Genomic DNA, 57671 nt, shown 5'->3' on the forward strand with positions numbered 1-57671 from the left:
GGGCATGGCGCGGCGGGGGCGGGCGGCGCGCAGCCGGCCGAAGAGCCGGCCGAACAGCCCCGCGGCGCCGCGCGCCCCGGCCCCGCCGGCCCGCGCCGCGCCCAGCGCCCCGCGGCGGGCGGCGCGGCCGAGGCCGAGCCATTCGCCCGGGGAGAGGCCGAAGGCGATGACGGCGAGCAGCAAGGTGAGGGCGATGATGACCGTGTCGCCGATCAGCCGGCCGAGCGGGCCGAGCACCGCTTCCGCCACCTGCAGCACCGTCCCGCCCAGGAGGGCGCCGGCGACGCCGCCGGCCGCGGCCCCGCCGGGGCCCGGCATCGGGGTCAGGGTCAGGGCGGCGGCGAGGCAGGGCATGCCGGCCAGCAGGGCGGCGAGCCGGGCGGGGAACAGGCTGAGGCCGCGCTGGGTGGCCAGCCGCCAGGCCCAGGCGAGCAGCGCCAGCCCCGGCAGGGCGGCGGCCCAGCCGAAGCCCTGCAGCAGCAGGTCGGCCAGCATGGCCCCCGCCGGCCCGGCCAAGTTGCTGGGCCGGGCGGTGGTGGCGGTGGAAAGGGAGGGGTCGGCCGGGTTGTAGCTGGCCAGGGCGACCAGCAGCGCCAGCCCGGCCAGGGCGGCGACCAGCCCGAGCAATTCATACAGCCGGCGCCGGATGGCGGCGCGGACGGCGGGGGAGGCGAAGCGGCGGACGCCGGCGGTGGCGCGGTCGGCAGTGGCAGGGGCGGCGCGGGGCATTCCGTATCGGCTGGCTTGAGGTTCCGCCGCAGATATACACGCGAACCGCTTGCGCCAGTGGAGAAAATGGCGGGAAAAACCGCGCGGAACCGTTCCCGGCCAGAACGAAAAAGGCGCCGGCCCCGCGGCCGGCGCCCCTCTCCCGCCCCTGGCGGGCGCTGCCTTCAGAAGATGCGGCTGACGGTGAAGAGCACGCGGCCCTCGCAGACCCGCTGGCCCTGATCGGCCCGCTCGGCCACCGCGAAGCAGTCGGCCCGCTTGATGGTGGTGCCGTACCAGCCGAGCGAGGCGACGACGCCGCCGGTGATCTCCCGCGAGATGCCGATGGAGTACCAGAGATAGTCCGGCGCCCCGAAATAGCGGGAGCCGTCACTGGCCGTGTTGCGCTGGATCCACTGGTAGCCGACGCGGGCGGAGGCGGTGAATTCCAGCGGCAGGGTGACGTCCGCGCCGCCTTCCACGTAATAGCCCTCGCCCGAGCGGCCGAAGAAATTCGGCGAGTAGTTGAAGGCGGCGAGCAGCTTGACGGGGTCGATGGTGTAGGCGGCCTTCAGCGAGACCTCATGGTACTCGTTGAGCTGGGTGCCGCCGGGCTTGCTCTGGCCCGGGTAGAAATAGCCGATATAGCCGAGGTCGAAGGAAATGCCGGCGAGCTCGAAGCGGTAGCCGGCCAGCGCGTCCACTTCCTGGCGCGTATCGTTGTACGGGCCGGCAAGGAATTTGGCGTTGCTGATGAAGCCACCGATATAGACGCCGCTTTCGTGCTGCACGTCCAGCGCGCCCTGGAAGGCCCAGTTGTTCCGGGTCTGGCTGATGCCGCGGAACAGGTAGTCGCTGGCGATGGTGGGCGTGACCGTCACGGTCAGGCCAAGGCTGTCGATGGTGGTCTGGGCGGTGGCGGGCAGGGCCGGCAGGGCCAGGGCGGCCGCGGCGAAGAGCCAGCGGCGGAGGCGGCTGGCGAGGGTGGGACCGGATGCGGTGTGCGGCATGGACTTTCCTGTGGCGCGTGGCTGGCCATGGCATGGCCGCCATGAAGCTGGCTCGGGTGGGGGCGGCGCGTCCGATTCCTCAGGCAACGACTTCCCCTGCACCGCCTTAGCAAAGACCGGCGTTTCGCCAAAGTAAAATAAAAAGGCTATAAAATGGGCGAAATTGGCGGATTTCTGCAGCAATTTCAGGCATCTTCTCGGTAAGAAACAAATCCAACCTTTACTGGCACGCAAGCCGGTCATGGCAATGCCGGGCGGGCCGGGTTCCGCCGAGGTCGGGCGACCAAAAGTCCTCGCGGCGGGCTGGCGGCCATTCCGGCCGAAGGCTTGCTTGGCGAAGGGAGCCGCCCGGCGCGGCAGGGCGGCTGAACCCGCGGCCGTTGCTGCGCCTGCCGGGGATTTGCTCCACATAATTGTCACGTTTGGGGCGGGAGGGCGGGGCTGCAGGCGAGGCTGGCGGCGGTTTTCCGCCGCTTCCGCCCGGCCGCCGCAATTTTCGGCATTCTGCCGCATCTGCCGGCCCGGCGCCGGACACCGCCCGCGACCCCGCGCCGGCCCGCGGACAGAAAAACGCCGCGCGGCGAACCGCGCGGCATCGTCAGCGCCGGCGGGGCAGCGGCCCCGCCGGGGGCAGGCTCAGGCCAGGCGCTCGCCGTGCTGGGTGACGTCGAGACCCTCGCGCTCCTCCTCCTCTGCAACGCGGAGGCCGACGATCACATCGGTGATCTTCAGCAGGATGAAGGTGCCGATGGCGGTGAAGACGAAGACCGCCACCGTCGCATAGACCTGGATCAGGAACTGATCGAAGGACCCGCTGGTACCTTCCGGCGCCGCGGTGGTGGCGGAGAGGGCGCCATAGGCGAAGACGCCGGTCAGCAGGCTGCCGACGATGCCGCACACGCCATGCACGCCGAAGGCGTCCAGGCTGTCGTCATAGCCGCACATATGCTTCAGGGCGGTGGCGCCCCAGTAGCCGGCCAAGCCGGCGACCAGGCCGATGATCAGCGCCGGCACCGGCAGCACGAAGCCGGAGGCCGGGGTGATGGCGACCAGGCCCGCCACCGCGCCGGAGATGGCGCCGAGGACGCTGGGTTTGCCTTTCGTCGCCCATTCCGCGAACATCCAGGAGAGGGCGGCGGTGGCGGCGGCGATTTGCGTCACCAGCATGGCCATGCCGGCCCGCGCCCCGGCGCCGCCGGCCGAGCCGGCATTGAAGCCGAACCAGCCCACCCAGAGCATGCCGGCGCCGATGACCGCGAGCGCCAGGTTGAAGGGGGACATGTTGTCCGTCCCGTAGCCGACGCGCTTGCCGAGGACGATGGCCGCCACCAGCCCGGCGACGCCGGCATTGATATGCACCACCGTGCCGCCGGCGAAGTCCAGCGCGCCCAGGGCGAAGATCCAGCCATTCGGGTGCCACACCCAATGCGCCACCGGGGAGTAGACCAGCAGCGACCAGAGGATGGTGAACACCACCATGGCGCTGAACTTCATCCGGTCCGCGAAGGCGCCGGTGATGAGCGCCGGGGTGATGATGGCGAAGGTCATCTGGAAGGTGACGAACACCGATTCGGGGATGGTGAAGGCCACCGCCCCGTCGCCGCTGCCGAGGCTGAAGGGCTTGTCCCAGTTCTCGGCGATGCCGGCGAGGAACAGGCGGGAAAGATCGCCGAAATAGGCGCCGCCCTCGCCGAACGCGATGCTGTAGCCGGCGACCATCCACACCACCGAGACGATGGCGGCGATGGAGAAGCTCTGCATCATGGTGGCGAGCACGTTCTTCTTGCGCACCATGCCGGCATAGAAAAGGGCGAGGCCGGGCGCCGTCATCAGCAGCACGAGGGCGGTGCTGGTCAGCATCCAGGCGGTGTCGCCGGTATCGATCGTCGGGCCATCCTGCGCCAGCGCCGGCGCGGCGGCGAGCAGCATCATGGCCGCGGCGGCAAAGCCGCGTACGGGCATCCTCATCGTCTATGTCCCCTGTATCCGTCCGTATTGGGTCGGCTGCGTCTCTTCCATGGCCTGCTGGTCCGCTCCGTTCGCCGGGCGTCCGGCGAACTGCGCGGGCAGGACATCAGAGCGCGGCCGTATCGGTCTCGCCGGTGCGGATGCGGAGCGCCCGCTCCACGTCCAGCACGAAAATCTTGCCGTCCCCGATCTTGTCGGTGCGGGCGGCCTTGGCCATGGCCTCGATCACCCCGTCCACCAGCTCGTCCGGCACCACGACCTCGATCTTGATCTTGGGCAGGAAGCTCACCTGGTACTCGGCGCCCCGGTAGATCTCCGTCTGCCCTTTCTGGCGACCGAAGCCCTTCACTTCCGTCACCGTCAGCCCCTGCACGCCGAGCGGGGTGAGCGCTTCGCGCACCTCGTCCAGCTTGAAGGGCTTGATGAATGCCATCACCAGCTTCATCTGCCCGTTGTCCTCCTTAGGTCCGGCTTGTGACGTGCCTTCAATTCCCGTGCCACGACGGAACACGGCGGAGTTCCGCCATTTTGCGCGCCATCGGGCCGGGCTGCACGCTTTTTGGGCGCGATTGGCCATGGTTCGGGCAGGCCCGTCGCCTGCTATGCAGGGGCAGCACCGCCGCCGCGAGTTTCCGGTATGAATGACCCAGAAAACCTTGCCGTCTGCATCCTCGGCGCCGGGCCGGTGGGGGCCAGCCTGGCCGCCACCCTGGCCGGGGCCGGCCTGCCCACCGCCATCATCGACCAGGCGCCGCTGCCGCCGATGGAGCTGCCGGAATTCGACGGCAGGGCCTATGCCATCGCCCTGGCCTCCCAGCGCCTGCTGGCGGGGGCGGGGGTGTGGGACCGGTTGCCGGAGCCGCCCGGCCCGATCGAGGCCATTCGCGTCGCCGATGGGCGGCCGGGGGAGCCGGCCTCCCCGCTCTCCCTGCATTTCAGTGCGGCCGAGCTGGGGGAGGGGCCCTTCGGCTACATGGTGGAGGCGCGGAGCCTGCGCGTGGCGCTGAATGCCCGGCTGCCCAGCCTGCCCAATCTCCGCGTCTTCGCCCCGGCCCGGGCGGAGGTGGCGCGGACGCCGGAGGGGGTACGCATCCGGCTGGCCGGCGGGGGGGAGCTGCGGGCCCGGCTGGTGGTGGCGGCCGAGGGGCGGAACAGCCCATTGCGGCGCCAGGCCGGTATCCGCGCTGCCACGATCGACTACCACCAGCTCGGCATGGTCGGCGCCTTCGCGCATGAGAAGCCGCACGGCAATGTCGCGCTGGAGCAATTCCTGCCGAACGGGCCCTTCGCGCAATTGCCGCTGGCCGGGCCGGGCGGGTTCGGGACGGCGGCCTTCCCGCATGCCTCGGCCTTCGTCTGGGCGGATCGCACGGCGATCGCACGGCGCATGCTGGCGCTGGACGATGCGGATTTCGGGCGGGAGCTGCGGCGGCGGCTGGGCGACCATCTGGGCGCGGTGCGGATGATCGGGCGGCGCTGGTCCTATCCGCTGAGCGCGCTGCAGGTGGAGCGCTGGGTGGATACGCGGCTGGCGCTCGTGGGGGATGCGGCGCATGGGGTGCACCCGATTGCGGGGCAGGGGCTGAATCTCGGCTTCCGCGACGTGGCGGCGCTGGCGGAGGAGGTGATTGCGGCCTGGCAGGCGGGCGAGGACCCCGGCGCGCCGGCGGTGCTGGCGCGCTACCAGGCCAGGCGGCGGCCGGACACGCTGCTGATGCTCTCCGGCATGCATGCGCTGGAAAGGCTGTTCAGCAACGACATCGCGCCGGTGCGGTGGGCGCGCCGGCTGGGGATTGCGGCGGTGGACCGGATGCCGCGGCTGAAATTGGCGTTTGCGCGACAGGCGATGGGGCTGAGTTGAGAGGGCGTCGCGGCAGTGCCGCGGCCCCTCGCAAACTCTCCCCGTCAAGGCCGAAGGGCCCCTGGAACCCCTGAGGTTTGCGGTTGAACCGCCGGGTCTGAAACTCCTGCCTGCCAAAGGCACTTCTGCCTTTGGCAGGGGGTTGGGCGCATTGCGCCCAACAGGGGGACAGCGCCCCCCTCGGAGTCACCTGACGCGCTTTAGGGCATAACCTGCCCACCCCTTGTGCGAAGCCGTCGCCGCGGCCCCGCTTCTTCCGCCCGGCGCCCTTGCGGCGCCGCGCCGCCGGGGCAAGCCTTTCCGCATGACGGAAGTGCTGGCCCATCCCCCCGCCCTCCCGCTGCTCCGCTTCGCCCGCGGCGCCCTCGCCCGGCTGCGCCGCGCGGTGGATGGCGTGCTGATCCTGCTGCTCACCGCCATGATCGTCATCGTGCTGGCCCAGGTGGTGGCGCGCTACGGCTTCAACCGCTCCATCGCCGGCGCCGACGAGGCGGCGACCTTCGCGCAGATCTGGATGGTGCTGCTCGGCGCCGGCTATGCCATGCGCCAGCGCCTGCATGTCTCCATCGAGCTGGTGGTCGAGCGCCTGCCGGTCCTCGCCGCGCGGCTGCTGCTCATCCCCGTCGCCGGCCTCTGCCTTTGGTTCCTCTGGGTGGTGTTCCAGGGCGGGCTGCTGCTGATGCAGGTGGGCGCCTGGCAGACCAGCCCCGGCCTGCAGGTGCCGATGGACATCCCCTACGCCATGATCCCGGCCGGCGCCGCCTATTTCGCGCTGGAAGCCGCGCTCGCCTTCGGCGCCGCCATCCTGGGCCTGGAGAAGGTGACCACCGGCGGCGGCGTGCGGGTGGATTGAAGGCGATGGGCCTCACCTTCTCCTCCTTCGCGCTGCTGCTCGCCGCCGGCGCGCCCATGGTGTTCGTGCTGGGCGTCGCCGGCGCGCTGACGCTGGCGCTGGCGACCGAGACGCCGATGGTGGTGGTGGCGCAGCGCCTCTACAACGGCCTGGACAGCTTCCCGCTGATGGCCATTCCGTTCTTCATCCTCTCCGGGATGATCATGGAGCATGGCGGCATCGCCCGCGCCATTGTCGGTCTGGCCGCGGCGCTGGTGGGGTGGGTGCGCGGCAGCCTGTTCATGGTGGCGACGGTTACCTCCACCTTCCTCTCCGGCATTTCCGGGAGCGGCAGCGCGGACACCGCCGCGGTGTCCTCGATCCTGCTGCCGGAGATGCGCCGGCGGGGCTACGACATCGACTACTCCGTCGCGGTGGTCGCGGCGGCGGGCGCGCTCGGCCCCATCATCCCGCCCTCCATCATCATGGTGGTGCTGGCCATGGTCTGCGATCTTTCGGTCGGGGCCATGTTTCTCGGCGGCATCATCCCCGGGTTGATCGCCTCGGCCGGGCTGATGGTGACGCACTGGATCTATGCGGGGCGGGAGCCTGAGCGCTACCGCGACAGCGAGCCCTTCTCCCTGCCGCGGCTGCGCACCGCCTTCGTCCAGGCCATCCCGGCGCTGGTGCTGCCGATCATCATCGTCGGCGGCATCGTCGGCGGGGTGGTGACGCCGACCGAGGCGGGGGTGCTGGCGGTCGTCGCCGGCCTCGGCATCGACCTGGTGGTGTACAAGGAGCTGAAGGTTGCGAAGCTGCCGGAGCTGATGCTGCGCACGGTCGGCATCTCCGCGGCGGTGATGATCATCGTCGGCACCTCCTCCATCTTCGCCTGGCTGGTCGCCATCCAGGACGTGCCGGGGATGATCGCCGGCTGGTTCGACGCGGTGGGCGGCAGCCAGGTGCTGTTCCTGCTGATGGTGAACCTCCTCATGCTCTTCGTCGGCATGTGCTTCGAGGAAATCTCGGCCCTGCTGATCCTGATGCCGGTGCTGATGCCGGTGGCCGTCAAGCTGGGCATCGACCCGCTGCATTTCGGGCTGGTGATGTCGATCAACCTCTCCATCGGCCTGGTCGCGCCGCCCTATGGCATCTGCACCTTCGTCGCCTGCGCGGTGGCGCGGCGGCCGGTGGGGGCGGTGGCGCGCGTCATCTGGATTCCGCTTATCCCGCTCGTCGCGGTGCTGATGCTCTGCACCTATGTGCCCGCGGTGGTGCTGTGGCTGCCGCGGGCGTTGCTGTGAGGAGGAGAGGCTGATGGTTCGCGCTGTGCCCCCACCCCGACCCTCCCCCGTGAGCGGGGGAGGGCGCATCAGGCGCCGCGCCCTGGGCGCGGGCCTCGCCGCCGCCTGGGTCGCGCGGCCGGCGCTGGCGCAGGGGGCGGTGCTGCGCGCCGCTCACACCAACGCCATCGGCGAGGTGCAGGACGAAGGCCTGCGCTTCATGGACAAGCGCCTGCGGGAGATCACCGCCGGCCGGCTCGGCCTGCAGATCTTCCCCAATGGCCAGCTCGGCAATGAGCTGCCGATGATCGAGGGCGTGGCGCTCGGCACCATCGACCTCGCCGTGCCGTCCCACGCCGCCTTCGCCAATTTCGTCAAGGAGTACCAGCTCCTCGACATGCCCTTCCTGATCCGCGACTACGCGCATCTCGCCAAGGTCGCCGGCTCGCCGGCCATCGCCCAGCTTGCCCAGGCGGCGCAGGGGCGGGGCTTCCGGGTGCTCGGCCTCTACTCCTCCGGCGTCCGCCATTTGATGACGCGCGGGCCCGTCAACGGCATGGAGGATCTGAAGGGCCGCAAGATCCGTACCCAGCAGAACCCTGTGCATGTCGCCGCCTTCAACGCCTTCGGCGCCAATGCCACGCCGCTGGCCTATGGGGAGCTGTACAGCGCGCTGCAGGTCGGCGTGGTGGACGGCGCCGAAGCAGCCTACACCAACTACGTCGCGCAGAAATTCTACGAAGTCGCCAAGCACTGGACGACGGTGGGCTGGCTCTCCCTGACCGCGCCCGTCGTGCTCTCCGAACGTAAATACCAGTCCCTGGCGCCGGAGCTGCGCAATGCGCTGGTCCAGGCTGGCGAGGAAAGCGCGGTGTTCGAGCGGCAATTCGTGGTGGACAGCGAGGCGAAGCTGATCGAGCAGGTGAAGGCCCAGGGCGTCACCATCCTGGAGCCGGAGAAGGCGCCCTTCCTGCAGGCCGCCCGCCCGCTCTACGACCGTTTCCTCACCAGCGCGGCCGACAAGGCGCGGCTGCAGAGCATCCAGGAGGTGGCGTGATGGCCAGCGGGCTTGTGCAATGGCGCGCCGCCGCGGCGCGGCGCGGGATCGCGGTGCGGGAGCTGGCGCCGAATATCGGCGTCGAGCTCGGCGGGATCGACCTGGCGGCGCCGGAGGATCCGGAGATCACCGCCATCATCCGCGGCGCAGTGGTGGAGCGCACCCTGCTGCTGCTGCGCGGCCAGCAGCACCTGGCGCCCGCCGGCTACCTCGCCTTCGCCCGCCGCTTCGGCCGGGACATGGATCTGCACAGCCGGCGCGACCTCTGCCTGCGCGACCACCATGAGATCTTTGTCGTCGGCAATGCGACGGAGGATGGCAAGCCCATCGGCGCGCCCAAGGTCGGGCTGAACTGGCACACCGACCATTACCATCTGGAGCACGCCGCGCTCTTCACCTTCCTCCACGCCGTCCTCATCCCGCCCGTGGCGGGAGAGACGCGCTACGCCAATGGCATCGCCGCCTATGAGGCGCTGCCCGAGGCGATGCGCGCCCGCATCGCCGGCCTCCGCGTGCGGCACAGCCGCGCCCGCCTGTACCGGGAGCTGTTCCCGGACGCGACGGAGGAACAGTGCCAGGCGGAGGCGGCGCGCTTTCCCGACGTGGTCCACCCGCTGGTCCGCACCCATCCGGAAAGCGGCCGACGCGGCCTCTATCTCGGCGGGGAATGGGGCAGCCAGATCCTCGGCCTGCCGGAGGAGGAAGGCCGCGTCCTCTTCGCCGACCTGCTGGCCCATATGATCCGCCCGGAATTCGTGTATGAGCATGGCTGGCAGCCCGGCGACGTGCTGATGAGCGACAATCGCTGCAGCCTGCACCGCGCGACGGAATGGGATGAAACGCTGTACCAGCGGCGGCTGCACCGCATCATCCTGCTGGACGACCGCCGGCCCGAATGAGGGCCGCGCGCGGGGCGGCAATTTCGCTGCACGCTGATCGCGCAATGATTGACGTTCTGTGCCAAAGCGGATAGTTGTGCCGCGGGGGCATGGGGTGAGTACCAAATGCGATTGTCGCGTCTGGCACTGCTGATCGGCTGGACGCTACCGGGTGCTGCCCTGGCGCAACCAGCGCCACCGGCCGCCCCGCCCCCCCTGCGCAACCCGGTGGATCTCGTCGCCCCGCCGAGCTCGCCGCGCCTCGCCCCCTCCGTCGAGGGGCCGCCCCTCATCCGCCAGGAAGGGCCGGGCGCGGCGGCGGAGCTGCGGATCGGCACGGTGCACATCACCGGCAACGAGGCGATCCCGGCGGACCAGCTCGCCCCCGCCATCGCCGGGCTGGCGGAGGCCAGCGTGCCGCTGGCGCGCATCGAGGAATCCCGCCTCGGCATCCTCCGCGCCTATCGCGACCGCGGCTACCCCTTCGCTGCGGTGAATGCCGGCGTCACCCGCCGTGCCGGCACGAATGTCGTGGACCTGACCTTCGCCGTGACCGAAGGCTTCATCGCCGAGGTGAAGCTGGAAGGCGATGCGAAGAATATCGGGCCGGCCGGCACCCAGGTGCTGCGCTTCCTCAACCGCCTCATCGGCCTTCGCCCGGTCAGCACCGGGGCGGTGGAGCGCGCCCTGCTGCTGGCTTCCGACATTCCCGGCCTCACGGTGCGCGGCACGCTGCGGCCGCTGCAGACCGAGCCGGGCGCGCTGCAGCTCATCGCCCAGGTCGAGCGCAAGGCGATCTCCGGCTATGTCAACATCGACAATCGCGGCTACCGGCTGGTCGGGCCCTGGCAGGGCCTCTTCGTCGCCGGGCTGAATTCGTTCACCAGCCTCGGCGAACGGACGGAGCTGTCCTTCTTCGGCGCGCCGAACAGCACGCAGTGGTTCACCCAGGCCTCGGTGGACGCTTTCCTGGGCGGCTCCGGCCTGCGTATGCGGCTCTATGCCGGCGCCGGCGAAACGCGGCCCTCCGGCTCGCTCAGGGAGATCGGCTATTTCGGCCGCACCACCGTGGGCGGCGTCGGCCTCAGCTACCCCGTCGTGCGCAGCCGGCCCTTCAACCTCTACGCCGTCGGCAATTTCGATCTGTTCGACAGCGAAGTGGAGACCGGCACCAGCGGCCGCACCCGGGCCAGCCGCGACGCCATCCGCATCCTCCGCGCCGGCCTCGATGCGCAATTGCTGGAAAGCTGGCTGCCCTGGTTCCCCGCCGCCACCACCTTCGGCAGCCTCCGGCTGCACCAGGGCGTTGCCGGGCTCGGCGCCACCCGCAACGGCTACCCGCTCTCCGGCCGCAGCGGCGCGGAGGATTTCGGCTTCCGCAAGCTGACCGGCGAGGTCCAGCGCACCCAGCCGCTTTTCTCGCCCTTCGAGAATTCCATGCTCAGCCTGCAGGTGCTGTTCGCCGGCCAGTACAGCGACGACATCCTGCCCCAGGCGGAGAAATACTATCTCGGCGGCAGCCGGCTGGGCCGCGGCTACTATGCCGGGCAGATCACCGGCGACAAGGCCTGGGGCCTCGCCATCGAGCTGCAATTCGACATGGGGTTCGAGCTGCCGATCACGCCGGCCCTCGGCAGCAACCGCTTCGCCCCGCAATTCTACATCTTCCGCGACATCGGCCGCACGGTGGAGAACCGCCGCGACGACCCGAACCGCCGCCTCGCCTCCTGGGGCGGCGGCGTCCGGCTGCTGATCAGCGATGCGGTGCAATTCGACCTGGAAGGGCTGCACCGCGACGTGCGCCGGCCGGATGGCGCGGCGGCGGATGCGCTGCATGAGACGTCTTTGATCTTCCGCATGCTGGTCCGCTTCTAGGGCCCGCCAGCGGCGCAAGGGACTCCCGGCGGCAGACCGGGCAGAAGGGGTGGGCCGATGGCCGGTGCGAGCAGGACGGGCAAGCACGCGCTCAGGGCGTGGCTGCTGGGGACGACGGCGCTGCTGCCGGCGATGGGCGCTGCCCAGGGCCAGAGCGTGGCGCCGAATGCGCGGCCGACGGGCGGGCAGGTGGTGGCGGGCAGCGCCAGCATCAGCCAATCCGCCAACGCCACCACCATCCACCAGACCACCGACCGCGCCGCCATCAACTGGCAGAGCTTCAATGTCGGCAGCCAGCAGAGCGTCAATTTCCAGCAGCCCTCCGCCGCCTCCTGGACGCTGAACCGCGTCAACGCCCCGGATCCCTCGGTCATCGCCGGCCGCATCACGGCCAATGGCGGCGTCGCCATCGTCAACCAGTCCGGCGTCGTCTTCGCTCAGGGCGCGCAGGTGAATGTCGGCAGCCTCATCGCCTCGGCCGCCAACATCACCAACCAGAATTTCATGCAGGGCCGCATGGTGTTCGACGGCGCGCCCAACCCGGGCGCGCGCGTGGAGAATCATGGCGAGGTGACCGTTGCCGATCGCGGCCTCGCCGCGCTGGTCGGGCCGCGCGTGGCGAATACCGGTGTCATCCGCGCCCGGCTCGGCCGCGTGGCGCTGCAGGGGGCGGAGACCTACAACCTGGACCTGGCGGGGGATGGGCTGCTCTCCATCGACGTCACCCAGGCGGTGCGCAGCGCGCCGGACGGCAGCACGGCGCTGGTCACCAATTCCGGCGTCATCGACGCCTCGGGCGGCGCCGTGCTGCTCTCCGCCAATGCCGCCTCCGGCCTGGTGGAAGACCTGGTGCGCAATACCGGCCGCATCAGCGCGGCGACGGCGGGCGGGCGCACCGGCACGGTGGCGCTGCGGGCGGAAGGCGGCAATGTGCGGGTGGAAGGCACGGTCGCCGCCACCGGCGGGGAAGGGCAGCGCGGCGGCAGCGTCTCGGCGACGGCCAGCGGCCGGGTGACGGTGGCGCAGGGCGCGCGGGTCAGCGCCTCGGGCGGCGCCGGCGGCGGCAGCGTCGCGATCGGCAGCACCGGCACGCGCGCGGCGCGGGTGGAGGGCAAGGTCACGGCGCGCGGGACCGGCGCCGGGGCACGCGGCGGCAGCGTGACGGTGCAGGGGACGGCGAGCGCCAGCGTCGCGGCCACCGGCAAGGTGGATGTCTCCGGCCGGGGGGGCGGCGGCGATATCCGCCTCGGCACCACCGGCTTCGGCCGCGAGCAGGCCATGGCGGCCAACACCGCGCTGGAAGCGGGGGGCCGCCTCATCGCCGATGCGACGGGGCAGGGCGATGGCGGCACCATCGCGGTGAACAGCGCAGCGCTCACCACGGTGCTCGGCACGCTCTCCGCCCGCGGCGGGCCACAGGGCGGCGATGGCGGCTTCGCCGAGGTCTCGGCGCTCTCCGGCATCCACGCGCCCGGCCTGCTGACCGCGGTGGATGTCAGCGCCGCGGCGGGCCGCGCCGGTACCCTCTCGCTCGATCCGGACGTCATCAACATCGTCGCCAGCGGCACCGCCGTGCCCGGCAATGTGGCGGGCGGCGACCTGCCCGCCACGCTGGACCTGACCGTCGCCACCATCGACAGCTTCGTCGGCAACCTGGTGCTGGAAGCGGTCCAGACCATCAACGTCAACGCCGCCGTCAACAAGACGGCGGCCGGCAGCCTGACGCTGCGCACCACCGGCGCCGGCGGCACGCCAGGCATCTTCGTCAATGCCGGCATCACCATGGGCGCCGCCGCCGGCTCGCTCATCATCACCTCCGCCACCGGCATCACGGTGGGCAGCGCCATCGCGGTGAACACTGGCAGCGTTACGCTGACCGCGGCGACGGGGCTCACCATCAACGCCACGGTGACGGCTTCGGCCAGCAGCAGCTTCGCCGCCACTACCGGCATCACCTTGAACCAGGCGGTGAATGTCGGCACCACGAATACGCTCACCCTGCGCTCCGACGGTGCCATCACCGCCGATGCCGCCAGCGGCGTCATCACCGCCGGCGCGCTGAACGTGCAGGGCGCCACCGGCGCCGATACCGGGGCGGTGACGCTGGAGGCGGCGAATGCCATCGGCAGCCTCTTCGTCGCCTCCGCCGGCGCGGTCCGCGTGGTTTCGGCGCAGGCGATGGAGGTCACCGGCCTCACCGCCGGCGGCACCGTGGCGCTGCGCACGACGTCCGGGGCGCTGACCATCTCCGGCGGCATCTCCAGCGGCGGCGCGCCGATCGACCTGCAGGGCGCCGGCGGCATCGCGCTGGACGCGCATGTGAACGCCGGCGCCGGCCAGGTGGTGCTGCGCACCGGCGACAGTTTCGACACGCCGACCAGCAATGCCGACATCGCCGCCGGCGCCGATGGGCGGATCACCGCCGGCGCGCTGGCCGCCTCCACCGGCGGCAGCATCACCCTGGCCAATGCGGCGAACGCCTTCGCCAGCCTCGCGGCAGGGCGGGACCAGGACGGCACGGCGGCGACCAACGCCATCGTCTCCCAGCGCAGCGGCGCCGGCGCCTTCGGCGCGGTGCAGATCGCCGCGCCCGGCATCACCATCGACGCCCCGGTCCTGGCCGCCGGGTTCAGCCTGACCAGCAGCGGCAGCATCGGCGTCAATGCCAGCATCGGCGCCGGCGCCGCGACGACCGGCGAGTTCAGCCTGCGGGCCGAAGGCGGGGCGCTGACCGTCGCCGCCGCCATCACCGGCACCGCGGTCACGCTGGCCGGCACGGACCTCGACATCACCGCGGCGGTCACCGCCGGCGCCGGCACGCTGACCGTCGCCAGCACCGCCGCGGCGGGCGTCATCGGCCTTGGCGACGACCAGGGCAGCAACCCGGCCGGGCTCTACCTGAACGCCGCGGAGCTGGCGCTGCTGAGCGGCAACCGGCTGGCGGTGCAGACCGCCGGCGGCACGGTGAGGCTGATCGGCGATGTCGCGCTGCGCGGCCTGTTCGCCGTGCTGGAATTCTCCGGCACCACCACCAGCGTCACCCAGGATGCCGGCAGCCTGGACGTGGCGCGGCTGGTGATGGTGACCAGCGGCGCCTCCGCCATCGACGGCCCCGGCGCGGCCAATGTCATCGACGAGGTCTCCAGCCGCAACGGCCTGACCCTCAGCAGCACCGGCGCCGGGGCCGGCACGCTGACGGTGGTGAACGACGCCGCCACCGGCGCCGGCATTGGCAACGGCGCCGGCGCACCGGCGGACAGCCTGGTGCTGACGGCGCCCGGCATCGTGCTGGGCGCGGCGGTGGACGCCACCAGCGTGAGCCTCACCGCCACCACCGGCGCCATCATCCAGACCGCCGCCGGCGTGCTGCGGACGGACAGCCTCAGCGTCAGCGCCGCCACCGGCGTGGCGCTGGCCACGGTGAACGACCCGGCGGCCGGCAACCTTATCGCCAGCGTGACCGGCAGCACGGATACCGGCGGCCTCGCGATCTTCTCGCGCGGCGCCCTCGCCGTGGGGGCGGGGGGGCTGAGCGTCGCCACCTCGGGGGACATCGCCCTCACCGGTGCCTCGCTCACGCTGAACGGCGCGGTGACCGCCAGCGGCCAGACGGTAATGCTGACGGCGAGCGGCGGCGGCATCACCCAGACCGTTGACGGCGCCATCGCCGCCGATGCGCTGCGCCTCGACGCCACCGGCGCCGTCGACCTGACGGCGGCGGACAATGATTTCAGCCTGGTCAGCGGCAGCACCACGGCGGGCGGCATCGCCCTGCGCTCCATCGCCGCGACGCTCACGGTGGATGCAGCGCTGAGCGCGGCCACCGGCAGCACCATCTCCCTGACCGCGCCGGCGCTCACGGTGAATGCCCGGGTCGGCTTCGCCGCGGGCGATGCCGGCAACGCCATCCGGCTGACGACGGACAGCCTCATCGGCACCGGCTCGGATTCCATCGATGCCAGCATCTTCGGCACGGTGCGCATCGCGACGCTGGGTGCGGGCACGGATCTCGCCCTCGGCACCGGCCAGCTCAGCGACTTCACGCTGGAGCAGGTGGTGGCGGGACGGCTGATCTTCGTCGCCGGCGGCGACCTCTCCTTCGCCACCAGCCAGGATTTCGGCTTCCGCGGCGTCACGGTGCTGGAACTGGTCGCCGGCGGCAGCATCGCCCAGGCGAATGGCACGGTGCTGACCGTGCCGGGCCTCTCGGCCGTGGCGGGCACCGGGGCGGGCGACACCATCGCCCTCACCGGCCAGAACGCCATCGGCAGCATCGTCGAGGGCACGGAGGTGACGGGCTTCGGCCTCCGTGCCGGCGGCGGCATCAGCGTCACCAGCGCCTCGGCGCTGCTGACGGTGGCGAGCGGCGCCGTCATCCAGTCCGGCAGCGGCACCGACGTCACGCTGCGGGCGGACGACCTGGCGCTGAACGCCGCCATCCAGGCGCCCGCCGCCGGCGATCTCGGCACCGTCTCCCTGCTGCCCAACACCCTCGGCAGGGCGGTGACGCTGGGGGGCAGCGCGGCCGGTAGCCTCTCCCTCAGCGATGCGGAACTCGCGCGGATCGCCGCCGGCAGCGGCACGCTGCGCATCGGCGCGGCCGGCGCCACCACGGCGGGGGTCATCACCGTGGTGGGCGACATCACGGTGCGCGGCCATGCCGCGGTGCTGGATCTGCGCGGCCGGCAGGTGGCGCAGAGCGGCGGCATCCTGGACGTCGCAACGCTGACCGGCGGCGTCAGCGCGGTGAACAGCCTCGCCGCCGCGGGCTTCGCGCTGGACCGGCTGGTGGCCGGCGCCGCGGTGAACAGCATCGACAGCATTGCCGGCATCACCGCCAGCGGCGGCGCCATCAGCATCGCTTCCGCCAATGCCCTGGCCGTCACGGGCAATGTGACCGCCACCGCCACCAGCGGCTCCGGCGTGAGCCTCCGCTCCGAGGGCGCGCTGACGATCGGCAGCGGCGGCACGCTGCTGGTGCAGGCGGCGGGCGGCGATGTCACCCTGACGGCCGGCGGCGCCTTCACCCTTGCCGCCAACGCCACGGTGCTGGCGCGGGATCAGGCGCTGCTCGCCGGCGATATCGGCATCACCGCCGCCTCGCTGACGCTGAACGGCATGCTGGACGCCAGCAATGGCGGGAGCATCACCCTGACCGCGACGGATGGCAGGCTGGTGGTCGGCCAGGACCTCGACGCCCGGCTGGACATCACGCTGAACGCCGCCGGCACGGCGGATGCGACGATCGCCGGCGGCGGCGGCGCCATCGTCATCGAGAGTGGCGCCACCCTCAGCGCCGGCGGCAGCATCGCGCTGAACGAGACCACGGCGGTCGCCTCCGGCCTGACGCGGGACATCGACATCAGCGGCACGCTGAGCGGCACCACCAGCGTCGCCGCGACGACGCTGACCGGCGCCATCGGCTTGGCCGCCACCGGCAGCATCACCGGCGCGGACCGGGCGCTGCTCGCCGCCGGGCTCGGCATCAGCCATGCCGGCAGCATCTCCGCCGGCGAGCTGGTGCGGCTGGAGGCCGGCACGGCCGGCCTCGCCGGCGGCATCGCGCTCACCGGCGACATCACCGCCGGCACCGGCGACATCTCGCTGCGCGCCCGGCGGGGCGACATCACCCAGACCGCCGGCGCCCTTACCGCCCAGGCCGGGGCGAATCGCGGCACCGTCGCGCTGGTGGCGGAAGCCGGCAGCATCACCCAATCCGGCACCGGTGCCGTCGCCGCCACCCAGCTCATCGCCCACGCCAGCGGCGATGTGGCGCTGGGCGGCAGCGGCAACAGGGTGGATGTCCTGCTCGGCACCGGGGCGACCGGCAGCCTGGACGGCACCGCCTTCGGGATCGGCGACCCGGCGCTGCTCGGCAGCATGGCGGGCGGCGACTTCATCCTGGATGCCGGGGCGCTCGCCCTGACCGTCCGCGGGCTGCTGCGCGCCGGCACGCAGGTGGACGACGCCGGCACCGTCACCACCACCACGCCCGGCCGGAGGCTGCGGCTGCTGGCGGACGACCTGGCGCTGGACGCCAGCCTCTCGCCGGACGGCTTCTCGCTGCGCGCCCCGGGCGGCACCATCGAACTCGCCCCGCATACGTTGGGCGGCGCCACGCCGGTCGCCATCTCCCTCGGCGGCGCGGCGGGCAGCAGCAGCGCCGGGACGCTGACGCTGGACAGCGTGGAGCTGCGGCGGCTGGACACGCGGGACGGCAGCACGGCCGGCACCGTCGTCCTCGGCCGCGCCGATGCCGGCGCCATCACCATTCAGGGCGATGTGGATCTGCGCGACGCGCCGGGGACCGGGACGGAGTACCAGAACCACCTGGCCCGCACCCTGGCGCTGGCCAGCGGCGGGGCCATCGCCCAGCAGGCCGGCACCCGGATCAATGTCGAGAATTTCGCCGCCCTGGCCGGCGGGGCGGTGACGCTGGACGGCGTCAACGTCATCAACGCCGTCACCGGCACCGCCATCAGCGTGACGGCGGCCGGCAGCAGCGGCGCCTTCAGCGTCGCCGGCATCGCGGCCGATGGCGCGGTCACGCTGCGGGTCGGCGGCCGGGCGGGGGTGGCGGATGCCGGCCTCGCTGCGGACGGCACCGTGCCGGCGCTGCCGCCGGCGCTGGATGCCGATGGCAACCCGGTGGCGGGCGTCGCGGCGCTCACCATCGCCGGGGCCGTCACCACCAATGGCGCGGGCGACATCACGATCCGCGCCGACGATTTGCACATCGCCGCGGCGCTGACTGCCGGCGCCGGCCGCCGCGTGGTGCTGCAGCCGGTCACTACCGGCCAGGGCGTGCTGCTGGGCGGCGTCGTCAGCGGCGCGGTGGGCGCCGAGCCCGTGGATGGCAGCGCCCTCTCCCTCACCGCCGCGGAGCTCGGCTTCATCTCCGCCGACCTGCTGCGGATCGGCGGGCTCGCCAGCCTGGACCCGGCGGCCGCCAGCACCGGCTGGATCGTGCAGGGACGGCAGGCGATCGACCTGACCGGCATCGGCATCGCCACCCTGGAACTGCTCAGCACCCATGGCGTGTTGCAGCTCGGCGCCCTCGGCAATGGCGACCCCGGCGCCGCGCTCACCGTCGCCAACCTCGCCGCCACCATCCACACGGCGGACCGCGCCGGCGCGGCGGATACCGACCCGGCGATGATCTGGCTGGGCGCCGACAACCATATCGGCCGGATCGGCGACAGCACCGGCCTCGCCTTCGCCGGCGGCGCCGGCATCCGGTTGGCCATCGACCGCGCCATGGCGGGCACCGGCGCCCTGGCGACCAATGCGGTGACCATCCGCCAGGCGGCGGGCGAAAGCCTGCTGGTGGCGAATGACGGCATCGCCCTCGGCCGCAGCGGCGGCCAGGTGACGCTGATCGCCGATGCGCTCGGCGATTTCACCGGCACCGTCAGCGTCGTCGCCGGCGCCATCGAGCTGCTGCCGCGCACCGCCGGCACCGATCTCACCCTCGGCGTCGCCAGCGCCGGCGCGGCGGGCGAGATCAGCGCCACCACCCTCGCCGCCCTTTCCACCGGCGGCGGCGTGCTGCGCATCGGCCGCAGCGCGGACGCCGCGGTGGTGGGCGACAGCGTCCTCTATGCCCCGATCGGCGGCGGCGACAGCACCGTCGCGGGCGTCGCGGGGGCCGACAACAGCCGCATGGCCGGCAGCATCGCCGTCGCCGGCGACCTCTCCCTGCGCGGCGTCGCGGACACGCTGGAGCTCTATGCCGGCGTGGGCGGGGAGGCGACCCCCGGCACCATCACCCAGGCGGCGGGCACCAGCATCGACGTCGCCGCCATCGCCGGCGGCTCGCGCGGCTTCACCGCGCTGATGAATGCCGGCAACAGCATCGACGCCATCGCGCTGCGCCAGGTGCTGGGCAGCGCCGATATCGGCATCGGCTTCCGCGCCGGCACCGCCGCCGCCGGTATCGAGGATGCGGTCTTCGCGCTGCGCACCGGCAGCGGGATGCTGACGATCGCCGGCCAGGTCTCGGTGGGCGTCGGCGCCGGCGCCGCAGGCAGCGGCCAGGCGCAGGTGACCGGCGGGGCGCTGACCCTCATCGCCGACGACATGGCGCTGAACGCGCTGCTGGTGGCGCCGGGCGGCACCGTCGCCCTGGCGCCGCACACCGCGGGCCGGCACGTCGCCCTGGCCCGCAGCAGCGCCGCCGCCGGCAGCGCGGAGCTGGGGCTGACCGCGGCGGAACTGGCCCAGGTGCGGGCCAGCGCCCTGATCATCGGCCGGGCGCCGGAGACCGGCGGCGCCGCGCTGCTCGGCCGGCTCAGCGACGGCACCGCCCTCAGCGGCACGGCGCAGCCCATGGCCGGCACCATCCGGCAGTATGGCGGCAATATCGACCTGCTCGGCACCGCGGCGGACCTGGTCTTCGGCTTCGAAAGCGGGCAGGGGACGGCCACGACCCTGAGCCTGGTCGCCGCGACCTCCATCCAGCAGCGCGGCCGCGCCGGCGACGCCGCGGCCGAGACCGAGGGCAACGGGCCGGATAGCGGCGATGCCCGGGGCTGGCTGCGCGTGCAGAACGTCACCGGCGCGGCCGGCAGCTTCATCTGGCTGGGGGCGGAGAACCGCATCGGCACCATCGCCGGCACCGTCGTCGCCGGCGGCATCCATGGCGTCACCGTCGGCGGCCCCGGCACGCCGGGGGTGTTCACCCTGCGCCAGGCGACGGCGGCGCAGGCGCTGCTGGACGGCCTCGGCAGCGGCAATGCCGACAATGGCGTGGTGGCGGTGCATGGCATCACCGCCCTCGGCGGCGGCCGCATCACCATCATCGCCGATACCTTCGCCATCAATGTCAGCCCGGTCTCGGCGCCCGGCGGCACGGTGGAGATCCTGCCGGCGACCCTCGGCCGCGGCGTGACGCTGGGCGGCAGCGCCGCAGGGACCCTCTCCCTTTCCTCCGCCACCCTGGGGCTGATCGGCGACACCGCTGGTGCCACCACGGTGCTGCGCATCGGCCGGTCCACCGATGCGGCGGTGATGGGCAACCCCGACTGGCCCTTCGCGGCGCCGGGCAGCGGCGATACCGGCAGCGCCGCCGGGCCGCGCACCGCGGGCGACATCGCCCTGGCGGGCGACGTGCTGCTGCGCGATGGCGAGCTGGACCGGGTGACGCGGCTGGAGCTCTTCGCCGGCGCGGGCGCCGGCGGCACCGGCAGCATCAGCCAGGGGGCAGGCACGCTGGACGTCGCCGAGCTGGCCGGCAATTCCCGCTTCGCCACCGCCCTGGACAGCGCCACCAACCGGGTGGACCGGCTGGCGGCGCGCACTCCGCTGAGCGATGGGGAAAGCGGCATCTCCTTCACCACCGGCACCGGCACGGCGGGCGGCGACGCCGGAACCGATGGCAGCTTCACCCTGGTCACGTCGCGCGCCCTGACGGTGGCCGGCAGCGTCACCGCCAGCCATGCGGCGGCTGCGGGCACTGCGTCCATCAGCCTCGCCAGCAACGCCGCGACGCTGACGGCGAATGCCGCGCTGACGGCGAAGACCGACCTGACGCTCCTCGCCGCCACCGGCCTGACCAACGCCAGCACGCTGACGGCGACGGAGGGCGATCTCAGCCTGACCGCGACGGACGGCGCCATTACCTCCGCCGCCGGCACCCTGCTCAGCGCCGGGAACGATGCGACGCTGACGGCGACGGGCACGGGCGGCGCCATCACCGTGGCGAGCCTGACGGCCGGGAATGACGCGACGCTGACGGCGAGCGGCGCGGTGAGCGTCACCGACGTCACCGCCACCGCAGGCGATGCCAGCCTCACCTCCCATGCCGGCAGCGTCACCGTCGCGGCCGGCGGCACCGTCTCCGCCGGCCGTGACGCGGTGCTGGACGCCGCCACCACCGTCACCGTCGGCCGGGTGGCGGCCGTGCGGGATGCCAGGCTGATGGCAGGCACCGGCATCGGCTTCGGCACCATTGCCGCCGGCCGGTCGGCAACGCTGCTCGCCAGCACGGGCGACATCACCGGCGGCGACGGCGCCGCGGTCACCGCCACCACCGGCACGGCCAGCCTCACCGCCGAGGCCGGCGCGGTGACGCTGGCGGCGCTGGCAAGGGTCTCCGGCGCCACGGTAGATCTCTCCGCCACCTCGGACTCGCAGCTCGGCGACGGCGTCCGCCTCACCGCGACGGCGGGCACTGCCGGCGTCAGCGTCACCGCGGGCAGCCTCACCCTGGGCAACGACGTCACCGTCAGCGCGACCGGCGGCGCGGCGAGCCTTGCCGGCCGCGACGGCCTCGCCATCGGCACCGGCTTCGGGATGACGGCGACGGGCCTCGGCGGCACGGGCAGCCTCGCCTCTTCCCTCGGCAGCCTCGGCATCGGCAGCGGCGCCACGATCTCCGCCGCCGGGACGCTGACGCTGGCGGGCCGGACCGGCATCACCCTCTCCGGCGGCAGCTTCACCGGCGGCACCGGCCTCACCGCCACCGCGGCGACTGGCCTCTTCGATATCGCCGCGGGGGCCGGCCTCACCGCCACCACCGGCACCCTCACCGCGACGGCGATGGCGGGGCGGCTGCAGCTCGGCGACGGGGCGGCGCTGCGGGCGCTGGCGGGCAGCGCCAGCCTCGCCGGCGGCACCGGCATTGCCGGCGGCAACAACCTGGTGCTGGCAGGCCGCAACGGGCTCGGCCTCGCCGCGACCGCCGGCAGCATCAGCCTCGGCACCGGCGCCAGCCTTGGCGCCAGCGCCGGCGGCATCACCCTCACCGCCGCCGGCACGGGCGGCGCGGTGAGCCTGGGCGACAGCGGCACGGTCAGCGCCGCCACCGGTTTCGGCCTCGCCGCCACGGGCGATATCGGCTTCGGCGCCGGCGCCAGCCTCACCACCACGGGCGGCACGGCCAGCATCGTCTCCACCGCCGGCAGCGTCACCTTCGGCGCGGCGCCGGTGGTGCGCAGCACCAACGGGGACGTCGCGGTCGCCGCCCGGACCGGCCTCACCGCCGGCAGCGGCGCCAGCTTCCAGGGCGGGGCGGGCGTCAGCCTCTCCACCGCCACGGGCAATATGAACTTCACTGCCGGCGTCACGGTGGCGGCCGCATCCGGGCCGGTGGCGCTGGAGGCGACCGCCGGCAGCGTTCTCTTCGGCAACGGCAGCAGCGTGACCGCCGGCGACGGGCTGCTGCGCATCGCCGGCGGCAGTGGCATCACCGCTACCACCGGGCTGACCGCGACGGCGATGAACGGCAACGCCGTGCTGGAGGCCGGCAGCGGCACCGCCGCGCTCGGCGGCGGCAGCCAAGTCACGGCCGCCGCCGGCACGGTCGCCGTCTCCGGCGCCGGGGTCGTGCTGGGCAGCGGCGCCACCCTCTCCTCCCGCGACGGCACCAGCGTGACGGCGACCGCGACCGACATTTCGATAGCCGGCGGCGCCATCATCCGCGCGACGGCGGGCGCCACCACCCTGCTGGCCGGCACGGGCGGCATCGAGATCCGCAACGGCGTCAGCATCACCTCGGGCGCCGGCGCGCTGAGCCTCACCGCCGGCACCCGCATCGTTATCCTCAACGGAGTCACCGTCACGGCGACGGGCGGCGACCTCACCCTGGACGGCGGCGCCGGGGCGATCACCGTCGGTACCAATGGCAGCTTCGGCAGCACCACCGGCAGCGCGGCGCTGACCGCCGCCAGCATCTCGCTCGGCGGTGGCACCGACGTCACCGCCGCGACCGGCGCCAGCCTGAAGGCCGCCACCGGCACGCTGGCGCTGGGCGATGCGGCGAGCGTCACCAGCACTGCCGGCCTCACCCTGCTGGAGGCGATGGCAGCCGATATCAGCCTCGGCAATGGCGTGGTGCTGCGTGGCGGGGCCCTGGACCTCGCCAGCGCCACCGGCATCGCCGCCGGCAGCGGGCTGGAGGCGGCTGCGACAGGCGGCAACCTCGCCATGGCCGGCGGCATGGGCGATGTCACGCTCGGCAATGGCGGCGCGGCGGCGGCCAGCGGCACCATCACCCTCGCCGGCCAGGGTCTCAGCCTTGGCACCGGCTTCACCGTCACCGCCGGCACCGGAGCCAGCCTGACCGCCAGCAGCCTCGCGCTCGGCCTCGGCAACGGCGCCAGCGTCACCAGCGCGGCCGGCACCACCCTGCTGCAGGCGACCCTGGCCAACCTGGCCCTCGGCGACAACGTCACCGTCAGCGGCGGCGCGCTGCAACTCGCCGGCGCCACCGGCATCGCCATCGGCGACGGCTTCACCGGCACGGCCAGCGCCGGCAATGCCAGCCTCGCCAGCAGCGGCGGCGCGGTCGTCGCCGGCGAGGCTGCGCAGGTCCAGGCCGATGCCGGCACGCTGGGCATCAGCGCCACCGGCATCGCCTTCGGCAACCGCTCCACCCTGCAATCGCGGGACGGCACCGCGCTGGCCGCTTCGAGCACCCTGCTCTCGCTCGGCGACAACGCCACCGTCAGGGCAATGGCAGGGACGGTCGGGCTGACCGCGGGCGGGCATGCGATCCTGCTCGGCAATGGCGTGACGCTGGCCGCCGGTGCCGGGAACCTGACGCTCCTCGCCGGCTCCGCCATCGATATCGGTGCCGGCCTGGAGGCCAGCGCCACCGGCGGCAATGTCAGCCTGGCGAGCACTGCCGGCAGCGTGCTGGCGGGCGCCAATGGCAGCATCGCCGCCGGCGCCGGCAGCATCGCGCTGAGCGGCACGGCGATCGCGCTCGGCACCGGCACGGCGTTGCAGGCGGCCACCGGGCTCGGCCTCACCGCCACCGCCGGCATCCTGGCCCTGGGCGATCAGGTCAGCCTTTCCACCGCGGCCGGCACCGCCAGCCTCACCGCCGCGGCCGGCGCCGTCTCGGCCGGCAACGGCGTGACGCTCGCCTCCGGCGCTGGCGATGCCGGCATCGGCGCCGCCAGCGGCATCGCCTTCGGCACCGGCTTCGCCATGACGGCGACCGGCGGCAATGCCAGCCTGGCCGGCGGCGCCGGCAGCGTTACCCTGGGCGATGGCGCCAGTATCCAGGCCGCCGCCGGCACCCTGGACATCGCCGGCGGCGCCATCGGGATCGGCGCCAACGGCACCCTGCTGGCGCTCAACGCCGCCAGCCTCACCGCCAATACCGGCACCCTCGCCCTCGGCGACGGCACGGCGCTGCAGGCCAGCGCCGGCCCCGTCAGCCTCGCCGCCACCGCTGGCAGCATCACCCTCGGCGATGGCGCGCTGGTGCGGGCCGGGGCGGGCCATGCCAGCCTCACCGCCGGTCAGTCCATCGCCAGCGGCGCGCTCATCGAGGCCGCCGCCGGCTCGGTCAACCTCGCCGCCCAGGGAGGCAGCATCAGCCTGCTCGGCAGCGCCACGGCGGCGAGCGGCAGCATCCGCGCGGCGCTCGACCTCACCCTCGCCGCCGCCACCGGCATCAGCCTCACCGGCCAGGCGCCGGCGACGGGCAGCGCCTTCACCTCCGGCATCCTGCAGGCGGGCAGCGGCAATCTCAGCCTCGCCACCGCCGCCGGGGACATCACCCAGGCCGGCGGGCTGCTCAGCGCCCGCGGCGGCGGCGCGCTGATCTTCAACGCCGCCGCCGGCCGCTTCGTCCAGGCGGCGGAAAGCGGCGCTTCCATCGACGCGCTGCGCCTGACCGGCAGCGCCCGGGACGGGGTGGAGCTGCTGGCCTTCAGCGCCGGCCGCAGCGGCGCCGCCCGCGGCAACCGGGTGGAGACCGTGCTGGATCTCTCCAGCAGCGCCGGTGCCATCCGCCTGCAGACGGTGGAGGCGCCGACCACGATCGGCGCCAGCACCCTCGCCGCCGTCGGCGCCGTCCAGCTTTGGTCGGAAGGGGCGCTGAGCCTCACCGGCACCACTATCGCCAGCAGCGGCACCGCCGTCGCCGCCGGCATCGGCGCCGGCGGCACGCTGGAAGGGCTGGAGCTGGCCCAGCGCGCCGGCCTCGTCACCCTCTATTCCGGCGGCGCCATCACCGTCACCAACGTCTCGCTGAACGCCGAGGCCGCGGTGATCCGCGCCGGGGTGCCGATGCTGTTCAATGCCGGCCTGGGCGCCCAGCCCCAGACGCTGATGCTGGACGGCCTCGCCGCCACCATCGGCACCGCCATCAGCTTCGCCGGGCCGGGGGGCATCGAGGCCGGGGCGGCGACCATCGTCACCCCGCGCCGCGACGTGCTGCCCGCCGCGATCTTCGACAGCCGGGTGCCGGCGCCGGCCGCGACGCGCCTCGCCCTGCTGGAATCCGGCCTCGGCGCCGTGCAGCCGGACCAGCCCGGCCAATTGCCGAAGAACCAGCAGACCAAGGTGCGGGACAACACCCTGCCGGGGGATTTCGGCCCCGGCCAGCCGGATCCGGCGGGCGACATCCAGCTCAACCTGCAGATGGTGGCGCTGGAAGGCGCCGGGCTGCAGAACCAGGGCGCCGCCTTCATGCTGGTGGGGGCGGGCAATGTCAGCGGCAACATCGAGGCCGGGCGGCTCGGCGTGGTCGGCAGCGGCGGCAGCATGGCGCTGCTCGGCACGCTGAACGGCCAGACCGGGGCGGGGGCGGCGCAATTCGCCGATATCAGCCAGGTCATCCCGGCCCAGGTGCTCACCCGCTACCGGGTCAATGGCTGCGTCGTCACCTCCATCAACTGCGTGGTGCCGCCGCAGATCCAGATCATACCGCCGCGGACCGTGGACCGCGCCTCCCTCACCATCGAGGCTGGCCGGCTGAACACCTCCGAAGTCATCATCCCGAATGTCTCGGACGAGGACGACGACGAATGAGCCCGCGCCGCAGGATGCCCGCGCTCCGCCTGGTTCCGGCCCTCGGGCTGCTGCTGGCCGCCGCCTGCGGCACGCCGCCGGAGGACAGCTTCGTCGCGCCCAGCCAGCGCGCCTCGGCGGGCGAGCCGGCTGGCCAGGATTCCCGCGGCGAGGCCTGCCTGACCCAGCGCGGCACCCCGCTGCCCGCCGATCTGCCGGTCTCCGGCGTGCGGGAGGTGTTCTGCGGCGGCTGGACCTCCGCCGCCGCCCGGGTGGTGACGCTGCGCGGCAATACCGATGCCGGGACGCTGGACCAGCTCGCCACCGGCGGCCTCTGGCGCACCTGGCTGGACCAGCGGGTGACCTGCGCCACGCCGCAGGCCACCACCATCGCCGGCGGCTACAGTGCCCGGCTGCTGGCCTGCACCCGGAAGGCCGGCGGCTGGCCGCATGTGGCGATGGTCGCGGCCGGGCCGAACGGGCCGGTGCTGGCCGATGGCGTCGCCACCGCGACGCCGGTGATGGAACGCCTCGCCGCCGGCCAGACGGTCGCCGCCGGCGCCGGCCAGTCCCGCTCCGCCGCGCTGGAGCTGGCGGTGCGGCGGATGGCCGCGGAAAGCTTCAGCGCCAACGATGTCAGCCGGTTCGAGACGCTGATGGCGGCCGGCCGCGACCTCAACCAGCTGGAGAATTTCGCCGCCGCCGAGGATGCCTACCGCGCCGCCCTCGCCCTGCAGGAAAGGGTGCTGGGGCGGGAGGACCCGAACATCGTCCTTCCCCTGCTGCACCTCGCCCTCAACCTCGCGGCGCAGAACCGGCTGGACGAGGCGGAGGTGCTGTTCGCCCGGGCCGAGGGGCTGGCGCCTCGCGCCGCGGATGAGACGGCGGTGCCGCGGCTGCTGCATTACCGCGGCCTCGCCGCCCAGCGCGCCAACCGGCTGGAGGACGCGACGGATTATCTGCGCCGGGCCGAGGCCGGCTACGCCGCCCTGCTGCCGAGCAGCATGCTCGGCACTGCGGAAGGCGAGGTGAACCTGCTGGCCGACCCCACCGCCACCACCGCCGCTTTCGGCCTGGCGGAGGCGCGGCGCTACCTGTCCCGCGTCCTCGCCACCAGCGGCCATCCGGATGAGGCGGAGGCGAAGATCGCCGAAAGCCGCCGCCTGCTGCGCCAGGTGGGCAATGCGCCGGGGCCGATGATCGCCCGCACCCTGCGCACGGAAGGCCGCAACGCCGCGAGCCTCGGCCAGAACGAGACGGCCGCCCGGCAGCTCGAGGCCGCGGCGCGGCGCTTCTCCGTCGCCGCCCCGGGGGAGCGGCCGGAGGCCATGACCCTCTTCCTCTCCGGCGGCCGCCGCCAGGCCACCGGAAGGCGCGCCGAGGCGCTGAGCGCCTTCCGCGCCGGCGCCGACATCCTGCGTGCCCGCCAGCTCGCCTTGCCGGTGACGATGGTGCTGCCCTATCTGGACGCGCTGGAGGCCGAGGCCCAGGCCCGCCCGGACCAGGCCGAGGCGCTGCGGCGGGAAATGTTCACCGCCACCCAGCTCGCCCAGCGCAGCAACACCGTGCGCTTCGTGCAGCAGGCCAGCGCCCGCATCGGCGCCGCCGGCGGCGACCAGCGGGTCTCCGACGCGGTCCGCCGGCTGCAGGATGCCGACCAGGTGCTGCGCGACCTCTTCGCCGAGCGCGATGCCGCGCCCTCCGCCGCCATCGATGCGCGGATCGCCGAGGCGCAGCAGGCCCGCGCCGAGGCCGAGAGCGAGGTGGCGGCGGCCGCCCCGGGCTACCGCCAGCTCCTGCTCTCCACGGCGGATTTCGCCGCGGTCAGCCATGCGCTGGCGCCGCAGGAGGCGCTGGTCACCATGCTGCTCGGGCGCAAGGCCGCCTGGGTGCTCGTCCTCCGCGACGGCAAGGTGCACAGCGCCCGCGCCAGCCTGGGGGAGGCGGAGGCGGCGGGGCTGGTGAACGCCATCCGCGCCGGCGTCATCGACCAGAACGGCGCCCCCGGCCCCTTTGACCCCGCCCCCGCCCAGGCGCTCTACGCCGCCCTGCTGAAGCCGCTGGAGGCGGCGCTGGACGGCGCCGAGACGCTGGTTGTGGTGCCGGACGGGCCGCTGCTCGGCATTCCCTTCGGCCTGCTGCTGACCGGGCCGGTGACCGACCCCAACCTCGGCAAGGCGCCCTGGCTCATCAAGCGGCACGCCATCGTGCATGTGCCCTCGCCGCAGACCCTGGTGACCTTGCGGGGGACCGGGGCAGCCTCCTCCGCGCCGCTGGCCTATGGCGGGTTCGGGGATTTCTCGCCGCCGACGCCGGCCCAGCTCCTCCGCAGCTTCCCGGTGGACCGCTGCGCCGCGGATGCGCGGATGGCGCAGGGGCTGACGCGGCTGCCGGGCACGCGGCGGGAGGTGCTGGAGGTGCAGCACCTGCTCGGCGCCGCGCCGCGCGACATCCGGCTCGGCACCGATTTCACCGCGGCGGCGCTGCGGCAGGCCGATCTCGGCAGCCGGCGGATCCTGCACCTCGCGACCCATGCGCTGCTGCCGGGCGAGCTCTCCTGCCTGCCGGAGCCCTCCATCGTCGTCTCCCCGCCGGCCGGCGCACCGGATGCCGATGCCGCCTTCGTCAAGGCCTCCGAGCTGCTGGGGCTGAAGCTGAACGCGGATCTCATCATCCTCTCGGCCTGCAATACCGGCGGGCCTTCGGGGGCGGGGGGCGGCGAGGCGCTCTCCGGCCTGGCGCGCGCCTTCTTCTATGCGGGCGCACGCGGGCTGATGGTGACGCATTGGGCGGTGAATGACGACGCGGCGATGCTCGTCGTCTCGGATTCCATGCGGCGGCAGCAGGGCGGCGCGTCCTCGGCGGCGGCGCTGCGCGGGGCGCAAAGGCTGATCCTGGACGAGGCAGGGCTGCGGCTGCCGCCGGAATTCGGGCACCCCTATTACTGGGCGCCCTTCGCGCTGATCGGCGACGGCAAAAGGGCGCCGGCGGTGAGCGCCGAGGCGGGCAGCGCGCCGCGGGGGTAGGCCAAGGGGGACGCCGTCTCCCTTGAACCCCTGCCAAAACCCGAAGGCCTTGGGAAACCAGCGATTCGCCACCGAGCGGCAAGGAGAGCGCGTCAGCCCTGACCAGCCGGGATGAGGTGGAACAGCGCCGGCCGCGCCGCCACCTGCGCTCCAGCACGGCCAGGGCCGTGGCGGCGGCATGCGCCCGGCCGATGGCCGCCGGCGGCAGGGCCGGCGCCGCGGAGGATGGCCGGATGCAGGCCGCAACGGGCCTCGAAGGGCGGCGGCAGCCGCAGCAGGCGTTGGCGCGCCACGTCGGCAATTGCGCTCGGTCCATGGACGGCGGCTACAATCAGGCCTGCTGTCCGACGCGTCGCGCCGTGCTCAAGCTTCGGCCGCCAGCACCGCCTCCACCCGCTCCGCCAGCCGCACGTAATCCGCCGCCTCATTGTAGGCCGCGGCGGAAAGCCGCAGCCACAGGCCACCCGCCAGCGCGAAGACCGGCGCATCCAACCGCGCCGCCAGCAGCCGGCGCCGCAGCGCCAGGGCCGCCGCCGGCCCCTCCGCCGCCACCGGCAGCCGCACCACCGCCATGCTGCCCTGCATCTCCGGCCGCGCGCCGGCCTCCGTGCCCCAGCGCGCCGCCAGCATCGCCCCGGCCGCCGCCGCCAGGGCATGGTTGCGGTCCATCAGCCTGGGCAGGGCGGCGTGGAAGCCGATCGCCGCCTCCACCGAAAGGAACGCCGTCGGGTCGCGCGTGCCGGTCCAGCCGAATTCCGCCTGGTAGCCCTGCCCCAGCCCATGGCTCACCACCAGCGGGTGCGTCCCCGCCCGCCGCTCCGGCGCGGTCCAGAGGAAGGCGCAGCCCTTCGGCGCGAACAGCCATTTATGGCAATTGCCGACATACCAATCCGCCCCCAGCGCCGGCAGCGCCAGCGCCACCTGTCCCGGCGCATGCGCCCCGTCCACCAGCACCGACACGCCCCGCGCCCGGCACAGCGCCACCATCTCCCCGAGCGGCAGCACCAGCGCGCTGGGGGAGGTGATATGGTCCAGCACCGCCAGCCGGGTGCGCGGCGTCAGCGCCGCCGCTAGCCCTGCCAGCACTGCCGCGGCCGAGGGCCGGGGGAAGGGCAGCGCCGCCTCCACCAGCCGTGCCCCGGCGGCCGCCGCCACCACCCCGGCCGCCTTGCGCACCGCGCCATAGGCATGGCCCAGCAGCACCACCTCCTCCCCCGGCGCCAGGGCCAGGCTGCGCAGCACGGCGTTGCAGCCGGTGGTGGCGTTCTCCAGGAAGGCGAGCCCCGCGGCATCGGCCCCGAGGAACCCGGCCAGCGCCGCCCCGGCCGCTGCCATGGCGGGCTCGTATTCCAGCGTCATGAAGCGGGTCGGCTGCGCCTCCAGCCGCGCCCGCCACGCCGCCTGGGCCGCCAGCACGCGCCGCGGCGTGGCGCCGTAGGAGCCGTGATTGACCGTGACCCAGCCCGGATCCAGCGGGAATTCCGCCTGCAGCGCTGCCCCGAACCCCATCATGCCCGGCTTTGCTCCCCACCCGTCCCGGGGCTAGAGCAGATCGCCGGAGGGCGGCATCGCCCGGAGGCGTGAATCTGCTCTACAATCCATAAGCTAGAGCGGTTTCGCGCTGCACAGTCAGCGTGAAACCGCTCTAGCCTGCGACCGGCCTGAGCCTGCCCGCCGGATGGGGGGCAGGCTCAGGCCCTGAATCGCCGGCTCAGGAATGCCCAGCCTGCCGGAAGAAGACATCCGAGGAAACGCTCGGGGGACGTCCGGGGGAGCCCGCAAGGGAAAGCTCTTGGAATGCTCCCCTGGGAAAGCCCCCCTGGGAAAGCCTCCCTGGGAAAACCCGGCGAATGCCCGGAAGGAGACGCCCATGTCGCTCAGCGCCCTCAGCGGCCCCCGCATCAAATCCATCGCCGAGGCCGGCCTGCCCTATGAGACCATCACCATCCGCCGGGAGACGCCGCTGATCGGCGCCGAGATCGGCGGGGTGGACCTCGCCCGCCCCAGCAACCGGCAGATGGACGAGATCCACCGGGCGCTGGCCGAGCACCTGGTGATCTTCTTCCGCGACCAGCACCTGACCCAGGAGCAGCATCTGGAATTCGGCCGCAGCTTCGGCGAGCTGCACCTGCACCCCGCCGCCCCGCATGAGCCCGGCCATCCCGCGCTGATGGTCATCAAGGCCGACGAGAATTCCGTCCGCGCCAATGGCGAGGGCTGGCATTCCGACGTTTCCTGCGACGAGGAGCCGCCCATGGGCAGCATCCTCTACATCAAGGAATGCCCGCCCGAGGGCGGCGATACGCTCTTCGCCAGCATGTACGCCGCCTATGACGCGCTCTCCGACCGGATGAAGGCCTATCTGGAGGGGCTGACCGCCCTCCATAGCGGCGAGCATGTCTATCGTGGCATGTTCGCCAAGGAGGGCGTGGCGGACAAGCCGAGCTACCCGAAGGCGGTGCATCCGGTGGTCCGCACCCATCCCGTCACCGGGAAGAAGGCGCTCTACGTCAATCGCGGCTTCACCACCCGCATCCTCGGCATTCCGGTGGATGAGAGCGAGGGGATCCTCCGCTACCTCTACGAGCATATGGAGAACCCGCTGTTCCAGTGCCGCTTCCGCTGGCGGCCGAATTCCGTGGCCTTCTGGGATAATCGCTGCGTCCAGCACCGGGCGATGTGGGATTACTGGCCGCAGCGCCGCTACGGCAACCGGGTGACGGTGAAGGGCGAGAGGCCGGTCTAGGGCGACGGCCCGCCCCGCGCGGGCCGGGCCGAAGCGTGACGCATTCGCCTCCCGCTCCAGCGCCTCGTTCGGTTGCGTGATTCGCGCTTGCCGGGCAGCCTGGCCCAGGCGATCACGCTCCGGTGGCCTGCCCGCGAACTCGCTGGATGTCCGGCGAACGGCGTGGACAGGCAGGCCACGCGGAACAATGGCCGGTCTCCTGGCTCCGAAGGCCGGGGCTGCGGCATCGGCACGCTGGCGGAGGGGGCCTGCATGTTCAGCCATGTGACCATCGGCACGCACGACCTGGCGCGCGCCGCCGCCTTCTATGATGCGGTGCTGGCGCCGCTCGGCCTGCGCCGCCTGGCGCTGGAGGTGCCCGGCTGGGCGGCCTGGGAAAAGCCGGGCAGCCCGGCCCGCTTCTGGGTGGGCAAACCGGCCAATGGCCTGCCGGCGAGCTGGGGCAATGGCGCGATGACGGCGTTCATCGCCCCCAGCCGTGCCGCGGTCGCGGCCGGCCATGCGGCGGGCCTCGCCGCGGGTGGGCTGGATGAGGGCGCGCCAGGGCTCCGGCCCCACTACGCGCCGGATTATTACGGCGCCTATCTGCGCGACCCGGGTGGCAACAAGCTGCACCTGGTCTGCCGGGACGGCGTGGCGGGATGAGCGGCCTGCCCCTGGCGGAGCGCCGCCTCCTCCTCATCCTCTCCGGCAGCATCGCCGCCTACAAGGCGCTGGAGCTGGTGCGCCTGCTGCGCCGGGAAGGCGCCCAGGTGAAGGCGGTACTGACCGCCGGCGGCGCGCATTTCGTGACCAAGGAGGCGCTGGCGGGCCTCACCGGCCAGCGCGTGCATGACGATCTCTGGGGGGCGGAGGCGGAGATCGGCCATATCCGCCTTGCCCGCTGGCCGGAACTGGTGGTGGTGGCGCCGGCCAGCGCCGATCTGCTGGCCAAGATGGCGCATGGGCTGGCGGATGACCTGGCTGCCACCGTGCTGCTGGCCACCCGCGCGCCCGTGCTGGTGGCGCCGGCGATGAACCCGGCGATGTGGGAGCATCCGGCGACGCAGGCCAATATGGCACTGCTGGCCGCCCGTGGCGTCGCCGCGGTGGGCCCCGGCAGCGGCCCGATGGCGGAGCCGGAAAGCGGCCCCGGCCGCCTGGCGGAGCCGGAGGAAATCCTCGCCGCTGTCACGGCGCATCTGGCGCCCGCCGAGGCATCCCCGCGCGCTTCCGGCGCGACAGCTTCGGGCGCCTCCGGCGCGGCATTTTCGGGTGCCTCCGGCGCGACACCCCTCGCCGGCCGCCGCGCCCTGGTCACCGCCGGGCCGACGCATGAGCCGATCGACCCGGTCCGCTACATCGCCAATCGCAGCAGCGGCAAGCAGGGCTATGCCATTGCCGCGGCGCTGGCGACGCTGGGCGCACGGGTGACGCTGGTCTCCGGCCCCACCGCCCTGCCGGACCCGGCCGGGGTGGCAACCATCCGCATCGAATCCGCACGGGAGATGCTGGCGGCCTGCGAGGCGGCGCTGCCGGCCGATATCGCGGTGATGAACGCCGCCGTCGCCGATTGGCGGGTGGCGCGGGAGGCCGACCAGAAGCTGAAGAAGGAGCCGGGCGCCGCGGCCCCGACCCTGACGATGACGCTGAACCCGGATATCCTCGCCACCCTGTCGCGCCATGCGCAGCGGCCCGGCCTGGTGGTGGGCTTCGCGGCGGAGACGGAGAAGGTGGTGGAACACGCCGTCGAGAAGCGCCGCCGCAAGGGCTGCGACTGGATCGTGGCGAATGATGTGAGCGGAGGGGTGATGGGCGGCGACGCCAATACCGTGCATCTGGTGACCGCCGAGGGCGTCGAGGACTGGCCGGAACTGCCCAAGGAACATGTCGCCGCCCGCCTCGCCGCCCGCATCGCCGAGGCGCTGGCATGAGCGCCGCCATCCAGGTGGTCCGCCTGCCGCATGCCGAGGGCCTGCCCCTGCCGGGCTACGCCACGGAAGGGGCGGCGGGGATGGATCTGCTGGCGGCGGTGACGGCGCCGCTGGTCATCCCGCCCGGGGGCCGCGCTTTGGTGCCGACCGGCCTGCGCATCGCCCTGCCGCCGGGGCATGAGCTGCAGGTGCGGCCGCGCTCCGGCCTCGCCCTGAAGCATGGAATCATGCTGCCGAATACGCCCGGCACGATCGACGAGGATTACCGCGGCGAATTGCAGGTCATCGTCCTGAACGGCGGGAGCGAGGCCTTCACCGTGGAGCGCGGCATGCGCATCGCCCAGGCGGTGCTGGCGCCGGTGGTGCGGGCGGCCTGGGCGGAGGTGGCGGAGCTGCCGGAGACCCGGCGCGGGGAAGGTGGGTTCGGGAGCACCGGCACGGGCGGCTAGAGCATTTTCAAGTCCGGCGTGTGCAGGGGACCAACCTTGTGCCGGGCGGCCCCGAGCTCTTCGTCGATCATCCGACGGAGCTGGGCGGCGCCAGCACCGGGCAGCAGATCGTGATCTGCGGCGGCAGTTCCCTGTGACGGGGAGCCGCTCTGACGTCTTGCCTATAGTTCCTCCGTAACATGCAGCGCGGGCGCTGACCCGTCACCTCCCGCAGAACCTATTAGCCGTTCCGCCAGACGCAGATGCGGCCGGTCGAGCATCTTGCCGTCCATGCGGAGCACGCCGGCGTCTCCCCCCTCCGCGAAGGCCGCGACCACGCGGCGCGCCCAGGCCAGTTCCTCCGGCGCGGGCGTGAAGACGGCGTTCACGATCTCCACATGCTTGGGGTGGATCACCGCCTTGGCGCCGAAGCCGTCGCGCCACGCCTCCCGCGCATCGGCCTCAAGGCCCACGAGGTCCTCGATGTCCACATGCACCGTGTCGATCGCCGTCACCCCCGCCGCCGCGGCCCCGGCGAGGCAGAGGTCGCGCGCCAGGCGGAAGGGCGAAAGCCACTGGCCCTCCACACGGTTCGCCCTGGCGCCGAGCGAGGCGGAAAGGTCCTCCGCCCCCCACATCAGGCCCGAGAGACGTGGCCCCGCCTCGGCATAGGAACCGAGGCCGAAGAGTGAGCCCGCCGTCTCGGTTGCGATGGCCATGATGCGCGTGCTGCCGGGCTCGATCCCCGCCGCCGCCTCGAAGGCATCGAGCCAGAGCGAGACCTGCCGCACCTGCTCGGCGCCGCTACACTTCGGCAGGGTGATGCCGTCTGGCCGCGCCGGCATCACCGCCGCGAGGTCCTGCAGCGTCATGCCCGTGTCCAGCGCGTTGACCCGTACGTAGCGCTGCTGCTTCCTGCGCGGGGCGGCCAGCATGCCGGCGGTGAGGCGTCGCGCCTCGGGCTTGCGGTCGAGGCCGACGCTGTCCTCCAGATCGAGGATCAGGCCGTCGGCGGGGCCTTCGGCGGCACGGACGAATTTCCGCTCGCTGTCGCCGGGGACGAAGAGGATCGAGCGCATCAGGCTGCCGCCGGCCGCTTGTGCATCAGCCCGGTGCGCCGGCAGATGGCAACCACCTCGCCACGCTGGTTCAGGCATTCATGCTCGAACTCCACGAGGCCCGCCATGGGCCGCGACCTGCTCTCGCGCACGGAAACGACCTTGGTGCGGGCGCGCAGCGTGTCGCCGTGGAAGACCGGTTTCGGGAAGCGCACGTCGGTCATGCCGAGATTGCCGATGGTGGTGCCGAGCGTCGTATCCGCCACCGACATGCCGATCATGATGCCGAGCGTGTAGAGGCTGTTGAACAGCCGCTGGCCCCATTCCGTCCCCGCCGCGAAATGCGCGTCGATGTGCAGCGGCTGCGGGTTCATCGTCATCAGGCTGAACATGGTGTTGTCCATCTCCGTGACGGTGCGCGTCAGCGGGTGCTCGAAGACCTGACCTTCGTGGAATTCCTCGAAATACAGACCGGCCATGCTACTCCTCCTTGGATTTTCCCTGCCGCGTCGGACGATGCCCCAATTGCCGGGACAACCCGCGGGCGGCCTGGCGAACCTCGCGTATGAGGCTTGCCAACCTCGGCTGGGCGCGGGCCAGCGGCGCCGCCAGCACGATGGCCGCGATGATGTCGCCGCGCGCGTCGAAGATCGGCGCGGCGATGCCGGCAACGCCTTCGGTCGACTCGCCCAGCGTCACCGCGTAGCCTCGCTCCCGTGCTTCGGCAACGATGCGACGCAGGGCACGACGGTCGGTGATGCTGGTGGTGGTGAGCGGCGCAAGCCGCGCCTTGCGCAGGAACGCGTCGGGCCAGGGCGGCGGCAGATAGGCCAGCATCAGGCGACCCGAAGCGGTGCAGTGGATCGGCCGGCGGTCGCCCACCGTGGCCGCGAAGCGCAGCGCCGTCCGGGCCTCCACCTTGTCGGTATAGACCATGGCGCTGCGGTCGGGCGTGAGCACGGCGATCATGGCGGATTCGCCGCTGGAGTCCGCCAGTCGCTCGAGCACCACGTGCCCGGCAGCACCGAGCGCCGTGTCGTGCTGCCCCGCCAGGATGGCGCGCGCGAGGCCGAGGCTCTCCGGCCCCAGCCGCCAAAGGCCGTCCACCTGCGCCGCGTAGCCTTCGAGCGCCAGCCCGCGCAGCAGGCCGAGCAGCGTCGTCTTGGGTACGCCCATCGCCTGGGCCAGGTTCGCGAGCGAGGCGCCCTGCGGCGCGGCGGACAGCTTGTCCAGGATCTGCAGCGCGCGCGAGACGGAGCGCGGGCCGCTGCCGCGAGGGAGGAGCCCGCTGTCCACTACTGCGGCTCGATGCCCGCGATGCGCACGCGCTCGCCCCAGCTCACGAGCTGGTCGCGGAGATATTGCGCGAACTGCCCGGGCGTCTGGGTGAAGGGCAGGAAGCCGAGCTGGCGCAGCCGCGCCACCGTGGCGGGCTGGCGCAGCGCGGCGTTCAGCGCCTGGTTAACGCGCGCGACGATGGGCGCGGGCGTGGCAAGGGGCGCCGAGATTCCGAACCAGACGCTGATGTCGTAGCCCGGCACGGCGCTGGCCACCGGCGGCACCTCGGGCGCCAGCGGCGTCGGATCCTTGGCCGATTGCGCGATGGCGCGCACGCGTCCTGCCTGGGCCTGGGTCAGACCATTCGCGAAATCGGTGAAGGTGCAGTCGATGCGGCCGGCGGAAACGTCAGTCAACGCCTCGGAGCCGCCACGGTAGGGCACGCCGGTCAGGCGCACGCCGGCAGCGCGCGCCAGTACCTCGGTCATGATCTGGCTGCTGGCATTGCCGTAGCTGTAGGTCAGCCCGTTCGCGTTCTCCCGCGCGCGGTCGAGGAAGCCCTTGAGGTCCCGGTCCGACGCGCCGGGCGGCACGACGAAGAGGTAAGGCGCCTCGGCCAGCGCGCCGATGTGGACGAAATCCTTCACCGGGTCGAAAGGCATGCGCTTCAGCGTGTGCGGATTGACCGAGGCTGCGCTGGTGCTGATGACGACGAGCGTGTTGCCGTCGGGCGCGGCCTGCGCCACGGCCTGGGTGCCGATGATGCCGTTCCCGCCCGCGCGGTTGTCCACGATCACCGGCTGGCCGAGCTCCTGCCCGAGCGGCTCGGCGATGACGCGCGCCAGCACGTCGGTGAGGCTGCCTGCGGGAAAGGCGACCACGAGGCGGACCGGCCTGTCCGGCCAGTCCGCCCGCGCACCGCGCGGCAGCAGCAAGAGAGCGGGCGCGGCCAGCGCGCTGCGCCGCAGCAATGGAAGCGATCCTCCTGTCCCCATGAACTCTTCCCTTTCGGTGTCTTTTGGCGTTCGAATATTCGAACATATCCTATAAACATCGAACGGTACTGTCAATGCCGCGTTGACATGCGCGGGCCCGCTCCGCATCATCGCCGCAAGATCAGAGGAAATGCAGATGGACTTCGCGCTGACCCCCGAGCAATCCGACATCCGTGAGCAGATGCAGAAGATCTGTGCGGAATTCGGCGACGAGTACTGGCTGCGCAAGGACCGCGAGGGCGCCTTTCCCGAGGAGTTCCACGCCGAGATGGCCCGCGGCGGCTGGCTCGGCATCGCCATGCCCACGGAGTATGGCGGCGGCGGCCTCGGCATCAGCGAGGCCGCGGTGATGATGGAGACCATCGCGGAATCCGGCGCCTGCATGTCCGGCGCCTCGGCCATCCACATGAACATCTTCGGCCTCAACCCGGTCGTTGTCTTCGGTACGGAGGAGCAGAAGCAGCGCGCCCTGCCGCCTCTCATCGCCGGCGACGACAAGCCTTGCTTCGCCGTGACCGAGCCCGATGTCGGCCTCAACACCACCCAGCTCAAGACGCGCGCCGAACGTCGCGACGACCGCTACGTCGTGAGCGGCCAGAAGATGTGGATCAGCACCGCGCAGGTCGCCACCAAGATGCTGCTGCTGGCGCGCACCACGCCCCTCGACCAGGTGAAGCGCAAGACGGACGGGCTCTCGCTCTTCTACACGACGCTCGACCGCAGCAAGGTGGAGGTGCGCCTCATTCACAAGCTCGGCCGCCACGCGGTGGACTCGAACATGCTCTTCATCGACGGGCTCGAGATCCCGGTGGAGGACCGCATCGGCGAGGAGGGCAAGGGCTTCCGCTACATCCTGCACGGGATGAACCCGGAGCGCATCCTCATCGCTGCCGAGGCCGTCGGCATCGGCCGCGCCGCGCTGCGCAAGGCGACGGCCTACGCGAAGGAGCGCCACGTCTTCGGCCGCGCGATCGGACAGAACCAGGCCATCCAGCACCCGCTCGCCAAGTGCTGGGCGCATCTGGAGGCGGCGGAGCTGAAGGTGATGAAGGCCGCCTCGCTCTACGACGCCGACCGGGAATGCGGCGCCGAGGCGAACGCCGCGAAGTACCTCGCCGCCGAGGCCGGCTTCAGCGCCGCCGAGACTGCGGTGATGACGCATGGCGGCATGGGCTACGCGCAGGAGTACCACGTGGAGCGCTACCTGCGCGAAAGCCTGATCCCGCGCATCGCGCCCGTGAGCCGCGAGATGATCCTGAGCTTCATCGCCGAGCGCGTGCTCGGCCTGCCCAAATCCTACTAGCATGAGCGCCAGGATGGCCGGCCATTCGGGGATTGTTTCCGCGCCGCGGCGGCTCGATCCCGCCGCGCCCGATCTTTCCGGGCTGATCCATCCGGGCGACCATATCCTCTGGGGCCAGGTGACGGGCGAGCCGCCAACGCTGGTGGAGGCGCTGGTGGACCAGCGCGCCGCGCTCGGCCCTGTCTCGGTCTTCCTTGGCACCGGTCTCGGCCGCGCGCTGCGGCCGGAGCATGCGGACCATATCCGTATGTCCGGCCTCGGCGGGCTCGGCACGGCGCGCGCGCTGGCCTCCGCCGGCGCGCTGGAGGTGCTGCCCGTGCATGGCGGCCAGGTCGGGTGGCTCATCGCCGAGGGCCGCATCCGCTGCGACGTGGTGCTGCTGATGGCCAGCCCCGCGGGGCCCGAGGGCACGCACAGCCTCGGCTGCACCGTGGACTACATGGACACGGCCATCGCCGCCGCGCGCACCGTGATCGCGGAGGTGAGCCCGCGCGTGCCCTTCACCTTCGGCCACGAGGCCATCCCCGCCTCGCGCCTCGACGCGGTGCTGGAGACCGACCGCGCGCCCTTCGGTGCGCGTCCCCCGAAGATCGGCGCCGCGGGCCGCGCCATCGCCACGCATGTCGCGGAGCTCATCGCGGATGGCAGCACGATCCAGACCGGGCTCGGCGAGCTGCCGGAGGCGATCCTGGAAGGGCTAGGCGGGCATCGCGACCTCGGCCTCCATTCGGGCATCCTCGGCGACGCGGCCCGGACGCTGATCGAGCGTGGCGTGCTGACCAACGCTCGCAAGCCGATCGACACCGGCATCAGCGTCACCACCACCGTCGTCGGCAGCGAGGCGCTCTACGCCTTCGTGCATCGTAACCCCGGCGTGCTAGTGCGTCCCTCGGGCTACACTCACGCCGATGCGGTGCTGGCGCAGATTCCGCGCCTCGTTGCCATCAACTCGGCGGTGGAGGTGGACCTCACCGGGCAGGTGAATGCCGAACAGGCGGGGCGCGCCATTGTCGGCGGCATCGGTGGCCAGGCGGATTTCGCGCGCGCCGCCTCCCGCTCGCCGGGCGGTTGCTCGATCATCGCGTTGCCTGCCACCGCGTCGAACGGGGCGAGCCGCATCGTGGCAAGGCTCTCGGGGCCGGTGACGACGCCGCGCGCCGATGTGGACGTGGTGGTGACGGAGCATGGCGCCGCCGACCTGCGCGGCTGCACGCTGGGCGAGCGCCGGCGCCGGCTCGTCGCCATCGCCGCTCCGGAAGCGCGCGAGGCGCTGGAGCGCGCCACAAGGGAGGAGGAGACGGGCTGATGGATCATGCTTCGCAACTGCCGGGCCGCGGCTTCGGCGCCCTCCAGGGGCTCCGCGTGCTGGACCTGACGGCGGTGCTGATGGGCCCCTTTTGCACCCAGATCCTCGCCGACCATGGTGCCGAGGTGATCAAGGTCGAGGGACCGGAGGGCGACACGACGCGGCAGCTCCCCGTCTCGCGCGCTCCGGGCCTGGGGGCGATGTTCTACAATCTCAACCGCGGCAAGCGCGGCATCTCGCTGGACCTCAAGCAGCCGGAAGGCCGTGCCGCGCTGCTGCGCCTCGCGGAGAGCGCGGACGTCTTCATCCACGCGATGCGCGCGGATGCCATCGCGCGGCTCGGGCTGACCTATGCCGATCTCGCCGCGGTGAACCCGCGCCTGATCTACGCGAATGTCTACGGCTTCTCGCGCCGCGGCCCCTACGCGAAATGGCCGGCCTATGACGACACCATCCAGGCCATGTCCGGCATGGCGGCGCTGCAGGGGCGGATGAACGGCGCGCCAGCCTATTCGGCGACGCTGGTGGCCGACAAGGTCTCTGGCCTCACCGCGCTCTACGCCGTGCTGATGGCGCTGCTGCACCGCAACCGCACCGGCGAGGGGCAGGAGATCGAGGTCGGCATGTTCGAGACGATGGTGAACTTCGTCCTCACCGACCACATCAACGGCGCGCTTTTCGACCCGCCAGAGGGCGAGCCCGTTTATCCCCGCGCCGCCTCGCCCAACCGCCGGCCGTACCGCACGAAGGACGGCTGGATCGCGGCCCTCATCTACAACGACAAGCACTGGCGCGCCTTCATCGAGCTGGCCGGCCGGCCGGACTGGGCGCGCGACCCGCGCTTCGCGACGCTGAAGGACCGCGCGCGGCATATCGACGAGGTCTACACGCATCTGGGCCGGACGCTGGAGCAGCGCACCACGACCGAATGGCTCGCCGACTTCGCCAAGGCCGAGATCCCGGCCACGCCGGTGAACGAGACCTCCGCCCTGCTCAAGGATCCGCATCTGGAGGCGGTGGAGTTCTTCACCCCGCAGGAGACGCCGCTCGGCACCGTGCGCTACCCCGGCATGCCCGCTTGGTTCTCCCGCACGCCGGGCCGGATCACCGGCCCCGCGCCGGCGCTCGGCCAGGACGGGCGCGCCGTGCTGGCCGAGGCCGGATTCAGCGAGGTTGAGATCGACGCGCTGGTCGCATCCGGCGCGCTCGTGCTGCCCGTCACGGAAGAGGCGCCGGCGGCATGAGCGGAGGACCGCTGGCAGGGATCAAGGTGCTGGAGCTGGCCGGGATCGGCCCGGCCCCCATGTGCGCGATGCTGCTGGCCGATCTCGGCGCGACCGTGCTGCGCATCGACCGCCCCAATCCGGGGGAGAGTGGCATCGCCCGGCCGCAGAAATACAACCTCGTGCTGCGTGGACGCAAGATCCTCGCGCTCGATCTGAAGCGGCCAGGGCCGCGCGACCTGGTGCTGCGGCTCGTGGAGCAGCCGGCGGCATGAGCGAAGGACCGCTGGCAGGGATCAAGGTGCTGGAGCTGGCCGGGATCGGCCCGGCCCCCATGTGCGCGATGCTGCTGGCCGATCTCGGCGCGACCGTGCTGCGCATCGACCGCCCCAATCCGGGGGAGAGTGGCATCGCCCGGCCGCAGAAATACAACCTCGTGCTGCGTGGACGCAAGATCCTCGCGCTCGATCTGAAGCGGCCAGGGCCGCGCGACCTGGTGCTGCGGCTCGTGGAGCAGGCGGATGCGCTCATCGAGGGCTTCCGCCCCGGCGTCATGGAGCGTCTCGGCCTCGGCCCCGAGGAGTGCCTCTCGTGCAATCCCGGCTTGGTCTATGGCCGCATGACCGGCTGGGGCCAGCAGGGGCCGCTGGCGCAGTCGGCGGGGCATGACCTCAACTACATCGCGCTGACCGGTGCGTTGGATTCCATCGGGCGCGCCGGCCAGCCGCCCACGCCGCCGCACAACCTCCTGGGCGACTATGGGGGAGGCGCTCTCTACCTGGCCGTCGGCATCTTGTCGGCCATCATCTCCAGGCGCGCGAGCGGGCGCGGCCAGGTTGTGGATGCCGCGATCGTGGACGGCACAGCGCATCTGATGACGAGCCTGCACGGCCTGCACGCCGCCGGTATGCTGAGCGGCGAGCGCGGCACGAACCTGCTCGATTCCGGCGCGCCCTTCTACGATTGCTACGAATGCGCGGATGGGCGCTGGGTCTCGGTGGCGCCGATCGAGGGGCGCTTCCACGCGGAGCTGCTGCGCCGGCTCGGCATCGATGGCGCGGATTTTCCACCTCAGTCGGATCGGGCCCGCTGGCCCGAGGCGCGGGCGTGCTTCGCCGCGATCATCCGTACCCGCACGCGTGACGAGTGGTGCGCGCTGCTGGAGGGCACCGACGCCTGCTTCGCACCCGTCCTCACGATGGAAGAGGCGACCAAGCATCCGCACATGGTCGCGCGCGGCACCTATGTCGAGGTGGGCGGCGTGGTCCAGCCCGCCCCCGCGCCGCGCTTCAGCCGCACCGTGCCGGATGTCCCGACGCCCCCGCAAGCTTCTGATCCGGCTTCCGTGGAGGCAGCGCTGGAGGGGTGGCTCGGGGCTGACGACATCGCCGTGCTGCGCGCCTCCGGTGTGCTGGGGTGAGGCAGGCTGCGAATATCTCGGGCGGCGGCCCGAGCGTCGCCTCCGCGATGTCCGTGAGGGCTTTGTGCCATCGCCTGTCCATCCCCGCCAAGCGCTGTGCCGGACACGAGGGATGAAGGACGGCGTCAGGGCGATCGTCATTCGTCACAGCCGGTGGTCTCGGAGGGAATGCCGGCGGCACCGGCCGCATTCCGAAAGCGGGCAGTGAGAATTGCGCTCCATCGGGCGCCAAGAGCCGGTCGGCACAATGATCATAGGAGGAACGCACAATGGCACTGCTTTCTCATTGGCTGCGACGGCAAGCCAAAGTTCGAAGGATCGTCGGACCACTTATGGGGCTGGCTTTGACGGCAGCGGCTTTGAGCCCGTCACCTGTGGTGGCGCAGTATCCCAATCAGCCCATCCGCCTCGTCACCGGCTTCGCGGCTGGGTCAGCCACCGACGTCCTTGCACGCATCCTGGCAGAGCCTCTAGCTGCCGCCCTTGGCCAACCGTTCGTCGTCGATAACCGGCCGGGAGCGATGTCGGTGATTGGGACCGAGGTGGTCGCCAGGTCTCGACCGGATGGGTACACGCTTCTACTCGGCGCAAATGCTGGACTCGCCGTCGGCCCTGCCGGGCTTGTCCGCAACGTGAGCTACGATCCGTTGCGCGATTTCGCCCCGCTAGGCCGCGTAGGCATCGTATCCTTCGTTCTGGTGAGCGGCCGCGAAGTTCCGGCGAACACCAGCGCCGGATTAATCGAGTACGTCAGAGCCAATCAGGCAAACGTCAGTTGCGCCTCCTCCAACGCCAATGGCCGCGTCTTCTGCGAGGTGCTGAAGCGCCGCCTCGGTGTCGATCTGGTTTCCGTGTACTATGGCAGCGGCCCGCAGGCGGCGACGGACCTGATTGCCGGCCGGGTCTCCCTGATGTTCATGGACGCCGCATCGGCGGTGGCGCGCGTCGCGACGGACCAGATCCGCGCCTATGCGGTGATTGGCGAAGCACGCAGCGCCTTTCTGCCGGACGTGCCGACGGCCACTGAAGCACGGCTACCCGATCTTCCCAACAACATCGGCTGGTGGGGGTTGTTCGGCCCAACGGGTTTGCCTGCGCCGATTGCGGACCGGCTTGCACGGGAACTGCAGGGCGTGCTGGCTCATCCCGAGGTGCGGCGGCAGATGCTCGCTGCCGGTGTGCAGCCGGCACACTTGCCCCCAGCGGAGCTCGCGGCCTTCGTTGGTCAGGACCTGCAGAGATGGCGGGCGTTGTTGGCGGATTTCAACATCTCGCCGGAAGGCTGAGCCAGCGGCATCCGCTGGTCGGGAGGTCCATTGGAGCCTCGGTTTTCTGTTGGAAGGGAGTGAATCCATGAACAAGAGCATTTCCCAAACCCTGGCAGGCGAGGTGCCTGAGGCCGAATGGAAGGCGCGCCTCGAGCTCGCGGCCTGCTATCGCCTCGTCGCGGAATTTGGCTGGTCCGACCTCGCTGCGACGCATATCTCGGTGCGAGTTCCTGGCCCTGAACACCATTTCCTGATCAATCCTTACGGCGTGCTGTTCGACGAAATCACCGCCTCTTCGCTCGTGAAGGTAGACCTGGACGGGCAGGTGGTCGGCTCCCGATCATCGATCAATCCCGCAGGCTTCATCATTCATGGGGCCATCCATATGGCCCGGCCGGAGTTGAGTTGCGTCCTGCACACGCACACACCGGCGGGCGCTGCGGTCGCTACGCAACGCGATGGGTTGCTGCCCATCACGCAACAGGCGCTCGTGATCTTCGACGATGTCGCCTACCATGACTACGAGGGTGCGGCGCTCAACCTCGGGGAGCGGGAGCGGATCCTGGAGGATCTCGGGGAGAAGCGCATCCTGATCCTCCGCAATCACGGGCTTCTCACGGTCGGGCGGACGGTGGGCGAGGCCTTCGTTACGATGTACCGCATCGAGCGAGCCTGTCGGTACCAGCTCGCATTCCAGGCCGCGGGCGTGCCGGCTTATCCGCTGACCGAGGAGGTGCGCCTACGGACGGTCGAGCAGGGCCGGAAAATCTATGGCCAGGGCGGTTTCGCGCAGCCAGGCGCCGAGTGGGAGTCACTGCTGGCTCGCCTCGATCGTCGCGATCCTTCATATCGTCAATGAGCATGGAGGATATAGGCAGCCCGGACGTTTTGCTGTTCAACTCGCTCCTTGACGAGGCAGGGCGCGAGTTGCTCGAGCAAAGCGGCTTGGTGGTTCAATTGTGCCACGCGCATCCTGACGCGGATGTGCCTGAAGATGCGTTGGCTACTGTCCAGGCCGTAATTGTTCGGACCCCCGGCCGCGTTTGCGCGGAGACTATTTCGCGAATGCCGGCATTGCGGGTGATCGCCGCGGCGGGAACCGGCTTCGAGCACATCGACGTGGCTGCTGCAACGCAAGCTGGAATCGCAGTCGTGAATAACGCAGCGATTGGTGCCCAGCCTGTGGCTGAGCATGTCGTGGGCATGATGCTCGACCTTCTGAAGCGGATTTCGGTCGGCGACCGATTCCTGCGCCGCAATGGCTGGACCGCTCGGGATCGGCTGATCGGGCCTGACAAGGGTACGGAACTTGGCGCCCAGACGGTGGGGATCGTTGGTCTGGGGGCGATCGGGGCGCGCGTCGCCTCAATCTGCGTGAGAGGTTTTGGCAGTAGGGTAATCGCTTTCAGCCCAACGACGCCGGAGGCTCGCTTTGCGGCCTGCGGTGCGGAACGCGTGTCGGATTTGCTGGACCTATGCCGAAGGGCGGATGTTCTGGTGCCTTTGGCGCGTTATGGCCCGGCAACGCACCATCTGATCGGAGCGGTTGAGCTCGCCGCAATGCGGCCCGGCAGCTATCTTGTGAATGCGTCTCGTGGTCAGGTGGTTGATGAGCTTGCTCTGCTACGGGCTCTGCGTGATGGCCGGTTGGCCGGGGCAGGTCTCGATGTCTTCGACCCGGAGCCGCCGAGAGATGATCATCCTCTGTTCAGCCTCGATAATGTGGTCGTCACCCCGCACATCGCCGGCGTGACACGCGAAGCATCGCGCCGCTTGTCACTCTCGTCAGCCAATCAGATACTCCAGGTGCTCCGGTGCGAGCGGCCACCCTTCCTGCTGAATCCGGAGATCTGGCCATCTCGTCCGAGGGTGCAGGGATAGATTCATACGGTCCGGCTCAAGGTTACTCAGTTGTCTGCCGCGACTTTCTCACATCCGGCACCGCCGTTATCCGCGAGGCCGTGCTCGCCATCCGCCGCATCTATCACGCATTCAGCCGCCACCGCGCGAGCCACCGCCACGCCGGGCGGCCCTGGCGCGAAGACGAACGAACGAAGCTAGCTGTCGCTGCTATGGAGCGGGAAGGTTCGTCTGCGCCGCTGCCATCTCGGCCAGACGCTGATCCTCGATGCTGATCGGGCAGCCGCCGGACCCGGCGGCCGGCATCTGGCAGGCTGTCACCGCCAGCAACGGCATCAGCGTCGCGGCAAGGCACCGCATCCTCGCTTCCTGCTCCGGGCGCCCGGAGAGGCTTCGGCGATGCGGCGCGGACGGCAAACCGGGAGCCCTGAGATCGGCCGAGGGTGATGCGCCCTCGGCACCGCCTCGTCCCGGTCCGGGCCCACGGCCCGGCAGTTGCCGGCAGGGCGGAGAACCTCAGATCATGGGGCCATGGTCTCGACGACCCGCCAGGCGCCGATCGGGCGCAACGTCGCGGTCGAAATTGCGCTGGAGCTGATCCATCGGAAGATCGAGGATCGACGCATGGGCGACTGTCGCATCGAAGGCGTTGTTGACGAGGATGTCGAGACCGCCATCCGCACCCGTTCTCAACCGGGATGGGCGGGCGCCACCCCGCCGGGGCAGTGCCCCGAATCCCCGCCAGCCGGAAGGCCGTGCCTTGCCCGCCCCGCCACCCCACCCCCATATCCCCTCCATGGACCTCGACTTCACCGAAGCGGAGCTGCACCGCTACTCCCGGCACATCCTGCTGCAGGATGTCGGCGCCCTCGGCCAGGCGAAGCTGCGCGCCGCCCGGGTGCTGGTGGTGGGGGCCGGCGGGCTCGGCGCGCCGCTGACGCTCTACCTGGCCGCGGCCGGGGTCGGGACCATCGGCCTCGTGGACCATGACCAGCTCGAACTCTCCAACCTGCAGCGCCAGGTGGTGCATGCCACCGCCCGCCTCGGCCGCAACAAGGCGGAAAGCGCCGCCGAGACCCTCCGCGCCCTGAACCCCGAGATTCGCATCGAGATCCACCCCCGCCGCATGGATGCTGCCGCGGCGCAGGAGCTGATCCCGCGCTACGATATCATCTGCGACGGCACGGATAATTTCCCGACGCGCTTCCTGCTGGGCGATGCCTGCCACCTGCTGGGCCGGCCTTTGGTCTCCGCCGCGGTGCTGCGCTTCGAGGGGCAGCTTTCCACCTACAAATCGCATCTCGGCGCGCCGCACCCCTGCCATCGCTGCCTGCACCCGGAGATGCCGCCGGAAGGGCTGGTGCCGAGCTGTTCCGAGGCCGGGGTGCTGGGCGCCGTCACCGGCGTGATGGGCACGCTGCAGGCGACCGAGGTGCTGAAGGAGATTCTCGGGATCGGGGAGGGGATGTCCGGCCGCCTGCTGCTCTGGGATGCGCTGGACATGCGCTTCCGCCTGGTGCGGCTGAAGCGCGACCCGGGCTGCGCCCTGTGCGGGGAGGCGGCGGCGATCCGCGATCTCTCCGCCCATGCGGCCCCCCCGCCGCTGGTCTGCGTGGCTTCCTGAATGCCGGCCGGTTCACGCCTGCGGGCGCCGGCGTTCCTTGCGATCCGGCGGCGCCATGCCGCCGGCCGGTCCAGGGTCCCGGGTGCCGGCGTCCTCCCGGCGGTCAGGCGGCGCCGCGCCGCCGGCCGGTCCACGCCACCAGGCGCCGGTGTCCTCCCGGCGGTCAGGCGACGCCGCGCCGCCGGCCGGTCCACGTCACCAGGTGCCGGTGTCCTCCCGGCGGTCGGCCGCCGTGCCGCCGGCCGGTCCGCGCCGCCGGGTGCCGGCGTCCGTCTGGCGGCCGGGCGGCGCCATGCCACCCTCACCCTCTCCCGGAGAGAAGCGCCCTCCAGCGACCGGGCGGGCGCATGAAGCCCCTTGGCATCCTGCTGCTCTCGGGCGATCACGAAAGGGCGCATTACGCGCTGGTGCTCGCCACCGGCGCGGCGGCGCTGGGGCGGGAGGTGACGCTCTTCGCCAGCAATGCCGGCTGCCGGCTGTTCCTGGCGGACAACCCCCTGGCCCAGGACCCGCGCGAGGCGGTGCTGGCGGCGCGCGGCGTCGCCACCCTGGCCCAGCTCCTGGAAGCGGCGGCGGAGCTCGGCCTGCGCCGCATCGCCTGCGAGGCGGGGCTGAAGGCCGCGGGCCTGGCCGGCGCCACCCTGGCCCCGGGGGTGGAGGTGGCGGGGGTCGCCACCTTCCTCGCCACGGTCGGGGAGGGGCAACTCCTCTCCCTCTAGTGTCCTGCCCCCGAAGCTCGCTGGATTTCCGGCGAACGCAGCGGATAAGCAGGCCGCTGAAAACCAAGGCCAATGGCCCGAGAACGAAGCCCGCAGGACTTCGAAATCAGCCGCTAGAGCAGATCGCCGGAGGGCGGCATCGCCCGGAGGCGTGAATCGCTCTACAATCATAAGCTAGAGCGGTTTCACCTCGCCAGCGCTCGGCGAACCCGTTCCAGCCCTTTGTCCGGTCGCATTTTCCGAGTCGTCCGGCGATTCCGCCGGATTTGAAAATGCTCCAGGGGCGCCATCCCTCTTGAGCGTGGATGCGTTCGCTTTCGCTCACGCACCCCGCTCTAATTCTTTGTTCGGTCGCGTGATTCACGGCTTCGCTTGATTCAGCCTTCCCCGATTCCGCTCCGGCGGCGCCATCCGCGTAAGGCCATGTCGCAATTGCCGCGGCGATTGCCTATCTTGGGGGCAACAAGAACCTTGCCGGAGACCTCCACCCCATGCCCCGCCCCCGTCTGCTGCTCGCGGCCCTGGCGGCCGCGACCCTGGCCCTTGCCCCGGCGCTGACCGAGGCGCGGCCGGGCGGCAGCTCCTCCATGGGCAGCCGCGGCAGCCGCAGCTACAGCGCGCCGCCCAGCACCCCCACCTCCCCCGGCACCGTCCGGCCGATGGACCGCACCATGGAGGCGCCAGGCCGGCCCGCCACCCCGGGCTATGCCCAGCCGGCGCCGCGCGCGCCGATCGGCCAGCCCAACCCGCAGGGCGGCTTCTTCTCCCGCAACCCCTTCATGGCGGGGCTGATGGGCGGGCTGATCGGCGCCGGCATCGGCGGGCTGCTGTTCGGCCATGGGCTGTTCGGCGGCTTCACCGGCTTCGCCAGCTTCCTCGGCCTGCTGCTGCAGATCGGGCTGATCGCCGGCCTCGTCTGGCTGGTGCTGGGCTTCCTGCGCCGGCGCCAGCCGCAGCCGGCCATGGCCGGCGTGGCGCCGGGCCTGGCCCGCAGCAACATGGCGGAGGGCCGGCCCGGCCGGGCCGGCGGCGCCGCGCCCGCTGGCGGCACCCCGCTGCACATCCTGCCGGAGGATTTCAACGCCTTCGAGCAGGCGCTGAAGGCGGTGAACGATGCCTGGTCCCGCCGCGACACCGGCACTTTGCAGCGCCTGGCGACGCCGGAGATGGCCCGCTATTTCGCCGACGACCTGGCGGATCTGGCCGCCCGCGGCTGGCACAACGAGACCCGCGATGTCCGGCTGGAGGGCGGCGACCTGTCCGAGGCCTGGCGCGAGGGCGACCGCGACTTCGCCACCGTGGCGATGCGTTTCAGCCTGGTGGATGTCACCTGGCGCCTTGCCGACCGCGCCGTGATGGAGGGCGACCCCAACCGCCGCACCACCGCGACGGAGTTGTGGACCTTCACCCGCCGCGCCGGCGGCCCCTGGCAGCTTTCCGCCATCCAGCAGGTCGGCTGAGCCCACCGCCGGGCGAGGGCCGGCAGGCGAACCCTCGGGTCTGAAACTCGGACCGGGGTCCGGGGAGGGGTCCCCTCCCCGGCGGGGGTTCGGGGGCAGCGCCCCCGACCTTCGGGCTTTCTGCCGGAGTTGACGCCCATGACCGGCCCCGACACGGGGTCGCAACACCGGGCGGCGCCCCCGCACCTTCGCTACGCGAATCGCGGCCCTTCCGGCAGCGCCGCCAGGTGGGTCACATGCCGCCGCCCATGGGTGGCGCTGGTCAGCAGCGCCGCCGTGTGCCGGTTGTCATGCACCGAGGCGAGGCCGAAGCCATGCACCTGCAGCAGCAGGAAATGGTCCGTCACCCGCACCAGGTACCAGCCCGGTGCCAGCCCACCCCGCACCAGCTTCAGCAGGGAGACCCGCCGTTCCGGCAGCGGCGGCCGCTGATGCGGGACGCCATAGGCTGCCAGCACCGCCAGCAGATCCCGCCAATAGGCCGTCACCACCGGTCCGGAGGCCGGGTACCAGTCCGGCGCCACGGCGCGGAGGGCGGCGCAGGCCTCCGCATAGGGGCGGCCGGTGACCAGGGCGATGGCGGCCGGGCCGCACCAGGGAATTGCGCCGTGATTCTCGGCGGTCAGGGCAAGGTGGCCGCGGCTGCCGGCTGGCGGGCGAGCGGGGGAGGTATGCATGGCACGTATCCCGGGCTTGGTTGCCCGGGCCGCGCCCGGCAACGTCTCACTTCATCGCGAGGGCCGGCGCGGTAGTCAATCTACGATATATAAAATTGCTGCAATGCAGCGGCGGTCACCGCATCCGCCGGCAGGAAAGCCTCCACCGCCAGCTCCGAAAGAGTGACATCCACCGGCGTGCCGAAGACGGTGGTGGTGCTGAGCAGCTCCAGCACCGCGCCGCCCGGCACCGCCAGGCGCAGCGGCACCGCAATGGCCTCCGCCGCCACCTCCGGCGGCTTCTCCCGCGGGGCGGGCAGGCGGCGCAGCTCCTCCAGCAGCGCCGCCAGGGCGGGGTCCGCGGACAGCTCCACCTGCCGCCGCAGCCGGGCCAGCAGATGCGCCCGCCATTCCGCCAGGTTGCGGATGCGCGGCGCCAGCCCTTCCGGGTGCAGGGAAAGCCGCAGCACGTTCACCGGCGGCGCCAGCAGGGCAGGGGCGGCGCCCGCCATCAGCCGCCCGGCCATCGGGTTGGCCGCCACAAGCTGCCAGTGCCGGTCCACCGCCAGGGCCGGATTCGGCATCTGCGCCGCCAGCACCTGCCGGATGGCGGCCAGCGCCGGCGCCAGGGCCGGGTGGTCCAGCCCCCGTTGCGGGAAGAGCGGCGCGAAGCCGGCGGCCAGCAGCAGCCGGTTGCGCTCCCGCAAGGGCAGCTCCAGCGGCTCCGCCAGGCGCAGCACCATCTCCCGGCTCGGCGCCGCCTTGCCGGTCTCGAGGCAGCTCAGATGCCGGGTGGAGATCTCCGCCTCCAGCGCCAGCGCCATCTGGCTCAGCCGCCGCCGCTGCCGCCATTGCCGCAGCAGCTCTCCCACGCTTTCGCCCGTGCCCTGCATGGCCCCGTCCTACCCCATCGCGGCGGCGGAACCATGACCCGCGAGGTCATGGCCGAGGCAGCGTGATGCGCCCCACCCTTCCCCGCCCCGCCCGGTGGGCGCTATAGCCCGCCCCATGCTGGACCAGATCGAGGCCGCCGCGCCGCTCTACATCGCCGATGCGGCCGCGCCCCGGCGGCAGGAGAAGGCGATCGCCGACCTCGCCACCGGCTTCCGCCGCTGGCGCCTGCCCGCCGCCCTGGCGCGGCTGGACATCAAGAACCGCTACCGCGGCTCCGTCCTCGGCCCCTTCTGGCTGACCCTGTCCACCGCCGTCATGGTGGTCGGGCTGGGCATCCTCTACTCCTCCCTCTTCAAGCTGCCGCTGGAGGAGTACCTGCCCTTCCTCGCGGTCAGCCTGATCGTCTGGAACATGATCTCGGCCATCGTGGCCGATGCCTGCGTCAGCCTGACCAGCTCGGAAGGCATCATCCGCCAATTGGCGCTGCCCTATACCGTCCACATCCTGCGCTGCGTCCTGCGCAACGCGCTGATCGCGGCGCACAGCCTGCCGCTGATCCTGCTGGTCTTCCTCGCCTGCGGGGTGATGCCGGGGGCGGAGGCGCTGCTGGCCCTGGCCGGGCTGGTGCTGGTGGCGGTGAACGCCTTCGCGGTCGCGCTCTTCCTCGGCATGGTCTGTGCCCGGTTCCGTGACATCGCGCCCATCGTCGCCTCCGCCATGCAGCTCGCCTTCTTCCTCTCCCCAGTGCTGTGGAAGCCGGAGCTGCTCGGGGACCGCCAGGTCTGGCTGCCGCTGAACCCCTTCTACACGGTGATGGAAACGGTGCGCGGCCCGCTGGTGGAAGGCGGCGTGGCGCCGCTGATCTGGCTCTCGGCCGGGCTCTACACGCTGCTCGCCTGCGCCGTCGCCTTTGCCTTCTTCGTCCGCTTCCGCGGGCGCATCGCCTTCTGGGTCTAGCCGTCCGATCGCCCGGAGGCGCAGCCGCAGGGCGTGAACCGGCCGGCAGGAGAAACTCCCCGATGCCCTATATCGCCGCGCGCGACCTGACCATCGAATTCCCACTTTACCACCTCGGCGCGCGCTCCCTGAAGAAACGCATCCTGGCGCATTCGCCGCTGCGCCTCCGGCAGGACGAGGCCAACCGCGTCGTCGTCTCGGCGCTGCGCGGCCTCGACTTCCGCATCGGCGCCGGGGAGAGGGTGGCGCTCATCGGCCGCAACGGCGCGGGGAAGACCACGCTGCTGCGCACCTTGGCCGGCGTCTACGAACCCGTGGGCGGCCGCCTCGAGGTGCAGGGGCTGATCGGCTCCCTGATCGACCCCGCCGCCGGCATGGACCAGGAATCGACGGGGCGGGAGAACATCACCCTGCGCGGCCTGTTCCGCGGCCTGGACGAGGCGGAAAGCGCCGTGATGGCAGAGGAGATCGGCGCCTTCGCCGGCCTCGGCGAATTCCTCGACGTGCCGGTGCGCAGCTATTCCGCCGGCATGCAGGTGCGGCTGTCCTTCGCCATCGCCACGGTGATGGCGCCGGAAGTGCTGCTGATGGACGAATGGTTCCTGGCCGGCGATGCCGAATTCCGCGAGAAGGCGCGGGTGAAGCTGACGAAGCTGGTGAAGGACGCGGACATCCTGGTGCTGGCGACGCATGACCTGGGCGTGGTGCGGGAATGGTGCACCCGCGTCATCCGCCTGGATGCCGGGCGGATCGTCGAGGACGGCCCGGTGGAGGCGGTGCTGGCGGCCGCCTGACCCGGGCGCCGCTCAGGCGACGACGCCGGCCGAGCCGGCGGCGATGACGCAATTCCGCCCGCGGCGCTTGGCCTCATAGAGGCAGTGATCCGCCTGCTGGACGAGCAGCTCCGCCGCCAGCACCACATCGCCGGGCTCCGGCACGGAGGCGGCGAGGCCGATGCTCACCGTCACCACCTGGTGCCGGCCGCCGGCGCCGAGATGGGGAATCGCCAGCGCCTCCACCGCCTCCCGCAGCCCCTCCGCCCGCCGCTCCGCTTCCGCCAGGGAGGCGCCGGGGAGCAGCAGGATGAACTCCTCCCCGCCATAGCGCGCCGCCAGATCCACCGGATGGGCCGCCGCGGTGCCGATCACCGCCGCCACCCGGCGCAGGCAGGCATCGCCCCGGGGATGGCCGTAATGGTCGTTGAACAGCTTGAAGTGGTCGACATCGATCAGCAGGATGGCGACCGGCTGGCGCAGCCCGGCGCAGCGGTGCAATTCCCGCTCGAACCCCGCATCGAAGGCGCGGCGGTTGGCAAGGCCGGTCAGCGGATCCTCGGTGACGAGCTGGGCGATCTCCGCCTCCAGCCGCTTGCGCTCCGTGACGTCGCGGGCGATGGCGACGATGCCGTCCGGCAGCCCCGTCGCCGGGTCGCGCACCGAGCGCACCCGGGCCTCGAGCCAGACCCAGGTGCCGTCGTCGCGGCAGATGCGGTAGGCCGTCGTCGCCTCCTCCACCTCCCCGGCATAGACCGGGCCGACGGTGTCCAGCATCTGCTGCTTGTCGTCCGGATGGGTGATCTCGCGCGGCGAGCGGCCGATCAGCTCCTCCGGCTCGCGGCCCAGGATGCGGCGGGAGGCGGGGGAGACGTAGCGGCGGATCCGGTCCGGCCCGATGCGGGAGACCATGTCGCCGCTGTTCTCCGCCAGCAGGCGGAATTCGTCGCTGTTGCGCCGCGCCTCCTGCTCCGCGGCGTGGCGGCGCATCACCTCCCGCTGCAGCAGCAGGATGGGGGTGAGGAGGGCGCCGAGCAGGCCGAGGGTGGTGAGTCCCGTGACGATGGCACGGGCGCGCCATTCCGCCTCCATCTCGGCGGCGCTGCCGGAGACGCTGACCAGCAGCGGCCAGCCGCCGACCCAGGCGAAGCCGTGCAGCAGCCTTCCGTCCTGGGCCGTGCCGGAGGTGACGAACCCGTTCGGCTGCAAGGCCGCCTGGCGGAAGATGCTAGCAATGCCCGCCTCCTGCCCGGCGGCCGGGCCGGGCCAGGCGGCGCCGAGCAGTGCCACGCCGTCATGCCGGTAGAGGCCGAGGGTGAAGCCGCCATCGGCGACCTGCAGATGGGCTTCGAGGCGCCGGCGGAGGGAATCGAGGTCGAGCAGCGCGACCACCGCGCCGGCGAAGCGGTCATCGGCGGGGTGCAGGCCGCGGCTGAGCGCCACCACCTCCCGCGCCTCCGGGCCCGGCTGGGGCGGGCTGAACCACAGCCCGCCCCAGCCATGCCTGCCATGGCTGCGCAGATAGCCCATGCCGGTCTGGCCCGGCGGCAGGGCACCGGAGGCGGAGATGATGTCGCCCCGGGCGTCGAGCAGGAAGACCAGCCGCACATCCTCCTCCGCCAGGGCCTGGTCGAAGAGGAAGGCCTGGCGCAGCGCCGGCGGCATGGCGGCGAGCTCCGGCGCCGCCTGGCGTTCCGCGGCGTGCCGCAGCGCCCGGTCGAGCCGGGTGACCGCGTGGTCGATATCCTGGCTGATCAGCAGGCTGAGTTGCCGGGCCGTCTCGGTGGTTCTGCGCCAGAGCTGCTGGCGGCCGGCCAGCAGGTCGTCAACCGTCAGCGCGCCGAAGACGGTTGCGAGGCCCAGGCAGAAGAGCGGCAGCCGGAAGGCGCGCACCTGCTGCACCAGCGCGTGGCGCGCGGCATTGCGCCTGCCGGCCGTGACCGTGCCGGGCGTGGCCGCCTTCGCCCCCGGCGCCGCAGGGGGCGTTGCCGCGCCGTCGACTCTGGCTGGGTCCCCACGGCTCGGCATGGCGTTCCACGCGGCTCTGTATGTCATCTGCCCAGGATTGGCTGAATTTTGACAACTGCTTCTTAATACAGCCACCCCCGGCCTTGTCGCCCACGCATCCCGCCTTGTCGAGAGCGTGTCGCAACGGGCGTCCTTTTCACCGGAAGCCGGCCCTTCCCGGGCGGCGAGCCGTTCAGCCCGCGCCCTTGCCGGCGCCGGGCGGCAGCACGCGCTGCGGGTCCAGCCAGGTGGCGAACCAGGACAGGCCGAAATGCAGATGCGGCCCTGTCACCCTGCCGGTGGCGCCGCTGCGGCCGATCGGCTCGCCCGCCGCCACGCGCTGCCCCGGCGCCAGATCCAGCTGCGACATATGGGCGTAGAGCGTCTGCACCCCATGCCCATGGTCGAGGATGGTGGTGAGGCCGGTGAAGTAGAGGTCCTCGGCCAGCAGCACCTCCCCCGCCGCGGCGGCATGCAGCATCGTGCCGGTGGGCACGGCGATGTCGAGGCCGAGATGCGGCGCGCGGGGCTCCCCGTTCAGGATGCGCTGGCTGCCATAGACGCCGCTGATGCGGCCGGTGGCGGGCCAGCGGAAGCCGGCGGCGAAATGCGGCGTGGCGCTGTCCGTGCGGCGCAGGGCGGCGAGCTTCTCGCGTTCCCGGACGATGCGTTCCATGGTTTCGGGCGGCGGTGTCACCATGGCGCCGGGCAGGCCTTCCAGCCGCTGGATGTTCCATTGCCGGCGGGCGATGGCGAGGCGCTGCCGGCTGGGCCGGCCGCCGGGCGGCGTGACGCTCAGCATGGCCTGGGGGCCGTGGTCGCGGCCGAAGCCGAAGGCGTATTCGCCGCGCGGGCCGATGCGGAGCGCCCGGCCTTCCAGCGCCAAGGCGATGCCCGGCGGCACCCGGCCGGCGACGAAGCCGCCCTGGGCAAGGCCGGCCCGGGGCAGGTCCAGCGCCGCCGCGGCCGGGCGGGGCAGGGCCGCCAGCGCCGGCAGGACCAGGGCCGGCAGGGCGAGCGCGGTGCGGCGGCGGATCACAGCAGCGCGCCCTGCTCGGGCAGGTCCTTCTTGCGGCGCGGCGCGGCCGGGGGGCGGGGCTCGGCAGGCTGGGGATCGGGGGGGGCGGGATCGGGGGGGCTGGCGCCGTCGGCGGTGGCGCCCACGCTGCCATCGGCGAAGGTGATGTTGAGCCGCGCCCCGGCCGGCACCGCAGCGGCGCTGGGCAGGGGCGTGCCCGCCGAATCCTGCACCAGGGCGAAGCCGCGCGCCAGCACCGCCTGGTAGGAGACGCCGGCGAGCCGGGCCGAAAGCCCTTCCAGCCGCGCCCGCTTTTCCCGCAGCAGCGCCAGCACGGGATTGGCGGAGAAGCGCGCCAGCGCCGGCGCCGCCTGGCGCCGGGCCTGGCCGCGCTGCCAGGCGGCGGCCTGCCGCGCCGCCAGCAGGGAAAGCGCGGCGCGCTTCGCCGCCACCTGTTCCCGCGGATGCGGCAGGCGCTGGGCGATGCGGTGCAGCAGGGCCCGCTTGCGCTCCAGCAGGGCCGGGCCGCAAATGGCGAGGCGCTCCGCCCGATCCTCCAGCCGCTGATGCAGCCTGCCGAGGATGCCGGGCATGTCCGGCAGGCCGCGCTCGGCCTGCATCAGCCGGCGGCGGGCGCGTTCCACCACGGCCAGGCCGCACTGGCGCAGCCGGGCTTCCTTGTGCGCCAGGTCGGCCAGCAGGTCGGCCCGGGCGGGAATGGCCATTTCGGCGGCGGCGGTCGGCGTCGGGGCGCGGCGGTCGGCGGCGAAGTCGATCAGGGTGGTGTCCGTCTCATGCCCCACGGCGCTGATGAGGGGGATGGGGCAGTCGGCGGCGGCGCGGACCACGATCTCCTCATTGAAGGCCATCAGGTCTTCCAGGCTGCCGCCGCCGCGGGCGACGATCAGCACATCCGGCCGCGGCACAGCGCCGCCCGGGGCCAGGCGGCCGAAACCCTGAATGGCGGCCGCCACCTGCTCGGCGGCGCCCACGCCCTGCACCGGCACGGGCCAGAGGATGATGCGGCGGGGGAAGCGCCGGGCGATGGTGGTGCGGATGTCCTGGATCACCGCGCCCCGCTCGCTGGTGACGACGCCGATGATGCGGGGCAGCAGCGGCAAAGGCCGCTTGCGTTCCGCGGCGAAGAGGCCCTCGGCCAGCAGCCTGGTGCGCAGCGCCTCGATCCGCGCCAGCAGGGCGCCGGCCCCGGCATATTCCAGCCGGTCGATGACGAGCTGGTATTTGGACCGGTCCGCATAGGTGGTGATGCGGCCGGTGGCGACGACCTCCACGCCATTCTCCGGCTGCAGGGAGAGGCGGGGGACGGAGGTCTTCCAGATCACCGCCTCCAGCTTGGCGTTCTCATCCTTCAGGGAGAGGTAGACGTGACCGGAAGGGTAGCGCTTGCACTCGGTGATCTCGCCGCGGATGCGGACGCGGCCGAAAGCGCCCTCCAGCGTGCGGCGGATGGCGCCGGCGATTTCGGAAACGGCGAATTCGGGGATGTTCGCGCGGGGCGGGG

41 protein-coding genes (1 of these 41 running past the window's edge) are annotated in these 57671 nt (G+C 72.2%); 25 read left to right on the forward strand and 16 right to left on the reverse strand.

All coding sequences use genetic code 11. From position 1 onward, the window contains the following. From E5N76_RS15030 to E5N76_RS15045, 4 genes are all read right to left on the reverse strand, one after another. Positions 1-729: DNA translocase FtsK 4TM domain-containing protein (locus tag E5N76_RS15030; RefSeq protein ID WP_187830184.1), on the reverse strand; the 729-nt coding region annotated here is incomplete at its 3' end. 164 nt (positions 730-893) lie between these two features. Beyond that, positions 894-1718 (reverse strand): TorF family putative porin, encoded by an 825-nt coding sequence (locus E5N76_RS15035; protein WP_149538138.1) that lies wholly within the window; start codon positions 1716-1718, stop codon positions 894-896. 636 nt (positions 1719-2354) lie between these two features. Beyond that, complete coding sequence (locus E5N76_RS15040) at positions 2355-3686, reverse strand: ammonium transporter (RefSeq protein WP_149538139.1); 1332 nt, start codon at positions 3684-3686, stop codon at positions 2355-2357. A gap of 106 nt (positions 3687-3792) precedes the next feature. Beyond that, positions 3793-4131, reverse strand: coding sequence for a P-II family nitrogen regulator (locus E5N76_RS15045; protein WP_149538140.1), 339 nt, complete (start codon positions 4129-4131; stop codon positions 3793-3795). Between the two features lie 192 nt (positions 4132-4323). Between E5N76_RS15045 and E5N76_RS15050 the strand changes: the two genes are divergently transcribed. The 8 genes from E5N76_RS15050 to E5N76_RS15085 all read left to right on the forward strand — a co-directional run bounded on the left by E5N76_RS15050 (position 4324) and on the right by E5N76_RS15085 (position 29243). Beyond that, positions 4324-5547 (forward strand): UbiH/UbiF/VisC/COQ6 family ubiquinone biosynthesis hydroxylase, encoded by a 1224-nt coding sequence (locus E5N76_RS15050; protein ID WP_149538141.1) that lies wholly within the window; start codon positions 4324-4326, stop codon positions 5545-5547. A gap of 304 nt (positions 5548-5851) precedes the next feature. Beyond that, the gene (locus tag E5N76_RS15055) at positions 5852-6400 is read left to right on the forward strand and encodes a TRAP transporter small permease (protein WP_149538142.1); all 549 of its coding nucleotides are present in this window, start codon (positions 5852-5854) and stop codon (positions 6398-6400) included. Positions 6401-6405: 5 nt separating this feature from the next. Beyond that, positions 6406-7683, forward strand: a complete 1278-nt coding sequence (locus tag E5N76_RS15060) for a TRAP transporter large permease (RefSeq protein WP_149538143.1) — start codon at positions 6406-6408, stop codon at positions 7681-7683. Positions 7684-7732: 49 nt separating this feature from the next. Then, the gene (locus tag E5N76_RS15065) at positions 7733-8719 is read left to right on the forward strand and encodes a TRAP transporter substrate-binding protein (protein WP_187830185.1); all 987 of its coding nucleotides are present in this window, start codon (positions 7733-7735) and stop codon (positions 8717-8719) included. Then, on the forward strand, positions 8719-9618 hold the full coding sequence (locus E5N76_RS15070; RefSeq protein ID WP_149538145.1) for a TauD/TfdA dioxygenase family protein: 900 nt from the start codon (positions 8719-8721) through the stop codon (positions 9616-9618). The genes E5N76_RS15065 and E5N76_RS15070 overlap by 1 nt, the downstream gene beginning before the upstream one ends. A gap of 105 nt (positions 9619-9723) precedes the next feature. Beyond that, positions 9724-11472, forward strand: a complete 1749-nt coding sequence (locus tag E5N76_RS15075; protein ID WP_149538146.1) for a ShlB/FhaC/HecB family hemolysin secretion/activation protein — start codon at positions 9724-9726, stop codon at positions 11470-11472. Between the two features lie 57 nt (positions 11473-11529). Then, on the forward strand, positions 11530-26238 hold the full coding sequence (locus E5N76_RS15080; RefSeq protein ID WP_149538147.1) for a two-partner secretion domain-containing protein: 14709 nt from the start codon (positions 11530-11532) through the stop codon (positions 26236-26238). A 14-nt stretch (positions 26239-26252) separates the two neighbouring features. Continuing rightward, positions 26253-29243, forward strand: coding sequence for a CHAT domain-containing protein (locus E5N76_RS15085; protein WP_149538148.1), 2991 nt, complete (start codon positions 26253-26255; stop codon positions 29241-29243). 92 nt (positions 29244-29335) lie between these two features. On the opposite strand, the gene E5N76_RS15090 is transcribed toward E5N76_RS15085, so the two are convergent. Beyond that, positions 29336-29536 carry a hypothetical protein gene (locus E5N76_RS15090; protein ID WP_149538149.1) on the reverse strand — a complete coding sequence of 67 codons (201 nt, stop codon included), beginning with the start codon at positions 29534-29536 and terminating at the stop codon, positions 29336-29338. A gap of 70 nt (positions 29537-29606) precedes the next feature. Next, entirely contained in the window at positions 29607-30755 is a 1149-nt protein-coding gene (locus E5N76_RS15095; RefSeq protein WP_149538150.1) for an aminotransferase class V-fold PLP-dependent enzyme, read from the reverse strand. Positions 30756-31113: 358 nt separating this feature from the next. On the opposite strand from E5N76_RS15095, the gene E5N76_RS15100 reads away from it, so the two are divergent. The 4 genes from E5N76_RS15100 (at position 31114) to dut (ending at position 34351) form a co-directional block, all read left to right on the forward strand. Next, a complete protein-coding gene (locus tag E5N76_RS15100; protein ID WP_149538151.1) occupies positions 31114-31989 on the forward strand; it encodes a TauD/TfdA dioxygenase family protein in 876 nt (291 codons plus the stop codon). A gap of 162 nt (positions 31990-32151) precedes the next feature. After that, a complete protein-coding gene (locus E5N76_RS15105) occupies positions 32152-32634 on the forward strand; it encodes a VOC family protein (RefSeq protein WP_457852680.1) in 483 nt (160 codons plus the stop codon). After that, a complete protein-coding gene (locus E5N76_RS15110; RefSeq protein WP_149538152.1) occupies positions 32631-33902 on the forward strand; it encodes a bifunctional phosphopantothenoylcysteine decarboxylase/phosphopantothenate synthase in 1272 nt (423 codons plus the stop codon). Before E5N76_RS15105 ends, E5N76_RS15110 begins: the two co-directional genes overlap by 4 nt. Beyond that, the gene (gene dut / locus E5N76_RS15115; protein WP_149538153.1) at positions 33899-34351 is read left to right on the forward strand and encodes a dUTP diphosphatase; all 453 of its coding nucleotides are present in this window, start codon (positions 33899-33901) and stop codon (positions 34349-34351) included. Before E5N76_RS15110 ends, dut begins: the two co-directional genes overlap by 4 nt. Before the next feature lie 161 nt (positions 34352-34512). On the opposite strand, the gene E5N76_RS15120 is transcribed toward dut, so the two are convergent. Genes E5N76_RS15120 through E5N76_RS15135 form a run of 4 tightly spaced genes read right to left on the reverse strand, consistent with a single transcriptional unit; the run spans position 34513 to position 37832 of the window. Next, complete coding sequence (locus E5N76_RS15120; protein ID WP_149538154.1) at positions 34513-35409, reverse strand: HpcH/HpaI aldolase/citrate lyase family protein; 897 nt, start codon at positions 35407-35409, stop codon at positions 34513-34515. Then, on the reverse strand, positions 35409-35867 hold the full coding sequence (locus tag E5N76_RS15125) for a MaoC family dehydratase (RefSeq protein ID WP_149538155.1): 459 nt from the start codon (positions 35865-35867) through the stop codon (positions 35409-35411). The genes E5N76_RS15120 and E5N76_RS15125 overlap by 1 nt, the downstream gene beginning before the upstream one ends. A gap of 1 nt (position 35868) precedes the next feature. After that, entirely contained in the window at positions 35869-36684 is an 816-nt protein-coding gene (locus E5N76_RS15130) for an IclR family transcriptional regulator (protein WP_149538156.1), read from the reverse strand. Next, positions 36684-37832: a Bug family tripartite tricarboxylate transporter substrate binding protein gene (locus tag E5N76_RS15135; protein WP_149538157.1), complete on the reverse strand. Its 1149-nt coding sequence runs from the start codon at positions 37830-37832 to the stop codon at positions 36684-36686. Before E5N76_RS15135 ends, E5N76_RS15130 begins: the two co-directional genes overlap by 1 nt. Here E5N76_RS15135 and E5N76_RS15140 point away from each other — a divergent pair. The 8 genes from E5N76_RS15140 to E5N76_RS15175 all read left to right on the forward strand — a co-directional run bounded on the left by E5N76_RS15140 (position 37798) and on the right by E5N76_RS15175 (position 46062). Next, positions 37798-38964: an acyl-CoA dehydrogenase family protein gene (locus E5N76_RS15140; RefSeq protein ID WP_149538158.1), complete on the forward strand. Its 1167-nt coding sequence runs from the start codon at positions 37798-37800 to the stop codon at positions 38962-38964. The genes E5N76_RS15135 and E5N76_RS15140 overlap by 35 nt on opposite strands. Position 38965: 1 nt before the next feature. Next, positions 38966-40270, forward strand: a complete 1305-nt coding sequence (locus E5N76_RS15145; protein ID WP_207791986.1) for an acetyl-CoA hydrolase/transferase family protein — start codon at positions 38966-38968, stop codon at positions 40268-40270. Then, on the forward strand, positions 40270-41514 hold the full coding sequence (locus tag E5N76_RS15150) for a CaiB/BaiF CoA transferase family protein (protein ID WP_149538159.1): 1245 nt from the start codon (positions 40270-40272) through the stop codon (positions 41512-41514). Before E5N76_RS15145 ends, E5N76_RS15150 begins: the two co-directional genes overlap by 1 nt. After that, positions 41511-41768, forward strand: a complete 258-nt coding sequence (locus tag E5N76_RS15155; RefSeq protein ID WP_149538160.1) for a CoA transferase — start codon at positions 41511-41513, stop codon at positions 41766-41768. The genes E5N76_RS15150 and E5N76_RS15155 overlap by 4 nt, the downstream gene beginning before the upstream one ends. Continuing rightward, positions 41765-42913 (forward strand): CaiB/BaiF CoA transferase family protein, encoded by a 1149-nt coding sequence (locus E5N76_RS15160; RefSeq protein WP_149538161.1) that lies wholly within the window; start codon positions 41765-41767, stop codon positions 42911-42913. The genes E5N76_RS15155 and E5N76_RS15160 overlap by 4 nt, the downstream gene beginning before the upstream one ends. 269 nt (positions 42914-43182) lie before the next feature. Beyond that, the gene (locus E5N76_RS15165; protein ID WP_149538162.1) at positions 43183-44199 is read left to right on the forward strand and encodes a Bug family tripartite tricarboxylate transporter substrate binding protein; all 1017 of its coding nucleotides are present in this window, start codon (positions 43183-43185) and stop codon (positions 44197-44199) included. 67 nt (positions 44200-44266) lie between these two features. Continuing rightward, complete coding sequence (locus E5N76_RS15170; RefSeq protein ID WP_149538163.1) at positions 44267-45040, forward strand: class II aldolase/adducin family protein; 774 nt, start codon at positions 44267-44269, stop codon at positions 45038-45040. Beyond that, positions 45037-46062 (forward strand): NAD(P)-dependent oxidoreductase, encoded by a 1026-nt coding sequence (locus tag E5N76_RS15175; RefSeq protein ID WP_149538164.1) that lies wholly within the window; start codon positions 45037-45039, stop codon positions 46060-46062. Before E5N76_RS15170 ends, E5N76_RS15175 begins: the two co-directional genes overlap by 4 nt. 189 nt (positions 46063-46251) lie before the next feature. On the opposite strand, the gene E5N76_RS29530 is transcribed toward E5N76_RS15175, so the two are convergent. After that, a complete protein-coding gene (locus E5N76_RS29530; protein ID WP_187830186.1) occupies positions 46252-46401 on the reverse strand; it encodes a hypothetical protein in 150 nt (49 codons plus the stop codon). Between the two features lie 436 nt (positions 46402-46837). Here E5N76_RS29530 and E5N76_RS15180 point away from each other — a divergent pair, with 436 nt between their 5' ends. The 3 genes from E5N76_RS15180 to E5N76_RS15190 all read left to right on the forward strand — a co-directional run bounded on the left by E5N76_RS15180 (position 46838) and on the right by E5N76_RS15190 (position 49844). Continuing rightward, positions 46838-47665 (forward strand): HesA/MoeB/ThiF family protein, encoded by an 828-nt coding sequence (locus tag E5N76_RS15180; RefSeq protein WP_149538165.1) that lies wholly within the window; start codon positions 46838-46840, stop codon positions 47663-47665. A gap of 347 nt (positions 47666-48012) precedes the next feature. Then, positions 48013-48384, forward strand: a complete 372-nt coding sequence (locus E5N76_RS15185) for a DsrE/DsrF/DrsH-like family protein (protein ID WP_149538166.1) — start codon at positions 48013-48015, stop codon at positions 48382-48384. A gap of 491 nt (positions 48385-48875) precedes the next feature. Beyond that, on the forward strand, positions 48876-49844 hold the full coding sequence (locus E5N76_RS15190; RefSeq protein ID WP_149538167.1) for a Tim44 domain-containing protein: 969 nt from the start codon (positions 48876-48878) through the stop codon (positions 49842-49844). A gap of 191 nt (positions 49845-50035) precedes the next feature. Here the strand turns inward: E5N76_RS15190 and E5N76_RS15195 are convergent, their stop codons facing one another. Further along, entirely contained in the window at positions 50036-50521 is a 486-nt protein-coding gene (locus E5N76_RS15195) for a hypothetical protein (protein WP_149538168.1), read from the reverse strand. An 80-nt stretch (positions 50522-50601) separates the two neighbouring features. Beyond that, the gene (locus tag E5N76_RS15200) at positions 50602-51393 is read right to left on the reverse strand and encodes an MmyB family transcriptional regulator (protein ID WP_149538169.1); all 792 of its coding nucleotides are present in this window, start codon (positions 51391-51393) and stop codon (positions 50602-50604) included. A 115-nt stretch (positions 51394-51508) separates the two neighbouring features. Here E5N76_RS15200 and E5N76_RS15205 point away from each other — a divergent pair, with 115 nt between their 5' ends. Together E5N76_RS15205 and E5N76_RS15210 are read left to right on the forward strand one after the other, a co-directional pair. Beyond that, a complete protein-coding gene (locus E5N76_RS15205) occupies positions 51509-52351 on the forward strand; it encodes an ABC transporter permease (protein ID WP_149538170.1) in 843 nt (280 codons plus the stop codon). A 62-nt stretch (positions 52352-52413) separates the two neighbouring features. Continuing rightward, positions 52414-53145 carry an ABC transporter ATP-binding protein gene (locus E5N76_RS15210; RefSeq protein WP_149538171.1) on the forward strand — a complete coding sequence of 244 codons (732 nt, stop codon included), beginning with the start codon at positions 52414-52416 and terminating at the stop codon, positions 53143-53145. Between the two features lie 12 nt (positions 53146-53157). Here E5N76_RS15210 and E5N76_RS15215 read toward each other — a convergent pair whose 3' ends face one another. From E5N76_RS15215 to xseA, 3 genes are all read right to left on the reverse strand, one after another. Next, complete coding sequence (locus tag E5N76_RS15215) at positions 53158-55179, reverse strand: diguanylate cyclase domain-containing protein (RefSeq protein WP_149538172.1); 2022 nt, start codon at positions 55177-55179, stop codon at positions 53158-53160. 145 nt (positions 55180-55324) lie between these two features. Further along, positions 55325-56170 (reverse strand): M23 family metallopeptidase, encoded by an 846-nt coding sequence (locus E5N76_RS15220; protein WP_149538173.1) that lies wholly within the window; start codon positions 56168-56170, stop codon positions 55325-55327. Beyond that, positions 56167-57671: the 3' portion of an exodeoxyribonuclease VII large subunit gene (xseA, locus tag E5N76_RS15225; RefSeq protein WP_149538174.1), read on the reverse strand. 10 nt of this gene lie beyond the right edge of the window; 1505 of the gene's 1515 nt are visible here — the last part of the coding sequence; its start codon lies off the right edge, out of view; the stop codon is at positions 56167-56169. Before xseA ends, E5N76_RS15220 begins: the two co-directional genes overlap by 4 nt.

The organism is Siccirubricoccus phaeus (genome assembly GCF_008360935.1).
GTDB classification, from domain to species: domain Bacteria; phylum Pseudomonadota; class Alphaproteobacteria; order Acetobacterales; family Acetobacteraceae; genus Siccirubricoccus; species Siccirubricoccus phaeus.

Coding starts and splice junctions, on each gene's coding strand:
- E5N76_RS15035 (WP_149538138.1), bottom strand. CDS start 1,718: ATGCCGCACACCGCATCCGGTCCCACCCTCGCCAGCCGCCTCCGCCGC.
- E5N76_RS15040 (WP_149538139.1), bottom strand. CDS start 3,686: ATGAGGATGCCCGTACGCGGCTTTGCCGCCGCGGCCATGATGCTGCTC.
- E5N76_RS15045 (WP_149538140.1), bottom strand. CDS start 4,131: ATGAAGCTGGTGATGGCATTCATCAAGCCCTTCAAGCTGGACGAGGTG.
- E5N76_RS15050 (WP_149538141.1), top strand. CDS start 4,324: ATGAATGACCCAGAAAACCTTGCCGTCTGCATCCTCGGCGCCGGGCCG.
- E5N76_RS15055 (WP_149538142.1), top strand. CDS start 5,852: ATGACGGAAGTGCTGGCCCATCCCCCCGCCCTCCCGCTGCTCCGCTTC.
- E5N76_RS15060 (WP_149538143.1), top strand. CDS start 6,406: ATGGGCCTCACCTTCTCCTCCTTCGCGCTGCTGCTCGCCGCCGGCGCG.
- E5N76_RS15070 (WP_149538145.1), top strand. CDS start 8,719: ATGGCCAGCGGGCTTGTGCAATGGCGCGCCGCCGCGGCGCGGCGCGGG.
- E5N76_RS15075 (WP_149538146.1), top strand. CDS start 9,724: ATGCGATTGTCGCGTCTGGCACTGCTGATCGGCTGGACGCTACCGGGT.
- E5N76_RS15080 (WP_149538147.1), top strand. CDS start 11,530: ATGGCCGGTGCGAGCAGGACGGGCAAGCACGCGCTCAGGGCGTGGCTG.
- E5N76_RS15085 (WP_149538148.1), top strand. CDS start 26,253: ATGCCCGCGCTCCGCCTGGTTCCGGCCCTCGGGCTGCTGCTGGCCGCC.
- E5N76_RS15095 (WP_149538150.1), bottom strand. CDS start 30,755: ATGATGGGGTTCGGGGCAGCGCTGCAGGCGGAATTCCCGCTGGATCCG.
- E5N76_RS15100 (WP_149538151.1), top strand. CDS start 31,114: ATGTCGCTCAGCGCCCTCAGCGGCCCCCGCATCAAATCCATCGCCGAG.
- E5N76_RS15110 (WP_149538152.1), top strand. CDS start 32,631: ATGAGCGGCCTGCCCCTGGCGGAGCGCCGCCTCCTCCTCATCCTCTCC.
- dut (WP_149538153.1), top strand. CDS start 33,899: ATGAGCGCCGCCATCCAGGTGGTCCGCCTGCCGCATGCCGAGGGCCTG.
- E5N76_RS15120 (WP_149538154.1), bottom strand. CDS start 35,409: ATGCGCTCGATCCTCTTCGTCCCCGGCGACAGCGAGCGGAAATTCGTC.
- E5N76_RS15125 (WP_149538155.1), bottom strand. CDS start 35,867: ATGGCCGGTCTGTATTTCGAGGAATTCCACGAAGGTCAGGTCTTCGAG.
- E5N76_RS15140 (WP_149538158.1), top strand. CDS start 37,798: ATGGACTTCGCGCTGACCCCCGAGCAATCCGACATCCGTGAGCAGATG.
- E5N76_RS15135 (WP_149538157.1), bottom strand. CDS start 37,832: ATGTCGGATTGCTCGGGGGTCAGCGCGAAGTCCATCTGCATTTCCTCT.
- E5N76_RS15145 (WP_207791986.1), top strand. CDS start 38,966: ATGAGCGCCAGGATGGCCGGCCATTCGGGGATTGTTTCCGCGCCGCGG.
- E5N76_RS15150 (WP_149538159.1), top strand. CDS start 40,270: ATGGATCATGCTTCGCAACTGCCGGGCCGCGGCTTCGGCGCCCTCCAG.
- E5N76_RS15155 (WP_149538160.1), top strand. CDS start 41,511: ATGAGCGGAGGACCGCTGGCAGGGATCAAGGTGCTGGAGCTGGCCGGG.
- E5N76_RS15160 (WP_149538161.1), top strand. CDS start 41,765: ATGAGCGAAGGACCGCTGGCAGGGATCAAGGTGCTGGAGCTGGCCGGG.
- E5N76_RS15165 (WP_149538162.1), top strand. CDS start 43,183: ATGGCACTGCTTTCTCATTGGCTGCGACGGCAAGCCAAAGTTCGAAGG.
- E5N76_RS15170 (WP_149538163.1), top strand. CDS start 44,267: ATGAACAAGAGCATTTCCCAAACCCTGGCAGGCGAGGTGCCTGAGGCC.
- E5N76_RS15175 (WP_149538164.1), top strand. CDS start 45,037: ATGAGCATGGAGGATATAGGCAGCCCGGACGTTTTGCTGTTCAACTCG.
- E5N76_RS29530 (WP_187830186.1), bottom strand. CDS start 46,401: ATGCGGTGCCTTGCCGCGACGCTGATGCCGTTGCTGGCGGTGACAGCC.
- E5N76_RS15180 (WP_149538165.1), top strand. CDS start 46,838: ATGGACCTCGACTTCACCGAAGCGGAGCTGCACCGCTACTCCCGGCAC.
- E5N76_RS15185 (WP_149538166.1), top strand. CDS start 48,013: ATGAAGCCCCTTGGCATCCTGCTGCTCTCGGGCGATCACGAAAGGGCG.
- E5N76_RS15190 (WP_149538167.1), top strand. CDS start 48,876: ATGCCCCGCCCCCGTCTGCTGCTCGCGGCCCTGGCGGCCGCGACCCTG.
- E5N76_RS15195 (WP_149538168.1), bottom strand. CDS start 50,521: ATGCATACCTCCCCCGCTCGCCCGCCAGCCGGCAGCCGCGGCCACCTT.
- E5N76_RS15200 (WP_149538169.1), bottom strand. CDS start 51,393: ATGCAGGGCACGGGCGAAAGCGTGGGAGAGCTGCTGCGGCAATGGCGG.
- E5N76_RS15205 (WP_149538170.1), top strand. CDS start 51,509: ATGCTGGACCAGATCGAGGCCGCCGCGCCGCTCTACATCGCCGATGCG.
- E5N76_RS15210 (WP_149538171.1), top strand. CDS start 52,414: ATGCCCTATATCGCCGCGCGCGACCTGACCATCGAATTCCCACTTTAC.
- E5N76_RS15215 (WP_149538172.1), bottom strand. CDS start 55,179: ATGACATACAGAGCCGCGTGGAACGCCATGCCGAGCCGTGGGGACCCA.